Source organism: Bosea sp. 685 (genome assembly GCF_031884435.1).
GTDB lineage: Bacteria > Pseudomonadota > Alphaproteobacteria > Rhizobiales > Beijerinckiaceae > Allobosea.
Genome location: NZ_CP134779.1, coordinates 1,402,574 through 1,454,523 on the forward strand (window position 1 = coordinate 1,402,574; position 51,950 = coordinate 1,454,523).

The 51,950-nt window shown below is 65.7% G+C and carries 64 protein-coding genes (2 of these 64 running past the window's edge); 30 read left to right on the forward strand and 34 right to left on the reverse strand.

Annotated features, from left to right (window positions below; all coding sequences use genetic code 11):
• A protein-coding gene (locus RMR04_RS07820; RefSeq protein WP_311913955.1) for a LysE family translocator crosses the window boundary here: on the reverse strand, positions 1-211 show its 5' end (the start). 416 nt of this gene lie to the left of the window's left edge; the window shows 211 of its 627 coding nt (coding positions 1-211); its start codon is at positions 209-211; the stop codon falls past the left edge of the window.
• A gap of 151 nt (positions 212-362) precedes the next feature.
• A complete protein-coding gene (locus RMR04_RS07825) occupies positions 363-959 on the reverse strand; it encodes a nitroreductase family protein (protein WP_311913957.1) in 597 nt (198 codons plus the stop codon).
• Between the two features lie 101 nt (positions 960-1,060).
• Here RMR04_RS07825 and RMR04_RS07830 point away from each other — a divergent pair, with 101 nt between their 5' ends.
• The gene (locus tag RMR04_RS07830; RefSeq protein ID WP_311915769.1) at positions 1,061-1,975 is read left to right on the forward strand and encodes a LysR substrate-binding domain-containing protein; all 915 of its coding nucleotides are present in this window, start codon (positions 1,061-1,063) and stop codon (positions 1,973-1,975) included.
• Between the two features lie 92 nt (positions 1,976-2,067).
• Here the strand turns inward: RMR04_RS07830 and RMR04_RS07835 are convergent, their stop codons facing one another.
• Together RMR04_RS07835 and RMR04_RS07840 are read right to left on the reverse strand one after the other, a co-directional pair.
• A complete protein-coding gene (locus RMR04_RS07835; protein WP_311913959.1) occupies positions 2,068-2,586 on the reverse strand; it encodes a CAP domain-containing protein in 519 nt (172 codons plus the stop codon).
• Between the two features lie 71 nt (positions 2,587-2,657).
• Positions 2,658-3,089 (reverse strand): hypothetical protein, encoded by a 432-nt coding sequence (locus RMR04_RS07840; protein WP_311913960.1) that lies wholly within the window; start codon positions 3,087-3,089, stop codon positions 2,658-2,660.
• Positions 3,090-3,397: 308 nt separating this feature from the next.
• Here RMR04_RS07840 and ffh point away from each other — a divergent pair, with 308 nt between their 5' ends.
• From ffh to trmD, 6 genes are all read left to right on the forward strand, one after another.
• The gene (gene ffh, locus RMR04_RS07845) at positions 3,398-4,984 is read left to right on the forward strand and encodes a signal recognition particle protein (RefSeq protein ID WP_311913961.1); all 1,587 of its coding nucleotides are present in this window, start codon (positions 3,398-3,400) and stop codon (positions 4,982-4,984) included.
• On the forward strand, positions 4,981-5,244 hold the full coding sequence (locus RMR04_RS07850; RefSeq protein ID WP_066613406.1) for a hypothetical protein: 264 nt from the start codon (positions 4,981-4,983) through the stop codon (positions 5,242-5,244). The genes ffh and RMR04_RS07850 overlap by 4 nt, the downstream gene beginning before the upstream one ends.
• Positions 5,245-5,287: 43 nt before the next feature.
• A complete protein-coding gene (rpsP, locus tag RMR04_RS07855; protein ID WP_311913965.1) occupies positions 5,288-5,647 on the forward strand; it encodes a 30S ribosomal protein S16 in 360 nt (119 codons plus the stop codon).
• A 99-nt stretch (positions 5,648-5,746) separates the two neighbouring features.
• Positions 5,747-6,274: a ribosome maturation factor RimM gene (gene rimM, locus RMR04_RS07860; RefSeq protein ID WP_311913967.1), complete on the forward strand. Its 528-nt coding sequence runs from the start codon at positions 5,747-5,749 to the stop codon at positions 6,272-6,274.
• Positions 6,264-6,935, forward strand: a complete 672-nt coding sequence (locus tag RMR04_RS07865) for an HAD family hydrolase (RefSeq protein ID WP_311913969.1) — start codon at positions 6,264-6,266, stop codon at positions 6,933-6,935. Before rimM ends, RMR04_RS07865 begins: the two co-directional genes overlap by 11 nt.
• A 3-nt stretch (positions 6,936-6,938) precedes the next feature.
• A complete protein-coding gene (trmD, locus tag RMR04_RS07870; protein ID WP_311913971.1) occupies positions 6,939-7,625 on the forward strand; it encodes a tRNA (guanosine(37)-N1)-methyltransferase TrmD in 687 nt (228 codons plus the stop codon).
• 65 nt (positions 7,626-7,690) lie between these two features.
• Here the strand turns inward: trmD and RMR04_RS07875 are convergent, their stop codons facing one another.
• Together RMR04_RS07875 and RMR04_RS07880 are read right to left on the reverse strand one after the other, a co-directional pair.
• Positions 7,691-7,867 (reverse strand): hypothetical protein, encoded by a 177-nt coding sequence (locus tag RMR04_RS07875; RefSeq protein ID WP_311913972.1) that lies wholly within the window; start codon positions 7,865-7,867, stop codon positions 7,691-7,693.
• A 31-nt stretch (positions 7,868-7,898) separates the two neighbouring features.
• Positions 7,899-8,081 carry a hypothetical protein gene (locus RMR04_RS07880; protein ID WP_311913973.1) on the reverse strand — a complete coding sequence of 61 codons (183 nt, stop codon included), beginning with the start codon at positions 8,079-8,081 and terminating at the stop codon, positions 7,899-7,901.
• Positions 8,082-8,210: 129 nt separating this feature from the next.
• Between RMR04_RS07880 and RMR04_RS07885 the strand changes: the two genes are divergently transcribed.
• Positions 8,211-9,050: a DUF6502 family protein gene (locus RMR04_RS07885; RefSeq protein ID WP_311913974.1), complete on the forward strand. Its 840-nt coding sequence runs from the start codon at positions 8,211-8,213 to the stop codon at positions 9,048-9,050.
• The gene (locus RMR04_RS07890; RefSeq protein ID WP_311913976.1) at positions 9,047-10,231 is read left to right on the forward strand and encodes a hypothetical protein; all 1,185 of its coding nucleotides are present in this window, start codon (positions 9,047-9,049) and stop codon (positions 10,229-10,231) included. The genes RMR04_RS07885 and RMR04_RS07890 overlap by 4 nt, the downstream gene beginning before the upstream one ends.
• 45 nt (positions 10,232-10,276) lie before the next feature.
• Here the strand turns inward: RMR04_RS07890 and RMR04_RS07895 are convergent, their stop codons facing one another.
• Positions 10,277-11,401 carry a PQQ-dependent sugar dehydrogenase gene (locus RMR04_RS07895; protein ID WP_311913977.1) on the reverse strand — a complete coding sequence of 375 codons (1,125 nt, stop codon included), beginning with the start codon at positions 11,399-11,401 and terminating at the stop codon, positions 10,277-10,279.
• A gap of 98 nt (positions 11,402-11,499) precedes the next feature.
• Entirely contained in the window at positions 11,500-12,489 is a 990-nt protein-coding gene (locus RMR04_RS07900; protein ID WP_311913978.1) for a Bug family tripartite tricarboxylate transporter substrate binding protein, read from the reverse strand.
• 159 nt (positions 12,490-12,648) lie between these two features.
• On the opposite strand from RMR04_RS07900, the gene RMR04_RS07905 reads away from it, so the two are divergent.
• Positions 12,649-13,461 carry a crotonase/enoyl-CoA hydratase family protein gene (locus tag RMR04_RS07905; protein WP_311913980.1) on the forward strand — a complete coding sequence of 271 codons (813 nt, stop codon included), beginning with the start codon at positions 12,649-12,651 and terminating at the stop codon, positions 13,459-13,461.
• Positions 13,462-13,570: 109 nt separating this feature from the next.
• Here the strand turns inward: RMR04_RS07905 and RMR04_RS07910 are convergent, their stop codons facing one another.
• A complete protein-coding gene (locus RMR04_RS07910) occupies positions 13,571-14,050 on the reverse strand; it encodes a YaiI/YqxD family protein (protein ID WP_310148412.1) in 480 nt (159 codons plus the stop codon).
• 175 nt (positions 14,051-14,225) lie between these two features.
• On the opposite strand from RMR04_RS07910, the gene RMR04_RS07915 reads away from it, so the two are divergent.
• Both RMR04_RS07915 and RMR04_RS07920 read left to right on the forward strand, forming a co-directional pair.
• Complete coding sequence (locus RMR04_RS07915; RefSeq protein ID WP_311913984.1) at positions 14,226-14,585, forward strand: DMT family protein; 360 nt, start codon at positions 14,226-14,228, stop codon at positions 14,583-14,585.
• Complete coding sequence (locus RMR04_RS07920; RefSeq protein WP_311913986.1) at positions 14,582-15,343, forward strand: class I SAM-dependent methyltransferase; 762 nt, start codon at positions 14,582-14,584, stop codon at positions 15,341-15,343. Before RMR04_RS07915 ends, RMR04_RS07920 begins: the two co-directional genes overlap by 4 nt.
• 85 nt (positions 15,344-15,428) lie before the next feature.
• Here RMR04_RS07920 and RMR04_RS07925 read toward each other — a convergent pair whose 3' ends face one another.
• Both RMR04_RS07925 and RMR04_RS07930 read right to left on the reverse strand, forming a co-directional pair.
• The gene (locus RMR04_RS07925; RefSeq protein WP_311913988.1) at positions 15,429-15,875 is read right to left on the reverse strand and encodes a rhodanese-like domain-containing protein; all 447 of its coding nucleotides are present in this window, start codon (positions 15,873-15,875) and stop codon (positions 15,429-15,431) included.
• 7 nt (positions 15,876-15,882) lie between these two features.
• Complete coding sequence (locus RMR04_RS07930; RefSeq protein WP_311913990.1) at positions 15,883-17,085, reverse strand: pyridoxal phosphate-dependent aminotransferase; 1,203 nt, start codon at positions 17,083-17,085, stop codon at positions 15,883-15,885.
• Positions 17,086-17,344: 259 nt separating this feature from the next.
• On the opposite strand from RMR04_RS07930, the gene RMR04_RS07935 reads away from it, so the two are divergent.
• From RMR04_RS07935 to RMR04_RS07945, 3 genes are all read left to right on the forward strand, one after another.
• Complete coding sequence (locus RMR04_RS07935) at positions 17,345-17,605, forward strand: CopG family ribbon-helix-helix protein (protein WP_410492212.1); 261 nt, start codon at positions 17,345-17,347, stop codon at positions 17,603-17,605.
• Positions 17,593-17,886 carry a type II toxin-antitoxin system RelE/ParE family toxin gene (locus RMR04_RS07940; protein WP_311913993.1) on the forward strand — a complete coding sequence of 98 codons (294 nt, stop codon included), beginning with the start codon at positions 17,593-17,595 and terminating at the stop codon, positions 17,884-17,886. The genes RMR04_RS07935 and RMR04_RS07940 overlap by 13 nt, the downstream gene beginning before the upstream one ends.
• 114 nt (positions 17,887-18,000) lie before the next feature.
• Positions 18,001-18,813: a transglutaminase-like domain-containing protein gene (locus RMR04_RS07945; RefSeq protein WP_311913995.1), complete on the forward strand. Its 813-nt coding sequence runs from the start codon at positions 18,001-18,003 to the stop codon at positions 18,811-18,813.
• A 15-nt stretch (positions 18,814-18,828) separates the two neighbouring features.
• Here the strand turns inward: RMR04_RS07945 and RMR04_RS07950 are convergent, their stop codons facing one another.
• The 4 genes from RMR04_RS07950 to RMR04_RS07965 all read right to left on the reverse strand — a co-directional run bounded on the left by RMR04_RS07950 (position 18,829) and on the right by RMR04_RS07965 (position 20,081).
• Positions 18,829-19,023, reverse strand: coding sequence for a hypothetical protein (locus RMR04_RS07950; RefSeq protein ID WP_311913996.1), 195 nt, complete (start codon positions 19,021-19,023; stop codon positions 18,829-18,831).
• On the reverse strand, positions 19,020-19,151 hold the full coding sequence (locus RMR04_RS07955) for a hypothetical protein (RefSeq protein ID WP_311913997.1): 132 nt from the start codon (positions 19,149-19,151) through the stop codon (positions 19,020-19,022). The genes RMR04_RS07950 and RMR04_RS07955 overlap by 4 nt, the downstream gene beginning before the upstream one ends.
• Positions 19,152-19,651: 500 nt before the next feature.
• Positions 19,652-19,885 (reverse strand): hypothetical protein, encoded by a 234-nt coding sequence (locus RMR04_RS07960; RefSeq protein ID WP_311913999.1) that lies wholly within the window; start codon positions 19,883-19,885, stop codon positions 19,652-19,654.
• A gap of 10 nt (positions 19,886-19,895) precedes the next feature.
• Complete coding sequence (locus RMR04_RS07965; protein WP_311914000.1) at positions 19,896-20,081, reverse strand: hypothetical protein; 186 nt, start codon at positions 20,079-20,081, stop codon at positions 19,896-19,898.
• Positions 20,082-20,636: 555 nt separating this feature from the next.
• On the opposite strand from RMR04_RS07965, the gene RMR04_RS07970 reads away from it, so the two are divergent.
• The 3 genes from RMR04_RS07970 to RMR04_RS07980 all read left to right on the forward strand — a co-directional run bounded on the left by RMR04_RS07970 (position 20,637) and on the right by RMR04_RS07980 (position 24,012).
• Positions 20,637-21,815, forward strand: a complete 1,179-nt coding sequence (locus tag RMR04_RS07970; protein WP_311914001.1) for a lytic murein transglycosylase — start codon at positions 20,637-20,639, stop codon at positions 21,813-21,815.
• Positions 21,816-21,914: 99 nt separating this feature from the next.
• Entirely contained in the window at positions 21,915-22,301 is a 387-nt protein-coding gene (locus RMR04_RS07975; RefSeq protein WP_311914002.1) for a RidA family protein, read from the forward strand.
• 121 nt (positions 22,302-22,422) lie between these two features.
• On the forward strand, positions 22,423-24,012 hold the full coding sequence (locus RMR04_RS07980) for an ABC transporter substrate-binding protein (protein WP_311914004.1): 1,590 nt from the start codon (positions 22,423-22,425) through the stop codon (positions 24,010-24,012).
• Positions 24,013-24,098: 86 nt separating this feature from the next.
• Here the strand turns inward: RMR04_RS07980 and RMR04_RS07985 are convergent, their stop codons facing one another.
• Entirely contained in the window at positions 24,099-24,884 is a 786-nt protein-coding gene (locus tag RMR04_RS07985; protein ID WP_311914006.1) for an ADYC domain-containing protein, read from the reverse strand.
• Between the two features lie 91 nt (positions 24,885-24,975).
• A complete protein-coding gene (locus RMR04_RS07990; RefSeq protein WP_311914008.1) occupies positions 24,976-25,485 on the reverse strand; it encodes a pentapeptide repeat-containing protein in 510 nt (169 codons plus the stop codon).
• Here RMR04_RS07990 and RMR04_RS32080 point away from each other — a divergent pair.
• Together RMR04_RS32080 and RMR04_RS08000 are read left to right on the forward strand one after the other, a co-directional pair.
• Positions 25,462-26,010 (forward strand): winged helix-turn-helix domain-containing protein, encoded by a 549-nt coding sequence (locus RMR04_RS32080; RefSeq protein WP_410492213.1) that lies wholly within the window; start codon positions 25,462-25,464, stop codon positions 26,008-26,010. The genes RMR04_RS07990 and RMR04_RS32080 overlap by 24 nt on opposite strands.
• Positions 25,923-26,195: a hypothetical protein gene (locus RMR04_RS08000; RefSeq protein WP_311916076.1), complete on the forward strand. Its 273-nt coding sequence runs from the start codon at positions 25,923-25,925 to the stop codon at positions 26,193-26,195. Before RMR04_RS32080 ends, RMR04_RS08000 begins: the two co-directional genes overlap by 88 nt.
• 171 nt (positions 26,196-26,366) lie before the next feature.
• On the opposite strand, the gene RMR04_RS08005 is transcribed toward RMR04_RS08000, so the two are convergent.
• Complete coding sequence (locus RMR04_RS08005; RefSeq protein WP_311914009.1) at positions 26,367-26,693, reverse strand: hypothetical protein; 327 nt, start codon at positions 26,691-26,693, stop codon at positions 26,367-26,369.
• Between the two features lie 158 nt (positions 26,694-26,851).
• Between RMR04_RS08005 and RMR04_RS08010 the strand changes: the two genes are divergently transcribed.
• The 4 genes from RMR04_RS08010 to RMR04_RS08025 all read left to right on the forward strand — a co-directional run bounded on the left by RMR04_RS08010 (position 26,852) and on the right by RMR04_RS08025 (position 31,431).
• On the forward strand, positions 26,852-28,426 hold the full coding sequence (locus RMR04_RS08010; protein ID WP_311914010.1) for a winged helix-turn-helix domain-containing protein: 1,575 nt from the start codon (positions 26,852-26,854) through the stop codon (positions 28,424-28,426).
• Between the two features lie 78 nt (positions 28,427-28,504).
• Complete coding sequence (leuB, locus tag RMR04_RS08015) at positions 28,505-29,614, forward strand: 3-isopropylmalate dehydrogenase (protein WP_311914012.1); 1,110 nt, start codon at positions 28,505-28,507, stop codon at positions 29,612-29,614.
• Positions 29,615-29,763: 149 nt separating this feature from the next.
• Positions 29,764-30,720 carry a protein-methionine-sulfoxide reductase catalytic subunit MsrP gene (msrP, locus tag RMR04_RS08020; RefSeq protein WP_311914013.1) on the forward strand — a complete coding sequence of 319 codons (957 nt, stop codon included), beginning with the start codon at positions 29,764-29,766 and terminating at the stop codon, positions 30,718-30,720.
• A 144-nt stretch (positions 30,721-30,864) separates the two neighbouring features.
• Positions 30,865-31,431, forward strand: coding sequence for a methylated-DNA--[protein]-cysteine S-methyltransferase (locus tag RMR04_RS08025; protein ID WP_410492214.1), 567 nt, complete (start codon positions 30,865-30,867; stop codon positions 31,429-31,431).
• Between the two features lie 593 nt (positions 31,432-32,024).
• On the opposite strand, the gene RMR04_RS08030 is transcribed toward RMR04_RS08025, so the two are convergent.
• From RMR04_RS08030 to RMR04_RS08040, 3 genes are all read right to left on the reverse strand, one after another.
• Positions 32,025-32,915 carry a LysR family transcriptional regulator gene (locus RMR04_RS08030; RefSeq protein ID WP_311914016.1) on the reverse strand — a complete coding sequence of 297 codons (891 nt, stop codon included), beginning with the start codon at positions 32,913-32,915 and terminating at the stop codon, positions 32,025-32,027.
• A gap of 142 nt (positions 32,916-33,057) precedes the next feature.
• On the reverse strand, positions 33,058-34,023 hold the full coding sequence (gene trxB, locus RMR04_RS08035) for a thioredoxin-disulfide reductase (RefSeq protein WP_311914017.1): 966 nt from the start codon (positions 34,021-34,023) through the stop codon (positions 33,058-33,060).
• 87 nt (positions 34,024-34,110) lie between these two features.
• A complete protein-coding gene (locus RMR04_RS08040; RefSeq protein WP_311914019.1) occupies positions 34,111-35,034 on the reverse strand; it encodes a mitochondrial fission ELM1 family protein in 924 nt (307 codons plus the stop codon).
• Positions 35,035-35,266: 232 nt separating this feature from the next.
• On the opposite strand from RMR04_RS08040, the gene RMR04_RS08045 reads away from it, so the two are divergent.
• Both RMR04_RS08045 and RMR04_RS08050 read left to right on the forward strand, forming a co-directional pair.
• Positions 35,267-35,731, forward strand: a complete 465-nt coding sequence (locus tag RMR04_RS08045; protein ID WP_092168696.1) for an Lrp/AsnC family transcriptional regulator — start codon at positions 35,267-35,269, stop codon at positions 35,729-35,731.
• 11 nt (positions 35,732-35,742) lie between these two features.
• Entirely contained in the window at positions 35,743-36,195 is a 453-nt protein-coding gene (locus RMR04_RS08050; protein WP_311914022.1) for a GNAT family N-acetyltransferase, read from the forward strand.
• 122 nt (positions 36,196-36,317) lie between these two features.
• Here the strand turns inward: RMR04_RS08050 and RMR04_RS08055 are convergent, their stop codons facing one another.
• From RMR04_RS08055 to RMR04_RS08085, 7 genes are all read right to left on the reverse strand, one after another.
• Positions 36,318-36,812, reverse strand: a complete 495-nt coding sequence (locus RMR04_RS08055; protein WP_311914023.1) for a hypothetical protein — start codon at positions 36,810-36,812, stop codon at positions 36,318-36,320.
• A 143-nt stretch (positions 36,813-36,955) separates the two neighbouring features.
• Entirely contained in the window at positions 36,956-37,471 is a 516-nt protein-coding gene (locus RMR04_RS08060; protein WP_310148475.1) for a hypothetical protein, read from the reverse strand.
• A 154-nt stretch (positions 37,472-37,625) separates the two neighbouring features.
• Positions 37,626-39,833 carry a xanthine dehydrogenase family protein molybdopterin-binding subunit gene (locus tag RMR04_RS08065; RefSeq protein ID WP_311914024.1) on the reverse strand — a complete coding sequence of 736 codons (2,208 nt, stop codon included), beginning with the start codon at positions 39,831-39,833 and terminating at the stop codon, positions 37,626-37,628.
• Positions 39,830-40,297 (reverse strand): (2Fe-2S)-binding protein, encoded by a 468-nt coding sequence (locus RMR04_RS08070; RefSeq protein WP_311914025.1) that lies wholly within the window; start codon positions 40,295-40,297, stop codon positions 39,830-39,832. The genes RMR04_RS08065 and RMR04_RS08070 overlap by 4 nt, the downstream gene beginning before the upstream one ends.
• A gap of 209 nt (positions 40,298-40,506) precedes the next feature.
• Positions 40,507-40,983, reverse strand: a complete 477-nt coding sequence (greA, locus tag RMR04_RS08075; RefSeq protein ID WP_311914026.1) for a transcription elongation factor GreA — start codon at positions 40,981-40,983, stop codon at positions 40,507-40,509.
• A gap of 114 nt (positions 40,984-41,097) precedes the next feature.
• The gene (gene carB / locus RMR04_RS08080; protein ID WP_311914027.1) at positions 41,098-44,460 is read right to left on the reverse strand and encodes a carbamoyl-phosphate synthase large subunit; all 3,363 of its coding nucleotides are present in this window, start codon (positions 44,458-44,460) and stop codon (positions 41,098-41,100) included.
• 144 nt (positions 44,461-44,604) lie between these two features.
• The gene (locus RMR04_RS08085; RefSeq protein WP_311914028.1) at positions 44,605-45,822 is read right to left on the reverse strand and encodes an MFS transporter; all 1,218 of its coding nucleotides are present in this window, start codon (positions 45,820-45,822) and stop codon (positions 44,605-44,607) included.
• A 91-nt stretch (positions 45,823-45,913) separates the two neighbouring features.
• Between RMR04_RS08085 and RMR04_RS08090 the strand changes: the two genes are divergently transcribed.
• Positions 45,914-46,318 carry an ArsR/SmtB family transcription factor gene (locus RMR04_RS08090; protein ID WP_311914030.1) on the forward strand — a complete coding sequence of 135 codons (405 nt, stop codon included), beginning with the start codon at positions 45,914-45,916 and terminating at the stop codon, positions 46,316-46,318.
• Positions 46,319-46,444: 126 nt separating this feature from the next.
• On the opposite strand, the gene RMR04_RS08095 is transcribed toward RMR04_RS08090, so the two are convergent.
• Together RMR04_RS08095 and irrA are read right to left on the reverse strand one after the other, a co-directional pair.
• Positions 46,445-46,975 carry a hypothetical protein gene (locus RMR04_RS08095; RefSeq protein ID WP_311914032.1) on the reverse strand — a complete coding sequence of 177 codons (531 nt, stop codon included), beginning with the start codon at positions 46,973-46,975 and terminating at the stop codon, positions 46,445-46,447.
• The gene (irrA, locus tag RMR04_RS08100) at positions 46,972-47,469 is read right to left on the reverse strand and encodes an iron response transcriptional regulator IrrA (RefSeq protein WP_311914034.1); all 498 of its coding nucleotides are present in this window, start codon (positions 47,467-47,469) and stop codon (positions 46,972-46,974) included. Before irrA ends, RMR04_RS08095 begins: the two co-directional genes overlap by 4 nt.
• Positions 47,470-47,667: 198 nt before the next feature.
• On the opposite strand from irrA, the gene RMR04_RS08105 reads away from it, so the two are divergent.
• Entirely contained in the window at positions 47,668-48,072 is a 405-nt protein-coding gene (locus tag RMR04_RS08105) for a GtrA family protein (RefSeq protein ID WP_311914035.1), read from the forward strand.
• 143 nt (positions 48,073-48,215) lie between these two features.
• Here the strand turns inward: RMR04_RS08105 and RMR04_RS08110 are convergent, their stop codons facing one another.
• The 3 genes from RMR04_RS08110 to RMR04_RS08120 all read right to left on the reverse strand — a co-directional run bounded on the left by RMR04_RS08110 (position 48,216) and on the right by RMR04_RS08120 (position 50,202).
• The gene (locus RMR04_RS08110; RefSeq protein WP_311914036.1) at positions 48,216-48,911 is read right to left on the reverse strand and encodes an aspartate/glutamate racemase family protein; all 696 of its coding nucleotides are present in this window, start codon (positions 48,909-48,911) and stop codon (positions 48,216-48,218) included.
• A 101-nt stretch (positions 48,912-49,012) separates the two neighbouring features.
• Positions 49,013-49,705 carry a class I SAM-dependent methyltransferase gene (locus tag RMR04_RS08115; RefSeq protein ID WP_311914038.1) on the reverse strand — a complete coding sequence of 231 codons (693 nt, stop codon included), beginning with the start codon at positions 49,703-49,705 and terminating at the stop codon, positions 49,013-49,015.
• Positions 49,706-49,863: 158 nt separating this feature from the next.
• Positions 49,864-50,202, reverse strand: coding sequence for a PilZ domain-containing protein (locus tag RMR04_RS08120; protein WP_311914039.1), 339 nt, complete (start codon positions 50,200-50,202; stop codon positions 49,864-49,866).
• A 153-nt stretch (positions 50,203-50,355) separates the two neighbouring features.
• Between RMR04_RS08120 and RMR04_RS08125 the strand changes: the two genes are divergently transcribed.
• Both RMR04_RS08125 and RMR04_RS08130 read left to right on the forward strand, forming a co-directional pair.
• On the forward strand, positions 50,356-51,612 hold the full coding sequence (locus RMR04_RS08125) for a class I SAM-dependent methyltransferase (protein ID WP_311914040.1): 1,257 nt from the start codon (positions 50,356-50,358) through the stop codon (positions 51,610-51,612).
• An 8-nt stretch (positions 51,613-51,620) separates the two neighbouring features.
• Positions 51,621-51,881, forward strand: coding sequence for a hypothetical protein (locus RMR04_RS08130; RefSeq protein ID WP_311914041.1), 261 nt, complete (start codon positions 51,621-51,623; stop codon positions 51,879-51,881).
• A gap of 21 nt (positions 51,882-51,902) precedes the next feature.
• On the opposite strand, the gene RMR04_RS08135 is transcribed toward RMR04_RS08130, so the two are convergent.
• On the reverse strand, positions 51,903-51,950 hold the 3' portion of the coding sequence (locus RMR04_RS08135; protein WP_311914042.1) for a GNAT family N-acetyltransferase. It continues 486 nt past the right edge of the window; only the last 48 of its 534 coding nucleotides appear in the window; its start codon lies off the right edge, out of view; it ends in the stop codon at positions 51,903-51,905.

A 51,950-nucleotide genomic window follows, 5' to 3' on the forward strand; every position in this document is an offset into this window, starting at 1 on the left:
CGGTGGCCGAGGTGGCCAGCAGCGCGCCTAGGCCGAGCATCGAGAGCGTCATCGCGGTGAAGTCGCCCAGCGCGACGCCGGCCGCGGTCGGCAGTGCCGTGCGCCAGCCCTGGCCGAGCGCATAGGAGACGACGAGCAGGATCGTCGGCCCGGGAATCACCAGAAGGACGGCAGTGGCGGCGGCGAAGGCGGCCCAGGTTTCGAAGGTCATGACAGGCTCCGGGTCAAGGTTGGTCGAGCCATCCCCAGACGAGGTGATTTGTAAAGGGGCGTTGGCCGGTCGGCTGGCTCGTGTGAGAGTGGGAGGGGATGGCGAAAACCAAAAGACCTCCGCGGTTGTGCGGGGCTGCTCGTCTCGGCCGTTATTCCCGGCCGTCTTGCTCCTGCCAACGACCGGGAAAGACGAACGTCTTCGTCGATTTTCGGGTACGCGGCGCGCACTCCCTGTCTTGCAGAGGTGCAGGTAGGCTCGACGGCTCGCCACGTCGTCCGATGGCGATGGCGGTCACGGCTTCATGGTCGATCGGGATGCCCATCACCGTGCGGGCTCGGTCGGTGTCGAACCCACCCATCTGATGGACATGCAGTCCGAGTGCGGTCGCCTGAAAGGTCATATACGCGACGGCCTGCCCCAGATCGTAGCGTGCGTGAAGGTTGGTATTGCCGTCAGGCTTTATGGGGCGCGCAAGAGCCAGCACGAGCAAAGCTGCGCTGCCGGCCCAGATCGCGTTGGCTTCCTTCAGGCAGCTATGCAGGCGATCGAAATTCTCCGTCCCGCGCGACGCATGGATGAAGGCCCAGGGTTGCAGGTTGTTCGCCGACGGAGCCCAGCGCGCTGCTTCGAACAGCGAAGCCACAGCCGCTTCGTCGATCGTGCTCGAAGCGAAGGCGCGTGGGCTCCATCGGCCGGCCAACGCCGGGTCGATGGGGTATTCGGTGACGGCGGCTCGGTCGTTCATGCGATTCCTCTCTGCGATGACTTGCTTCTGCCACGCTTGTGCTTTCGGCTGGGCTGAGCAATTTTCCGGACGGTGTGCAAAAAACTCACAGGCCTGTTCGAATGCCCCGGAAACTGCCGTCTCTCAACGCCGTGAAGACATTCGAGGCGGCGGTTCGACACGGCACGACGCTTGCTGCAGCGGCTGAACTCGGCGTCACACATGGAGCCGTGAGCCGTCAGATCCAGCAGCTTGAAGAGTGGATCGGCCGGCCGCTATTCAGGCGGGAGGGCGGCAGGCTGATCGTGACAGAGGCCGGAGCGGCTTATGCAGCGATTGCCGGAACGGCTCTCGATCTTCTCCATGATGGAACGCGGGAGTTGCTAGAGGTGAGCGACCATGTCGTGCGCGTCAGCACGACTTCGTCTTTCGCGTCCGAATGGCTGATGCCGCGTTTGCCGGCCTTTCACTTGCGGCATTCGCAGATCGAAATCTGGCTGGAGGAAGCAAAGGAAATCGTCACGCCGCGCTCCGGCGGCTGTGACCTCGCCATCCGCATGGGAGCCGGCCCATGGCCGGGCGTGAAGGTTGAACCATTCATGAGCGACAGGTTGGTTCCCGTTTGCACACCTGGGATAGCCGCGAAGTTGACATGTCCCGACGATCTCGGCCTGGTGCCTTTGCTGCATGATGGCGATGTGCTGGCGCAATGGAGCCGCTGGCTGCGGGAGGCTGGTGCCGAGGTGAGTCCGGCCATGGCGCGACGCTTCGACAAGGGCCCACGCTTTGCCAGTTCCTCGCTCCTCCTGCACGCCGCAGCGGCGGGGCAGGGCGTCGCGCTGGCACGCGAGCGCCTGGCCGAGACATGGCTGGTGCGTGGAGAGCTGGTCCGGCCGTTCGCGGAAGCCGTCGATCTCGGGACGGCCTACTGGCTCGTTACACGGCAGACCGTCGAACCGCGCCGTCCGATCCATACCTTCCTGACATGGTTGGGCGAGCAGGCGGCATTGCCGCCGGCTCGCGTTGAAAGCTGGTGATCTGTGACGAAAAGGCGACTTGCTCTCAAGGGCGTGCGGTGCAGGAAAGAGGCAGGTTCGAGCTGAAATAGCCCGCCGGCCCGGTGCCGAGCTCAGCGCTTTTCCGGCTCGCCGGCGATCACCAGCGCCCACCAGGCCCCGTATTGGGTCTGCGGGGCCTTGGCCAGAGCGATGCCGAAGCGCGTCGCCTCGGGCATGCGCAGATTGACGTCGTGGCCGGAAGACGCCTTCCAGCCTGCGAAGGCCTCCTCGGTCGAATAATAGCCGCCGCCGACATTCTCCGCCGTACGCCCCGCTTTCAGCCCGGCGCCATGGACGCGGGAGACGAAGCTGCCGCCGGCATCATGGGAGAGCGTGTTCGCCGCGGCCATCGCATTGGCCTGGTGCTGGGCCATGGCGGTCAGCGTCGGATCGAGCCTGACGGGGCTGAGGCCATTGCTGGCGCGATAGGCGTTGAAAATGCGAGTGGCGGCGGCCGTGTCGAGCTTCACAGCGGCCAGGCGCTCGGTGGCTGTGGCGCTGAGAGGCGCGGTGCTGCGCGGATCGCCGGCACAGCCGGCGGCGACCAGGGTCATGGCGAGCGTCGCCATGCGGAAAAGATGCAGGTCCATCGTCGCCTTTCGATCGGTCGGGTGCGCCATGCTTGTACCGGTACTGTAATTTCAGTGGTTATGCGACGATCTCAGCCGCGGCCGCCGGCGATGACGCGGCAGAGCGCGTCGCGGACATAGCCTTCCGGCGCAATCTGGCCCTGCTGGACGACAAAGGCGGCGTCGACGCGCGTGGCCGGCCCGCTCTTGCGGGCGGTGACGCGCAGGGTCTGCGGCCGGCCCGAACCGGTGGTCTCCTGGATCGCGACGACGGAGCTCGTGGCATTGTCGACGCGGATGCCGGCGAAGCCCTCCGCGGCGACGGCAGCCGCCAGGTTCTTCAGCACGGCCGCCGGTGCGCGATTCGTGACGAGGTCCCAGCTGCGATAGGTCAAGCCGGTCACCATCGGAACGCCATCGGTCTTGAAATTATTATGGCAGGCCTGCTGGGCCTGGGCTCGCGACAGGCTGAGGAGCAAGGCAGTGAAGGCAAGGGCTGAAAGGGTCGTCGTCCGCGCGGCCATGGCAGGTCCCTGATGAAAATTTGGGCGTGCCTTTAAACCTCAGGGTTGTGGTTGGGGCAAGTGTTCGCGCCTCCACGTGCCTCATCTGATGTGCCAATCTTGACTTTCGCCACATTCTCCCGCTTTAACCCGCGCATTCGTTTCGCCGACATCGACGAGACCGCATCAGCCGACCGGGCCGCTCCCTGAGCATTTCGAGCCCGGAGGTCAACGCCCGACAGCGCGTCCGCGCCCTCGGGCGCGAAACCGTTTGGCGGTATTGTCGGTTTTGACGACAGACGAAACCAGGCAGACAGGACAATCGCCGCATGTTCGGCACTTTGAGCGACAGGCTATCGGGCATCCTCTCGGGTCTCACCCGCAGGGGTTCGCTGACCGAGGAGGACGTCAACGCCGCGCTGCGCGAGGTGCGCAAGGCGTTGCTCGAGGCCGACGTCGCGCTCGAGGTCGTGCGCTCCTTCACCGAGAAGGTGCGTGAGCGGGCCGTCGGCGCGGAAGTGCTGAAATCGGTCACACCCGGCCAGCAGGTCATCAAGATCGTCAATGACGCGCTGATCGACATGCTCGGCGGCGAGGGCGAGGGCATCACGCTCGATGCCGTGCCGCCGGTGCCGATCCTGATGGTGGGTCTGCAAGGCTCCGGTAAAACCACCTCCACGGCGAAGATCGCCAAGCGCCTGACCGACCGCAACAAGAAGCGCGTCCTGATGGCCTCGCTCGATACGCGGCGACCGGCCGCGATGGAGCAGCTCGCCATCCTGGGCAAGCAGGTCGGCGTCGAGACCTTGCCGATCGTGGCCGGCCAGAGCGCCGTGCAGATCGCGCGTCGCGCGATCGAGGCCGGCAAGCTCGGCGGCTACGACGTCGTCATGCTCGATACCGCCGGCCGCGTTACGCTCGACGATACGCTGATGGCGGAAGTCGCCGAGGTGAAGGCCGCGACGAACCCGCATGAAGTGCTGCTCGTTGCCGACGCGCTGACCGGCCAGGACGCCGTCAACACGGCGCGCGCTTTTGACGCGCGCGTCGGCCTCACCGGCATCGTCCTGACCCGTATGGATGGCGACGGCCGCGGCGGCGCGGCGCTCTCGATGCGCGCCGTCACCGGCAAGCCGATCAAGCTCGTCGGTACCGGCGAAAAGGTCGATGCGCTCGAGGATTTCCATCCCTCGCGTGTCGCCAATCGTATCCTCGGCATGGGCGACATCGTCGGCCTGGTCGAGCGCGCGGCCGAGACGGTCGATGCCGACAAGGCCCAGGCGCTGGCGCAGCGTCTCGCCAAGGGTAATTTCGACCTCTCCGACATGCGCATGCAATTGCAGCAGATGGAGAAGATGGGCGGCCTTGGCGGCGTGATGGGCATGCTGCCCGGCATGAAGCAGATGCAGGGCCAGCTCGCCAACTCCGGCGTGAACGACAAGATGATGAAGCGCCAGATCGCCATCATCGATTCCATGACGGCGGCCGAGCGCAAGAATCCCGATCTGCTCAAGAACAGTCGCAAGAAGCGCATCGCGGCAGGCTCTGGCACCACGCCGGAGGCGATCAACAAGCTGCTCAAGATGCATCGCGGCATGGCCGACATGATGAAGGCGATGAGCAAGCAGAAGGGCGGCATGCTCGGCAAGCTCGGCCAGATGTTCGGGATTGGTGGTGGCGGCATGGGCGGACTGCCGGGCGGGCTCGACCCGTCGAAGATGGACCCTGCCCAGCTTGCCGAACTGCAGAAGCAGATGAGCGCCGGCGGCGGCATGCCGGGCCTTCCGCCGGGCGGTTTTCCGGGGCTGCCCAAGGGCGTCACCCCGCCTGCCGGCATGATGCCGAAGCTGCCGGGGCTCGGCAGCGGTCTGCCTGGGCTTGGGGGCAACAATCCCTTCGGAGGGAAGAAGAAATGACCAAACCGACCGAAATGCGCGTCGGCATGTTCGACGTGTTCAAGCAGGTGAAGGCGCGTCTCGACGACGCCAACCTGTCCTATGAAACCTCATCCTACCGGGACGACGCCTTCTCCTTCTTCGTGCATGCGCCCGGAGAATACTGGGAGATCGACGTTCTCGAGGACGGCTCCATCGATCTCGAAGTCTTCACGTCGACCGGCATGAAGGACGATCCCTGGGCCATGATCGATCAGCTGGTCGACGACAACAAAGCCTGAGTTCAACCCAACCCAAAACGATACCCAACCAAGGAAGACGCGAATGTCCCTCAAGATCCGCCTGACCCGTGGCGGCGCCAAGAAGCGCCCGTACTACCGCATCGTCGTCGCCGACGCCCGCTCGCCGCGCGATGGCCGCTTCATCGAGAAGATCGGCTCCTATGACCCGATGAAGGCCAAGGATTCGGCCGAGCGCGTCGTGCTCGATCTTGAGAAGGCCAAGGAGTGGCTCGCCAAGGGCGCCCAGCCGACCGACCGTGTGCTGCGTTTCCTCGACGCCGCCGGCCTCGCCAAGCGTCCGGCGCGCAACAACCCGAACAAGGCTCTTCCCGGCGAGAAGGCCAAGGAGCGCGCCGAGAAGAACGCCGCCAAGAGCGCTGCCCCGGCTGAAGCCGAGGCGTGAGCTTGATGCGGGTCCAGGCGTCATTCTCGGGCCAAGCTCAGCTTCGACCCGAGAACCTCTGGCAGGAGATGGCCGGGTCAAGCCCGGCCATGACGCCTGATGGCCGCTGACACCGGTCTCGTTCTGCTCGGGGTCATCGGCGCAGCCCATGGCATCAAGGGCGAGGTCCGGATCAAGGCCTTTACCGGCGATCCGCTGGCGATCGCCGAATACGGCCCGCTCAGCGATGAGGCGGGCCGGCGTTTCGAGATCGCCGATATCCGCCCGGCCAAGGAGGTGGTCGTCGCCCGGCTCAAGGGCGTGACCAGCCGCGAGGCGGCCGAGAGCCTGGCCGGGGTGAAGCTCTTCGTCGCCCGCGACAAGCTCCCACTGGTCGAGGACGAGGACGAATTCCTGCAGGCCGATCTGATTGGTTGCGCAGTGGTAGGCCCCGACGGTGCGATGCTCGGCACCGTCACGTTCGTCGCCAATTACGGCGCCGGCGATCTGCTCGACATCGCGACGCCCGATGGCCGCTCGGTGTTGATGCCCTTCACCAAGGCTTTCGCGCCGCGTATCGACGTCACGGCCCGGCGTATCGAGGCCGAGCCGCCCGAGGGCTTGTTCGAGGTCGACGATGACAAGTAACGGTCTCGTTCGCGCCCTGATCTTCGACATGGACGGCACCATCGTCGACAATATGCGCTTCCATGAGGATGCCTGGGAGCATCTGCATGTGACGCATGGATTGCCCTTCGACCGCGACAGCTTCTTTTCGCACACCGCCGGCATGGCGGTCGGCGAGATCATCGGCCCACTCTTTCCCAATGCCACTCCGGCCGAGATCGAGGCGATGGGCAAGGAGAAGGAACTCTTCTACCGGCGGAATTACGGCCCGCATGTCGTAGCCATGCCCGGCCTTCTCGACCTGATGGCGCGGGCCGATGCGGCTGGCGTGCCGATGGCTGTCGCCACGGCGGCTCCGCCCGGGAATATCGACATCGTGCTCGACACGCTGGGCCTGCGCTCGCGCTTCGCCACCATCATCGCGCCGTCCCAGGGTTTTCGCGGCAAGCCGAATCCGGATCTGTTTCTGGGGGCTGCCGAACGCATGAAGGTCGCGCCCGAAGCTTGCGTCGTCTTCGAGGATGCGCCCAACGGCGTCGAGGCCGCGCGCCGCGCCGACATGCGCGCGGTCGCGATCCTGAGCATGCTCGGCGCCAAGGATTTCGCCGGCTTCGACAACGTCATCGCCAGCGCCAAGGATTTTACGGCGCTGGACGGGCTGCCCGCGCTGCGCTTTGCTTGAGCGATGGCTTTTCGCGCCTCTATCCTGACGCTTTATCCCGAGATGTTTCCCGGCCCGCTTGGCGTCTCGCTGGCGGGCGAGGGATTGCGCAAGGGCCTGTGGTCGCTGGAGACACACCAAATCCGCGACCATGGCATCGGCCGCCATCGCAATGTCGACGACAACCCGGCCGGTGGCGGGGCCGGCATGGTGCTGCGCTGCGACGTGCTGGCTGCGGCGATCGATGCGGCGGTTCCCGCTGACGACACACGTCCGCGCCTGCTGATGTCGCCGCGCGGCCGCAGGCTCGATCAGGGGCTGGTGCGGGAATGGGTGGCGGGCGAAGGCGTCGTCATCGTCTGCGGTCGTTTTGAGGGCGTCGACGAACGCGTCATCGAGGGGCGGGACCTGACCGAGATCTCCGTCGGCGACTATATCCTGTCGGGCGGTGAAATGGCGGCGCTGCTGCTGCTCGACGCTTGCGTGCGCCTGATCCCCGGCGTGATGGGCAAGGAATTGTCGGGCCAGGACGAAAGCTTCGAGAACGGCCTGCTCGAATACCCGCACTATACGCGCCCGCGCGAATGGGAGGGCAGGGGCCTGCCCGAGGCGCTGCTTTCGGGCGATCATGCCCGTATCGCCAGATGGCGGCGCGAACAGGCGGAGACGATCACGCGCGAACGGCGGCCGGATCTGATCGGCAAGGTCTGATCAGCAAGGCTGGATCGGCAAGCAAGTTCGGCCGGCGTCCTCGCGACGCGATTCTGTCCGGGCCGCTACTCCAGCCCGAGCATGAAGACGGCATAGGGCACGGCGAAGGCGAAGCCGATGATCAGCCCGAGCATGAAGATGATCAGCCCGGTGTTGAGGTCGAACGTCGCTGCCTCCTGCGGGCCTGCTGTCACCTGGCGCGCAGGCTGAGCCTTGCGATTGGCCGGTTCGAACGCGTTCATCGAGAAGACCCGGTTTGGGGAAGCGACCCGTTCAGCGCGCATGGGTCTGCAACAAGAAATGGGTCTGCCACAGGAAGACGAGATAGGGCGTCGCGAAGGCGCAGCCGAGCCACAGGCAACGGCCAAGCCGGGCAAGACCGGCGTGGTGGCTCCGTTGCGGGGCTGGGCGGTCGATCGTGAGGGGAGGCTCTGCGGCGAAGCTGGCGACGACCATGTTTGTCTCGGAATGTTGCGTGTGGGTATATTTCCCACATATAAATCCACGCGAGCTGCTCGCGTCAAGAGTGCAGCGCAAAAATTTTGTGGGATTGTGTCCCACGCCTCGATTGGGTAAGGGAGAGCGATGACATTCGTGCCGCCGCGTTCCGCCCCGGAATCCGCCGCGCTGCAGGGGCCGCTCGCGCGCCTGCTGCGGCCATTGGTGCGATTATGCATTCGCAGCGGCACGACCTTTCCGGCGCTGGCCCAGCTCCTGCGCGAGCTTTACGTCAATGTGGCCGAGCATGATTTCGGCCTGCCGGGCAAGGAACAGACGGATAGCCGCGTCAGCCTGCTGACGGGCATTCACCGCAAGGAGGTCAGCCGGCTGCGCGGCGCCGGGGCACCGGTGGCGACCGTGCCGGCCTCGGTCTCGCGGACCTCGTCGATCGTCTCGCGTTGGCTGGCCGATCCGGCCTTCAGCGCGCCTGACGGCAAGCCATTGCCGCTGGCGCGCCTGGCGGGCGATGCCGAGCCCTCCTTCGAGGCTCTGGTCGCTTCGGTGACGCGCGATGTCCGGCCGCGCGCGGTGCTCGACGAATGGCTCGACAGCGGCCTCGTCAGCCTCGACGGCGAGGGGCGGGTCGTGCTCGCCGAGGCGGCCTTCATCCCGCGTGGGGACGATGAGCGGAAGCTTTATTATTTCGGCCGGAACCTGCACGATCATGTCGCCGCGGCGGTCTCCAACGTGCTTGCCGCCGAACCACCCTTCCTGGAGCGCGCCGTGCACTATGACGGTCTCTCGCCGGAGCTTGCCCGCAAGCTCGAGCAGCGCGCTCGGGTGCTTGCCCTGGAGGCTCTGCAGACGGCCAATCGGGAGGCCCATGCTGCCTGCCTGACGGATCCGGGCGGCTCGGCGCGCTGGAATTTCGGCGTCTATGTCTATGGCGAGGCGACCGGCCCGGATGCCGGCGGGCCGAAATGAGGCGCGCTTCCCTGCTCTCGCGCCGCCGTTTGCTGGCCCTGCTCGCCGGCGGCCTTGTCTTGCCGGAAACGATGCAGCGGCTGCAGGCGCAGACGGTCGGAGATCGGGGCATTGGCGGCACGGGAGCTGCGCCCTCCACCGAGGCCAGCGGGGATCGCGGCATCGGTGGCACCGGGTTCGTCGGCACCATTCGCCGTTTCGGCAGCATCGTCGTCAACGATGTCCGCATCGCCTATCCGCCGCGCGTTCCGGTGACGATCGACGGCAGGTCTGCATCGCCGCGCGATCTGCGCCTCGGCCAGGTCGTGCGCGTGGCGACTAGGCCGGGAAGGACCGGGCCGGTCACCTCCCGGATCGCGGTGGTACATGAGGTCGTCGGCCGGATCCGCGAGATCGCCGACGGAACGATGAATGTGCTCAACCAGCGCATCGATGTGTCCGGGCTGGAGCCGGCTCCCTGGTGGCGCCTGGGCGCAGATGTCGCGGTCAGTGGCCTGCGTCGACCGGACGCTGTCATCGTGGCGAGCCTGGTCGAGCCGGCCAAGGCGGCGCGCGACCGCGTCACCGGGACGGTTGAAGCCGATGATGAGGGGCTCTGGATCGGTGGGCTGAAACTCGCCGGGGCCGACCCCGCCTGGGCCGGGCAACGCCTCGTCGTGACCGGCCGGCCGACCGCTGGGGGCTTCGTCGTCGCGCATATGGCGCCCGAGGCGCTGCCGCTCGAACCGGGCGTGACACGCTTGTCGCTCGAGGCCTTCCTGCGTCGCGACGGCGCGAATCTGCGCTTCGGCATGGGTCTGGCCTTTGCGGACGCCGCCGAGGTGGCATCGATCCCCGATCTGACGACGGCACGTGCAGTGGTCGAACTCATGGTCGATACGCAGGGCGGACTGAGCCTCGCCGCGATCCGGGTCGAGGGCGGTGGCAATGGCTCTGAAGGCGGTGGCGGCTCTGGAGGCGGCGGGGCTGGCCCAGGTGGCGGCCCGGGAGCAGGAGGTCCCGGAGGCGGACCGGGCGGAGGCCCGGGAGGTGCTGGGCCTGGAGGCGCTGGCCCTGGTGGTGAGGGCGGCGGTGGCGGTGGTCCGGGCGGCGGCGGTGGGCCAGGCGGAGGAGGAAGCTCTGGCGGAGGAGGAGGTTCTGGCGGCGGGGGATCTGGTGGTGGAGGCGGGGGACCGCGCTGAGCTTTCGGATAGGAATGCGGCAAGCAATCGCCGAATGGATGTCCATCACAGAGCCGGGCGCACCCTCAGCACTTTCCCTTTGTCATCGTCGCTGAGCAGATAGAGATAGCCGTCGGGGCCCTGGCGGACATCGCGGATGCGCTCGCCCAGCGTGGTCAGCAGCCGCTCCTCGCCGCTGACCGTCTCGCCGCTGGTTGAAAGCCGGATCAGCATCTGGCCGGCGAGCGCCCCGACGAAGAGCGAATTCTTCCAGGCCGGCCAGACGCCGCCGGTGTAGAAGGCTGCTCCCGAGGGCGCGATCGACGGATCCCAGTAGAACAGCGGCTGCTCCATGCCGGGCTTGGCCGTGCCCTCGCCGATCTTGGCGCCGGAATAGTCGACGCCATAGGTGATGACCGGCCAACCATAGTTCAGCCCGGCCTTGGGCGTGTTGACCTCGTCGCCGCCGCGCGCACCGTGCTCGGCGGTCCAGAGCTGGCCTGTCTGTGGATGGAGAGCTGCACCCTGCACATTCCGGTGGCCTATCGACCAGATCTCCGGCTGCCAGCCCGGCTTCTTCGGGTTATCGGCGGGCGTGCCGCCTTCGGGACGGATACGGATGATCTTGCCGAGATGGTTCTCCGGGTTCTGGGCCTGGTCGCGCTCGCTGTAGCGATCCCCGACCGTGACGAAGAGTGCGCCCGTGCGGTCGAAGACGAGCCGTGATCCGAAATGCAAGGTGCTGTTGATCGCTGGCATCTGCCGGAAGATGACTGCGACGTTCTCCAGCCCCGTGCCGTTGGCATTGAGCCGGCCGCGCGCCACGCTCGTGCCGTTGCCGCCGACGCGGGGCTCGGAGAAGGAGAAATAGATCAGCCGGTTCTCGGCGAATTTCGGATCGAGCACTACGTCGAGCAGGCCGCCCTGGCCTCGGCCTGCGACATTGGGCAGGCCGGTCAACGGCCGCGAGAGCGCGCCGTCACTGGCGACGATCCGCAACCGGCCCGGGCGCTCCGTCACCAGCATGCGGCCATCGGGCAGGAAGGCGAGGCCCCAGGGATGCTCCAGCCCGCTCGCCACGGTCTCGACCAGAAGCTCGCCCGCGCTCGAGGGAAAGCGCTGCTGGGCCTGAGCCGGGAGAGGCAAGGTCAGCGCGGCCGCGAGCGCCAAAGCGAGGACGGGTCGATGCATCATGGGCTCCTGATCCGACGTCAGACAGTCAGATAGGGATAACCGCGCCGATCACCACTCGGTTGCTTCCATCTCACGCTGACGTGAGTTGGCGCGTGTCATTCCGGCTTCACGCCGGCATCGGCGATGATCTGCTTCCAGGTCGCGATCTCCTGGAGATGATAGGGCCTGAAGGCGTCGGGGCCGCGGACTTTCAGCGTAAAGCCGAGCTTCAGGATCGCCTCGGTGATTGCGGGCTTGGCGATCGCGGCCATCACCGCCTTGGAAAGCTGGTCGAGAATCGGGGCAGGCGTCGCTGCTGGGGCGAAGAACGCCGCCCAGCTATCGGCGTCGGCATTGCTCACGCCCTGTTCGCGCAAGGTCGGGATGTCCTTGGCGCGCGGGTTGCGCTCGGGGCTCGCCAGGGCAAGCGCGCGCATCGTGCCGGCGTTGATCTGTTCAAGCACGCTCGGCAGCGTCGAATTGGCGATGTCGATGCGCCCGCCGACGATCTCCTGCACCAGGGGAGCCGCGCCTCGGAAGGGCACGTGCGTCATCTTGATGCCGGTGCGCTGCATGAACAGCTCCATCGCAAGATGCGATCCGGAGCCGACGCCGGTCGAGCCGTAGTTCAGCTTGCCCGGATCGGCCTTGGCCAGCGCGATCAGCTCCGCGATGGTCTTTGCAGGCAGGTCGTTGCGAACGACGAAGGCGTGCTCAAAGGCGCCGACGCCGCAAAGCGGAGCAAAATCCTTGACCGCGTCATAGCCCGGCTCCTTCAGCAGGAACATGTTGTTGCCATGCGTCTGGTTGTTGCCGAAGATGATGGTGTAGCCGTCGCCGGCGCCATGGGCGACGGCACGCGTCCCGACCGCGCCCGAGGCGCCGGCGCGGTTGTCGACCAGCACGTTCTGGCCGATCGAAGTCGACATCTCCTGCGCCACGAAGCGGGCGATGGCGTCAGTGGGGCCACCCGCCGGATAAGGCACGACGAGGCTGATCGGCCTGGCCGGGAAGCTCTGTGCCCGGACGATCGACGGCGCCAGGAACGACGGCACAGAGACGGTCCCGGCCAGCAGGCCGAGCGCGGAGCGGCGGGTCAGTGACATGAATTTCCTCCCCAGCGCCCGTTTTGGAGACGGGCCTTGTTGCTGCGAGATTTACGGACAAAGGCGTCATGCGTCCAGCGGCAGCTATATGCGCACCCAAGGCCTGTAGCCTGCGCGAAAAGCAGACCATCAACGACAAAACACGAGGGAGGAGATCGAATGACCATCCGCATCGAACGCGCAGGCAAGGTCGCGACCGTGATCCACAGCCGGCCCGAGGCGCGCAATGCCATGGATCCAGAGAGCGCCGAAGCCTTGACCAAGGCATTTCTTGAACTCGACGCGGAGTCTTCCGTCTCCGCGATCGTGTTCTGGGGTGAGGGCGGGGCTTTTTGCGCCGGCTGGGATTTGAAATATGCGCAGGCCTTTACCGACCCGGCGCGGTTCAACGCCGAGATCGTCGAGGGGCTCGCCTTTCCCGCTGACGGAGCCAAGCCGCCACGCGGCCCGATGGGGCCGTCGCGGCTGGAGATGAGCAAGCCGTTGATCGCAGCGATCGAGGGGCCGGCAGTGGCGGGCGGGATGGAGCTTGCACTCTGGTGCGATGTCCGTGTGATGGCGGAGGACGCCTATTTCGGGGTCTATTGTCGGCGCTGGGGCATCCCGCTGATCGATGGCGGCACGGTACGGCTGCCGCGGCTTGTCGGGCAAGGCCGCGCGCTGGAGATCATCATGACTGGCCGCAAGGTGGAGGCGCAGGAGGCGCTGCGGATTGGGCTGTGCGAGCAGACCGTACCGCGTGGGCAGGCGCGTGCCGCCGCCGAAGCGATGGCGCAGCAGATCGTGCGCTTTCCGCAAGGCGCGATGCTCGCCGACCGCCGCAGTGCGATCGCCGGCCATGGTCTGCCCGTGCGCGAGGCTCTGGCGCGGGAATGGGTTGGTGGTGTCGCGACGATTGCGACGGAGGGCGCGACCGGCGCGGGACGGTTCGCCAGCGGCAAGGGGCGCGGCGGCGATTTCGGGGATATTTGAGACTGAACGTCATTCTCGGGCGGAGCGAAGCGTCGACCCGGGAGCCGCCTGGGCGCCTTCTTCGGCCAAAGGTGGTCGGCTCAAGGCCGGCCACGGCAATTCTGACTTGCTACCCTGCAAGCCCCGCTCGCTTCAAGCGCTGGATCGCCAGATCGAGCGCCTGCAGGAAGGCAGAGCGGTCCTTTGGCGAGAAGGGTTTTGGCCCGCCGCTTGCCGCGCCCATCGCGCGCAAATCCTCCATCATGTCGCGCGTGGCCAGCGCCATGCCGATCGAGGCCTCGGTGAAGGGTTTGCCGGTCGAGCCGATGACGTCGGCGCCGGCCTTGATGCAGCGATCGGCGAGCGGGATGTCGGAGGTGACGACGATCGACCCGCGCGATACGCGCTCGGCGATCCAGTTGTCGGCGGCGTCGAACCCGTCCGAGACGATGACGCGCTCGATCCAGGGCTCTCGCGGCACAGCCATGAAGCTGTTGGCGACGACGAAGACCTTCAGGCGATGGCGCTCGGCGACGCGGTAGATCTCCGGCTTCACCGGGCAGGCATCGGCATCGACATAGATGGCGATCGTTTTGGGATGATCCGTCATCGGCTCGCTATAGCAGGCCTGTCCTGTTGGTGAAGGGCGATTGCGCTCGGCTCACGCTGGTGCCATCGCATCCCCGCGCGATCGTCCCCGCACTTGGGCCGAAGTCTGTCACTGTCGGGAACAGCGCAGCCGCCCTAGAGTCGTCCAGCGTCCCGCCAACGGAACCGTCTCCTCCATGCCCGCAATCTCCACCGCGCATATCCTGCCGATCGTCATGCTGATCGGGTCCAATGTCTTCATGACCTTCGCCTGGTACGGGCATCTCAGCTACAAGAGCACGGCGATCTGGCTGGCGATCCTGGCGAGTTGGATGATCGCGCTGCCGGAATACATGCTGGCCGTACCGGCCAACCGCATCGGCTCGGCCGTCTATTCCGCCGCCCAGCTCAAGACGATGCAGGAGGTGATCACACTCAGCGTCTTCGCGCTGTTCTCGATCTTCTGGCTGAAGGAGGATCTGAGCTGGAACCATGCCATCGGCTTCGCGCTGATTGCCGCCGGAGCCTTCTTCATCTTTCAGGGCAAGGCCGCATGACGAGCATTCCCTCTCCCGGGCATTCCGCTGTCGCTGCCTATCTCGCGCAGGGCTATGACAGCGTCGTCGGCATGTCCTCGCGCTTTGCCGCCGCGATCTGCGCGCGGCTGCTGCGGCTCCAGACGGAAATGGGCGTGGGCGGGTCGCTCGCCGAGATCGGCGCTTTTGAGGGCCGCTTCTTCATTGCGCTGGTGCACGCGCTGGAGCCCGGTGAGCTGGCGGTCGCGCTCGACATCTTCTCCTGGCCCGATGACGGGGTGAAGGACCGCTTCGAGGCCAATTGCCTGAAGCATGGCATCGGGCCCGAGCGGCGCGTTACCGTGAAGGGCGACAGCGGCACGATGACACCGGCCGAGCTGATGGGCCATGCCGGCGGATCGCATTTCCGCTTCATCCATATCGACGGCGAGCATTCGCGCGCGGCGCTGGCCAAGGATCTCGCGCTCGCCACGGCCTGCCTCACTGAGGGCGGGCTGATCGTGCTCGACGATATGCTGCATCCGGGCTACCCGACCTTGATGGTGACGGTGCAGGCCTATCTCGAGGCCAATCCGGAGATCGTGCCGCTCTGCGTGATCGACCGTGAGACCATCGTCGGCGCGACCAAATTCGTGCTCTGCGAGAGGGCCTGGTTCGAGCGCTACCAGGAGCGGCTGCTTGCGATCTTCGAGGCTTTCATCTGGCCGCTGGGCGCCGATTTCGAGCCGCATTGGTGCCTGGTGCTGTCGCAGGACACAAGGCTGGCGGAGATCACCTGATCTGCGGGGCGGTCAGAGCCGGATGATCTCAGAGTGAGAGCGGGACCTATGCGAAAAACCGGTGCCCACTTTTTCGCATCCTGCTCTACGGTACGACCGGCAGCTTCTCCGACAGCCAGCCTTCCGGCCCCAGCATGCCGCTGCGGACCATGACGAGGTCGCGCCAGCCGCGGCCGGCGAGTTTCGCCTGAATGCTGGCTGCCAGCCCGCCGCTGCGGTCGATCAAGGCGATGCGTTTGCCGGGATGGTCGAGGCGTATGCCTGCGAGCCGGACCTCGAAGCCGGCCGACTCGGCGTCGAGGCGGAGCGCACCCTGCGGGACGCCGGTGTCGGTCCATTCGTCGGGTGTGCGGATGTCGATGATGAGCAGCGCGCCGGCCGTGACGCCGTCGTAGGCCTCGCGGGCCGACAGCGTGCCCGAGCTTTGCGCGCGGGCGGTTTTCGCCAGCGCCATGGAAGCAAGCGCCGCCAGTAGATAGCGGCGGGACAAAGGGCGAGCGGCAGCCTGCGGCCGGCGCTCGCCTCTTTTCATGATCGTCTCAGCGCAGTTCGGCGCAGAAGCGCTGGATGCGGCGGCAGGCCTCTTCCAGCTTCTCGTCCGAGGTCGCGTAGGAGATGCGGAAGTTGGGGCCGAGCCCGAAGGACGAGCCGTGCACGGCGGCAACCGCCTGATCTTCCAACAGGCCCATCACCAGGTCCTCGTCGGTCTCGATCGTCTTGCCGTTGGGCAGCTTCTTGCCGATCAGCGCCGAGCAATCGGGATAGACGTAGAAGGCGCCTTCGGGCTTGGGGCAGACCAGCCCGCGCGTCTGGTTGAGCATGGAGACGACAAGGTCGCGCCGGCGCTCGAAGGCCTTGCGGAAGACCGGGATATGCTCCTGCGTGCCGTCCAGCGCCTCGACCGCGGCCCATTGCGAGATCGCCGAGGTGCCCGAGGTCTGCTGGCCCTGGACGAGGTCCATGGCGTTCATCAGATGCTGTGGGCCCGCCGCGTAGCCGATACGCCAGCCGGTCATGGCGTAGGACTTCGAGACGCCGTTCATGGTCAGCGTGCGCTCGTAGAGACCGGGCTCGACCTGGGCGGGCGTGACGAATTTGAAGTCGCCATAGACGAGGTGCTCGTACATGTCGTCCGTCAGCACCCAGACATGGGGGTGGCGCATCAGCACATCGGTCAGCTTCTTCATCTCGGCATGGCTATAGGCCGCGCCGGAGGGGTTCGAAGGCGAGTTGAGGATGACCCACTTGGTCTTGGGCGTGATCGCGCGCTCGAGTTCTTCCGGCTGGAGCTTGAACTCGTTCTCGATCTTGGTCTCGGCGAAGGTCGGCGTTCCCCCGCAGAGCGCCACCATCTCGGGATAGCTGACCCAATAGGGCGAGACGCAGACGACCTCGTCGCCCGGGTTCAGCGTGGCGAGCAGGGCGTTGTAGATGACGTGCTTGCCGCCGGTGGAGACGATGGTCTGGCTCGGCTTGTAGTCGAGGCCGTTCTCGCGCTTGAGCTTGCGCGTGATCGCCTCACGCAATTGCGGGATGCCGGAGACCGGCGTGTACTTGGTTTCGCCGCGCCGGATGGCGGAGATGGCGGCTTCCTTGATATTGTCCGGCGTATCGAAATCGGGCTCGCCGACGGAAAGCGAAATCACGTCCTTGCCCTGCGCTTTCAGGTCGCGGGCCTTCTGCGTGATGGTGATGGTCGCAGACGGCTTCACGCGCTTCAGGGCGTCGGCAAGAAAGGCCATGGGACTGATCTCCGGAGGGGCGGACAAGGTAGCGCCGATGCTGGCGCGCGCGTGGTTTAGGACTCAAGCGCCGGCACCGCAAGCAAGAGTGCTTGATCATTCGCAGAAGCGAAGCGAATTGACCGCGATTTCACGCCTGAGCGTGGCGTGGGGCGGCGTGCCGCCATGATTTTCGGATGCTCCGGCGCGGCAAATGCTTTAAGGTGTGCAAAGGTGACACCTAAGGAGGCGCGCCATGGCGGCAAGTGGAACGACGAGCGTGAAACTCGATGACGCCACCAAGGAGCGGGTACAACGCTTGGCATCGATCAAGCAGCGCAGCACGCATTGGCTAATGCGTGAGGCGATTGAGCAATACGTCGCGCGTGAAGAGCGACAGGAACAGCAACGGCAGGAGGCCTACGCCGCCTGGGAGGAATATCGGACCACGGGTCTTCATGTGACAGCGGAGGAAGCCGACGCCTGGTTGGCGAAGCTCGAAGCCGGCGAGGACATGAACCCGCCTGCATGCCACGTCTGATCTGGTCGCCGGCGGCCCTGCGGGATGTCGCACGGCTGCATGCGTTTCTGGCGTCCAGGAATCGCGAGGCTGCAAAGCGTGCTGCTGCGGCAATCCGGCAGGGCGTCGGGCTGTTGGCTGAACATTCGGCGGCTGGCCGGCCTGTCCCCGAGATGCCGGCAGAATTCCGGGAATGGCCTGTCGCCTTTGGCTCCGGCGGCTATGTTGCGCTCTACCGCTACGACAACAGGGACGTAATCATCCTGGCGGTGAGACACGGCCGCGAAGCAGAATATCTGTAGGCGATCAAATTCCGAGTCGGAATGATCGTGGTCTTGGCCGGAAACGTGCATGGTGATTGCACCGGCTGAGGGGCCACCCATCACCAGCGCGCAATGTCGCGCGGAAGGCATCGCGTGAAACTCAGGATCGGCTACGAGCTCGACTACGACTTTCCACAACCGACCCCGGTCATCCTGATGCTGCACGTGCATTTCAGCCGGGTCTCCGATCTCGCCGCGCCCGACCATATGCGGATCAGCCCCTCCGTTCCCGTCAGCGCCTATCGCGACGTGTTCGGCAACTGGTGCAGTCGTCTGCTCGCGCCGCAGGGCCATATGCGGATCACGGCCGATGCCGTGATCTCCGATACGGGCTTGCCTGAATCCTTCAATCGCAATGCAGGGCAGGTTCCAGTCGAGCAATTGCCGGAGGAGTGCATCACCTTCCTGATCGCGAGCCGGTTTTGCGACTCCGACCGCCTGCTCGATCTCGCCTGGCAGCTCTTCGGGCACACCCAGCCCGGCGCGCCGCGCGTTCAGGCGATCTGCGATTTCGTCAACCAGCGCATCGCCTTCAACTACAACGACGCCAGCGTAACGCGCACCGCATCGGACGCTTATCGCGAGGGGCGCGGCGTCTGCCGTGACTATGCCCACCTCGCCATCGCCTTCTGCCGGGCGATGAACATTCCGGCGCGCTATTGCACCTGCTATCTTGGCGACGTCGGTACGCCGCCGCCTTATCCGCCGGGCGATTTCGCTGCGTCCTTCGAGGCTTATCTCGAGGGCGGCTGGCAGATGTTCGATCCGCGCAACAATGTCGCGCGCATCGGCCGGGTGCTGATCGCGCGCGGCCGCGACGCCGCAGACGTCGCCATCGCCACCACCTTCGGTCCCAATGTCCTGACGAGCTTCAAGGTCTGGACCGACGAGGTGGTGGAGGCGTAAGGCCTGCCGCCGCCGCTACTTGTCGAAAAGCGGCGCCGCTTCCGGCTTCTTCGCCCGCAGCGGCGTCTTGCGGGTCATGCCCTTGGGCTTGGCAGCCGGCTCTTCATCGTCAGTTGCGGGCTCGGGTACGATGACCGCAGCTGCCGGCGCGACAGGCTTGTCCGGCGGCTTTTCGGCCTTCTCGGGCTCGATCGTCTTGAAGCGGATCATTTCTTCTTCGGTCCGCCTGCCGCTTTGGCGACGACGGCCGCGAAGGTCGATGGCGCTGCGGCCGTGACCTTCGGCTTGTCCTGCTTGGGCTTCTTGGCTTCGCGATTGCCGCGCTGTTCTTTGGACATCGTCAGGCTCCTGGGCTTGAGGTTGTTAGGGACTATGAGTGCGCGGGCCGATGCGAGGCCAAGTCGAGAGGACTCGGCCGGCGCGCCGGGCGGCGAAGGGGGATCGCTGTATCCTGGGATCGCCACGTCATGGCTGGCCGGCTTTCGCCTGCCGCGGCCGAGCCTGGCGGAACGCCAAGCCTCGTCATGTCGAAGCAGGCCATGAGTCTAGGACAGTGGCGCTGGCAGCGCACGCTGTTTCTTCATGCCGTCAATTCTTCACGCAGCTTCATCCCAGGCAAGCTTGCGCCGCAGCACGGATTTCACCGCGCCCGCGGTCCAGCGGGCGCGGCCATGGCAGGGGAAGCCGCGCCGGTTGAGCCGGCGCGCGATATCGGCGGGGTCGGTGATACCGACGGCGACGAGCTGGTCGATGAGCTCACCGGCTGCGCGGAGCAGGATGGCGGCGAGGTCGCGGTCCAGGCGGCGCGCCTGCCGGGCCGCCTGTTCTTCGGCGTCGGTCAGCGGACACCCATGCCGAAGCTGGGCTCGACCGCGTTGGGCGAGAGCATCACGGCGTTGGGGTGGCCGCCCTCGAACAATGCGAAGCGGACTGCGTCCTTCTTGTCGCGAAAAATCCCTTCCGAACGGCCTTCGAGGTCGCGTGCGACCCAGAAGCCGGCTGTCGAGCGGCCGACCAGAAAGAGATGGCTGGTGGTGTCGAGTTCGGGTTGGAACGGCTTGGCTTGGCCCATCGTGATGCTCTCAGTTCGCCAATGCGAGCCAGGCGCGCAGGCCGACAATGCCGGCGGCGGCGAGCGCGAACAAAGCCAGCAGGCAAAGCTCCGCGGCAAACAGTTCGACCATGGGCCGCTTGGTGCGCAGCGTGCCGTAGACGGCTTTCGCGCGGCGCTGCTGATTGGTGTGGGGGTAGTGCGAATGCGTGGTCATCTCGATCTCCATCGATGCCGGAGATGTAGGTCCGATGCCGGTAAGCTTGCGATGTGGAAGACGCCGGTGCGCATAAAGCGGGCATAAAGACGGAACGACCGGCTGCCGCCAGGGTTAACCCCCGTTAACCGGCCGGCTCTAGAGGTTGTTAGGGGCAATGGGGGTGATTTGACGCTGGCGATTTTGCGCGAATGCCAGGAGTTCGAGGACGCAAACCTTCCGGTTTGCTACGAAGAACGACGCCGCAGTCGCGCAAAATCGCCGCGCCCTGCGGGTGAGGTGAAAACGACGGAGCTGCAGCGTCGCATCGCTTGCCGATATCCGGTTTGCTACGAAGAACGACGCCGCAGTCGCGCAAAATCGCCGCGCCCTGCGGGTGAGGTGAAAACGACGGAGCTGCAGCGTCGCATCGCTTGCCGATACCGATGGTATCGCCTGCGCAATGCTCCTCCCATCTCCGTCGTTTTGACCTCATCAAATCGCCCCCATTGCCCCTAACAACCTCTAAATTCGCGCCAAGCTTGTGATTCGGTGGACCCAGTTTTCGGTGAGATGATGCGCGCATTGACCTTGGCCCTGCCTCTGATCCTCGTCGCGTCGGCAGCGCAGGCGGATTTCCAGTCCTGCGTGGCGGGGCTGCGTTCGGAGGCGGCCTCCAAGGGCGTCTCGGGTGCCACCTTCGACCGCGCCATGGCGGGCGTTCAGCCCGACATGAAGGTGATCGAGGCGATGAACAACCAGCCGGAGTTCAAGACGCCGATCTGGGACTATCTCGGCACGCTGGTTGATGACGAGAAGGTCGCGGAAGGCCGCGCCATGCTGCGCCAGCATGCCGCGACGCTCGCCGCCGCCGAAAGCCGCTTCGGCGTCGACCGCCACACCGTCGTCGCTGTCTGGGGCGTCGAGAGCGATTTCGGCAAGGCGCGGGGCAAGATGCCGCTGGTCCAGGCACTCTCGACCGGGGCCTGTCTGGCACCGCGCCGCAACGCCTTCTTCAAGGGCGAGCTGATCGCGACGCTGCAGATCATCCAGCGCGGTGACCTGCGGCCGGAGCAATTGATGGGCTCCTGGGCCGGTGCCTTCGGCCATACCCAGTTCATCCCCTCGACCTATCTGCGCCTGGCTGTCGATGGCGATGGCGATGGCCGGCGCGATCTGGTCGATTCGATTCCCGATGCGCTGCATTCGACCGCGAACTTCATGGCCAAGGCGGGCTGGGTCACCGGCGCGCCCTGGGGCTATGAGGTGCGTGTACCATCAGGCTATTCCGGCTCGACCGGGCGCAATCCCAAGCAGCCGGTTTCGTCCTGGGCGGCGCGTGGCATCGTCAAATTCGACGGCTCGGCGCTGACCGGCTCCGGCAATGCCGGGCTTTTGATGCCGGCTGGGCGCGAGGGGCCGGCCTTCCTCGTCTTCAAGAACTATGACGCGGCCTACAGCTACAATGGCGCGGACTCCTACGCCTTGGCGATCTCCCTCCTGTCCGATCGCTTGCGCGGCCGGCCCGGCGTGCAGGGTCAGTGGCCGACCGACGATCTGCCGCTCTCGCGCGAACAGCGTCGCGAGCTCCAGCGCCTGCTGATCGCGCGCGGTTATGATGTCGGTGAGCCCGATGGCGCGGTCGGCGCGCTGACGCGGGCCGCGATCAAGCAGATCGAGGCCAAGATCGGCATGGCGCAGACCGGCAGGCCGGGCGAAAAGGTGCTGCGCGCGCTCAAGAGCGGGCGGGTTTGAGGGGCTGACGCTGGCGTTTTCCGTCGCGCGCAGAAATCGGGTGGCATAACGCGTCGCTCGGTTTCAGACAGCGCGGGTGATCTCATCGGAGCCTATCGCATGCCCCGCCGCCTCATCTCCACCGGTTCGCCCTTCGAGACCGCCTTCGGCTATTCCCGCGCCGTGATCGACGGCGATCTCGTCTTCGTCTCCGGCACGACCGGCTATGACTACGCCAGCATGACGCTGCCGGAGGATGCAGCCGAGCAGGCGCGTAATATTTTCCGCACGATCCAGGCTGTGCTGGCGGAGGCCGGCTCGTCGCTTTCGCAGGTGGTGCGGGCGCAGTATTTCGTGACCGACCGGAGCTATTGCGAGCCGGTGCTGGGCGTCTGCGGCGATGTCTTCGGGCAGATCCGCCCGGCAGCGGGCATCTATGTCGTCGCCGGCCTGCTCAAGCCCGAGATGAAGGTCGAGATTGAGGTCACCGCGCGGCTCTTGCCGTGACCTCGCCTGCCGCTGCGGCAGAGACCGCGCGGCGATGGTCGATGAGTGATTGACGTCTGGTATATCTCTTGCTTGAGTTGGGCGTGTCATAGAGCTGACCCGGACAGCAGGAGGAGATGCCATGCCGATCGATCGCCGCAATGCTTTGAAGGGAGCGGCTGCGCTCGCTGCTTCCGGTTTCATGCCGAACCGCGCTTTTTCGCAAAGCCGGGCCAATATCCTGCGCTTTATCCCGTCGACGCCCCTGCCGTCGCTCGATCCGATCACAGCGACGAGCTATGTCATCCGCAATCACGGCTACCTGATATATGATACCCTGTTCGCGACCGACGCTCAGTTCGGCATCAAGCCGCAGATGGTCGAAGCCTGGGAGACCGCGCCGGACGGGTTGAAATGGACCTTCCGGCTGCGCGATGGGCTGTTCTTCCATGACGACGAGCCGGTGCGTGCGCAGGATTGCATCGCCTCGATCGCACGTTGGTCGAAGCGTGACGCTTTCGGCCAGACTTTCGCGACTTTCGTTGAAGGTTACGACGCGCTCGATCAGCGGACCTTCGTAATCCGGCTGAAGAAGCCGTTCCCGATGCTGCCGGCGGCGCTCGGCAAGCTGTCGTCGAACGTGCCGTTCATCATGCCCGAGCGGGTGGCGACGACCGACCACATGAAGAACATCACCGAGGCGGTCGGTTCCGGTCCCTGGCGCTTCATGGACAAGCAATGGATCCCCGGTCAGAACGCGATCTATGAGCGCTTCGCCAAATACAAGCCGCGCGAGGAAGCGCCGTCCTGGGCGGCGGGCGGCAAGATCGCCAGGATCGACCGCATCGAATGGCTGGCGCTGACGGAAGCCTCCGCGGCTGTCGGTGCGCTGATGCAGGGCGAGGTCGACTGGTACGAGCAGCCGCCGGTCGATCTGCTGCCCGTGCTCAAGGGCAACAAGGACATCGCGATCGAGAACGTGCCGCTCGGCCTGTTCCTGCTGATGCGCTTCAACCAGTTGCAGCCGCCCTTCAACAATCCCGGCATCCGCCGCGCCGTGATGATGGCGGCCAACCAGACCGACTACATGGAAGCCGTGGTCGGCGACAAGGCGTACTATCAGGAGGCCAAGACCTTCCTCACGCCGGGCTCTCCGATGTCGACCGGGGCGGGCGGCGCGGAAGCGATGCAGGCCAATCTCGAGAAGGCCAAGGCCATGCTCAAGGAGGCCGGCTACAAGGGTGAGAAGGTCGTGCTGCTTGCGCCGGCCGATCAGCCGATCGCCTATCAGCAATGCCTCGTCACGGAGGATCTGTTCAAGAAGCTCGGCATGAACGCCGAATTGGTGGCGACCGACTGGGCGAGCTTCATCGGCCGGCGTGCCAATCGCGGCGCGCCCGAGCAGGGCGGCTGGTCGGCGTTCCACACGCTCTGGTCCTGCGCCGACACGCTCAACCCGGCGCTGCATCCGCTGATGCGCGCCAATGGCGGCGCTGCCTGGTTCGGCTGGCCCGACGATCCGACGATGGAAGGCCTGCGCGACCAGTGGATCGCCGAGCCCGATGTCGGAAAGCAGAAGGAGATCGCGGCTTCGCTGGAGCGGCGCGCCTTCGAGTTCGTGCCCTATGTTCCCGCCGGGCTGGTGCAGCAGCCGATGGCCTTCCGCAAGAGCCTGACCGGCATGGTGCTCTCGCCGGCGCAGTTCTTCTGGAACATCGAGAAGAAGGTCTGAGGGGCGTTTCGGATCTCATCAAGGAGTGAGAGCAGGATCAATGCGAAAAACCGGTTCCCACTTTTTCGCATCCTGCTCTGGTCCACTCACGGCGCGGAGCGATTGAACAGCTTCGCGCCGGCGGCCCGTGCAGTTGCCTCCGTACAGCCCTCGCCGAGCTTGCCGGCGAGGCGCGGGCAGGTCGCGGCCAGGCGCTCCAGCGAGGTGTTTTCCTTGACCCGGACATGGCGGACGCAGACTGCCCCGCCAGGCCCCCAGCCGGCCTCGAACTCCTGGCTCGGGCTGTTCTCCGGCTTCTGGATGGCGTGGACGTCATAGACGTCGATCGACATGCCATTGCGCGTCGTGGCCTCGCCCAGGCCGCAATAGTCGGCGCGCACCATATGGGTGCAGGCGTTGTAGATCTCGGCCATGCTCGCGCCGTCGGGCTGGCTTTGCCAGGGGCCGTAGCCGAAGCGCACGCATTTGCCCTGCGCGCCCGAGGTGCAGACGATCTCGAAGGCGCCCGGTCCGGCCGGACTGATCGCGCCGGTCGCATCGGCGCGGCCGGCGATCGGAAAGCCCTCGCGCGTGCCGTCCGGCGCGGGCTGGCAGAGCGGTTCGGCGGTCGCCGCATTGCGGAAATCATGCAGCAGGCGGCGGCCGGTCCTGTCGTCTGGATCGGGCCTGATGCCGGCGATGCGGATGCGGATGCGCTGGTCGCCCTGCTGGTAGACCAGCACCATCCCGGTCAGCGCCTCGCGCTCGCGCATTGTCCCGTCGCTCAGCGTGACGCGAAACGCACCCTCATGCGCCTCGACGCCGGTGACCTGGCGGGTTTGCGCGATGGCGGGGGCTGCGAGCAGAGCGAGGAGGAGGATGAGGACACGCAAGGCTGGCTCCTGTCGGGTTGCGGCTAGCGTAAACGCAGAACTCCTCCCCGCAAGGGGAGGAGTTCTTTGCGGCTGTTGCGGAGCGTCCGGTTCAATCGGCCAGCTCGACGCCGACGAGGGTGAGGGCTGCCGGAGCGGCGCCCTGCAGGTCCCGGCCGTTGACGGTGAAGCCGTTTTCCTCAATGCCGTTGAGGCAGGCGCCGTTGACGGTGAAGCCGTTGACAGTGAAGCCATTGAGGATGGCGCCGTTGAGGTTCATGCCGTTGAGGGTGAAGCCGTTCAGGTTCATGCCGTTCAGGCTGAAGCCATTGAGGTTCATGCCGTTGAGCGAGAAGCCATTGGGCTCGATGGTGGCGCTGGCAGGAGCGGCGGCGAGGATGGCGGCGGCGAGGGCGGCAGCGGCGAAGATCTTGGTCATGGTCGTTCCCCTTGAGATGCGGGTCGGCGTCAGTGCCGGCCCCGATGGAGAGACAATGCCGGACAACCCAACGGCATGCTTGAAGAGCCGCTTGCCTTTTGCTTGAGAAACGCTTGATTGTTTCTTGAGGCGATGCAGACGGGCAGGTTCGAAGCGCGAATGCGGTTTGTCTTCGGCGATCACGTGCTCGATGCCGGCCGGCACGAGTTGAGCCGCAGCGGCTCCGTGATCGCGATCGAGCCGCAGGTCTTCGACCTCCTGCTTTACCTGGTGCGCAACCGCGAACGCATGGTCAGCAAGGACGACGTGCTCGACAGCGTCTGGCAGGGCCGCATCGTCTCCGAATCCTCGCTGACCAGCCGCATCAACGCCGCCCGCAAGGCGGTCAGCGATAGCGGTGAGGCCCAGCGCGTCATCCGCACCGTTCCGCAAGAGCCTGACCGGCATGGCGCTCTCGCCGGCGCAGTTCTTCTGGAACATCGAGAAGAAGGTCTGAGGAGCGTTTCGGAGCGCCTGATCGCGCCGGTCGCATTGGCGCGTCCGGCGATCGGAAAGCCCTCGCGTGTGCCGGCCGGCGCGGGCTGGCAGAGCGGTCCGGCGGTCGCCGCATTGCGGAAATCATGCAGCAGGCGGCGGCCGCTCCTGTCGTCGGGGTCTTGCCTGATGCCGGCGATGCGGATGCGGATGCGCTGGTCGCCCTGCTGGTAGACCAGCACCATTCCGGTCAGCGCCTCGCGCTCGCGCATTGTTCCGTCGCTCAGCGTGACGCGAAACGCACCCTCATGCGCCTCAACGCCGGTGACCTGGTGGGTCTGGGCGATGGCGGGGCCGGCGAGCAGAGCGAGGAGGAGGATGAGGAAACGCAAGGCTGGCATCCTGTCGGATGCGGCTAGCGCTTGATGATTTTTCGTGGAGCCACTCCGTCATCCCGGGTCTGCGCCGCTTTCGCGGCTTGTCCGGGATGACGGAGTGTTTTCCGGGAAAGCGCGGCGAACTCTAGCGTAAACGCAGAACTCCTCCCCGCAAGGGGAGGAGTTCTTTGCGGCTGTGGCGGAGGGTCCGGTTCAATCGGCCAGCTCGACGCCGACCAGGGTGAGGGCGGCCGGGGCGGTGCCCTGCAGGTCCCGGCCGTTGACGGTGAAGCCGTTCTCCTCGACGCCGTTGAGGTTCATGCCGTTGAACACCATACCGTTGAGGTTCATGCCGTTGATGGTGATGCCGTTCATCTTCATGCCGTTGAGGCTGATGCCGTTGAGGCTGAGACCATTGAGGTACGTACCGTTGAGGCTGAGGCCATTGAGCGAGAGGCCGTTGGGCTCGATGGTGGCGCTGGCGGGAGCGGCGGCGAGGATGGCGGCGGCGAGGGCGGCGGCTGCGAAGATCTTGGTCATGGTCGTTCCCCTGAGATGCGGGTGGGCGTCTGTGCCGGCCCCGATGGAGAGACAATGCCGGACAACCCAACGGCATGCTTGAAGAGCAGCTTGCCTTTTGCTTGAGAAACGCTTGATTGTTTCTTGAGGTGATGCAGACGGGCAGGTTCGAAGCGGGAATGCGGTTTGTCTTCGGCGATCACGTGCTCGATGCTGGCCGGCGCGAGTTGAGCCGCAGCGGCTCCGCGATCGCGATCGAGCCGCAGGTCTTCGACCTCCTGCTTTACCTGCTGCGCAACCGCGAACGCATGGTCAGCAAGGACGACGTGCTCGACAGCGTCTGGCAGGGCCGCATCGTCTCCGAATCCTCGCTGACCAGTCGCATCAACGCCGCCCGCAAGGCCGTGGGCGATAGCGGCGAGGCCCAGAGCGTCATCCGCACCGTTCCGCGCAAGGGGTTTCGCTTCGTTGCCGAGGTGCGCGAGGAGGCAGCAGGGCCGCTGCCCACGCCCGAACTGCCGCCGATTCCGGCATCGCCTTTCGCTGCGACGGCTGACAAGCCGCTCCTGCTTCCCGAGATGCCCTCGATCGCGGTGCTGCCCTTCAACAATCTGAGCGGCAACCCCGAGCAGGACTATTTCGGCGACGGCCTGGTCGAGGATATCACCACGGCGTTGTCGCGATTGCGCTGGCTGTTCGTGATCGCACGCAATTCGGCCTTCACCTACAAGGGCAGGGCGGTCGATATCCGGCAGGTCGGGCGCGAACTCGGCGTGCGCTATGTGCTCGAAGGCAGCGTGCGGACCGCCGGCGGGCGGATTCGCGTCACCGGCCAGCTGATCGAGGCCGAGAGCGGCAAACATATCTGGGCCGAGCGCTACGACCGCGCGATGGACGATATCTTTGCGCTTCAGGACGAGATCACCCAGCGGGTGGTCGCGACGATCGAGCCGAGCATCTATGCCGAGGAGGGCTACCGGGCGCAGCTCCATAGCGAGCGCCCGGCCGCCTGGGGCCTGGTGATGCGGGCCTTGTCCCTGATCAACCGCCTGCATCGCACCGAAGCCCATGCGGCGATGAAGCTTCTGATGCAGGCGGTCCAGATCGATCCGGCCAATGCCCGTGCGCATGCCCTGATCGCCTGGGCCTATCTGATCGGTGGGCAATGCGGCTGGTATGTCGATGCCGAGCTCGCCGAACCGTCGGCGCGGCACGCCCAGGCGGCGATGCGGCTCGATCCCGACGAGGCCTGGTCGCGCATGGCCTATGCGTTCTGGCTCAGCACCGTCTTCCGCCATTCCGAGGCGCTGGCGCTGGCGCGGCAGATGGTCGAGGCCGCGCCGAGCTTCGCGCTTGGGCGCGGCATGTTCGCCTGGATGCTGACGCGGGCCGGTTTCTTCGACGAGGCGGTCCTGCAGGCGGAGCACGCGCAGCGGCTCAGCCCGGTCGGCACCTATGCCGGGTTCTACAGCTGGATCCATGGGTTCACCTTGATGGGCGCAAGGCGCTTTGAGGAATCCTCGGAAGCCTATTGGCGCTCGCTTGCCGAGTTTCCCGATTGGTCGGGAGCGCTCAATGGCCTGATCGCGGTGAACGGCCATCTCGGCCAGGTCGAACGGATCCAGCCGTTGATCGCCAGGCTGCGCATCGTTGCGCCGCATTATTCGATCGCGATGCTGCGCAAGCGCCTGACCGGGCATGCACATACCGAGATCATGATCGAGGGTCTGATCAAGTGCGGATTGCCAGAGTAGCGCTTCGCGCGCTTGCGCGCTGCGCTCCATCCCCGTAATCAGCCGGCACGATAATCGATAGCTGCTGCGAGGCGACCCATGGCGACCCATAAGCTCCTGCTCCTGCCCGGCGACGGCATCGGCCCCGAGGTGATGGCCCAGGTCGAGACCGTGGTCTCCTGGTTCGAGAAGCGGGGCCTCGCTGGCTTTGCGATCGAGAAGGGGCTCGTCGGCGGCTGCGCTTACGACGCGCATAAGCAGGCGATTTCCGAAGGCGACATGAAGCTCGCCCAGGACGCGGATGCCGTGCTGTTCGGCGCGGTGGGCGGGCCGAAATGGGCCGATGTGCCCTATCAGCACCGCCCCGAGGCCGGCCTGCTGCGCTTGCGCAAGGATCTGGGGCTCTTCGCCAATCTGCGCCCCGCCATCTGCTATCCGGCGCTGGCCTCGGCCTCCTCGCTCAAGCCCGAGGTCGTCGAAGGCCTCGACATCCTGATCGTGCGCGAGCTCACCGGCGGCGTCTATTTCGGCGAGCCCAAGGAGATCGTCACGCTGGAGGACGGCTCCAAGCGCGGTGTCGATACGCAGGTCTACACCACGCCTGAGATCGACCGGATCTGCCGCGTCGCCTTCGAGCTGGCGCGCACGCGCCGCAACAAGGTCTCCTCGGCCGAGAAGAACAATGTCATGAAGACCGGCGTGCTCTGGAAGCAGACGGTCACGGCGCTGCACGCCAAGGACTATGCCGATGTCGAGCTCGAGCATGTGCTCGCCGACAATTGCGCCATGCAGCTCGTGCGCTGGCCCAAGCAGTATGACGTCATCGTCACCGACAATCTCTTCGGCGATATCCTGTCGGACGTGGCGGCGATGCTGACCGGCTCGCTCGGCATGCTGCCCTCGGCCTCGCTTGGCGCGGAAGATCCCGTCACGGGCAAGCGCAAGGCGCTTTACGAGCCCGTCCACGGCTCGGCTCCGGACATCGCCGGCAAGGGCCTGGCCAATCCGATCGCGATGATCGGCTCCTTTGCCATGGCGCTGCGTTATTCCTTCGGGGCGATCGAGGCCGCCGACAGGCTCGAAGGCGCGATCGCCGACGTGCTCGGCTCCGGCACGCGTACCAAGGACATCGCCGCGCCCGGCACGAACGCCGTCTCGACCAGCGAGATGGGGGCTGCGATCGTCAAGGCGCTGGAGGCGAGGGGCTGAGGCTGTTGCGTGGGCAGTAGGCAGTAGAACGGCCCGACTGCCTACTGCCCATTGCCGACTGCCCCTTCCACCTCTCCCCCTCGTGAGTTGCGCGTGACCTCGGAGCGTGCGCTAGACTGATCGCATCTGAAACGGAGCATGTCCGTCCGATGTTGATCAAACGCCGCGCTGGCTGGGAAATGCCCGAAAGCCAGGCCACGCCCGAGGCCGTCTTCATGAACCGCCGCGGCCTGCTCGCTGCGGGCGCGGGGCTGATCGCGAGCGCGGCCCTGCCGAAGCTCGCCGCCGCGCAAGGCGCCGACCCGACGCTCGATCTCTACCCCGCGAAGAAGAACGCCGCCTACACGCTCGACCGGCCGGTGACGGAGGAGGATCTGGCGGCGAACTACAATAATTTCTACGAGTTCGGCACCTCCAAGGATGTCGCCAGCGCCTCCAAGCGGCTGGTGACGCGGCCCTGGATGATCGCGATCGACGGCATGGTCGAGAAGCCGATGGAGATCGGCATCGACGATCTGATCCGCAAGATGACTCTGGAAGAGCGGCTCTATCGTTTCCGCTGTGTCGAGACCTGGTCGATGGCGGTGCCCTGGACCGGCTTCACGGTGAAGTCGCTGGTCGAATTCGCCAAGCCGCTGTCATCAGCGAAATATGTGAAGTTCGAGACCTTCATGAACCCGAAGGTCGCGCCCGGCCAGTCGCAGCGCTGGTATCCCTGGCCCTATACCGAGGGGCTGACCATCGCTGAGGCGACCAGCGATCTGCCATTGATGGTGACGGGTATCTACGGCAAGCCGACCCCGCCCCAGCATGGTGCGCCGCTGCGCCTGATCACACCGTGGAAATACGGCTTCAAATCGGTGAAGTCGATCAGCAAGATCTCGTTCGTCGCTGAGCGTCCCAAGACCTTCTGGGAGGGGCTGCAGGCTTCCGAGTATGGCTTCTGGGCCAATGTGAACCCGGAGGTTCCGCACCCCCGCTGGAGCCAGGCGAGCGAGCAGGTGCTGGGCACGCGCGAGCGCCGCCCGACGCTGCTGTTCAACGGCTATGCCGAGCAGGTCGCAGCGCTCTACAAGGGGCTGGAGGGCGAACGGCTCTACGTCTAGGAGCGCCTCAGCCCTCATCCTGAGGAGCGGGCTTAGCCCGCGTCTCGAAGGATGTTCCAGCTTGCTCTGTCTGCGCCTTCTGGAGCATCCTTCGAGACGCGATCCTCTCGGATCGCTCCTCAGGATGAGGGCTTTGGTCGGACGATGATGCAGCACTTCGTTCTCTTCGACACGGCGATCGGCTCCTGCGCGCTGGCCTGGCAGGGCGAGCGCATCATTGGCGCGCAACTGCCTGAGAGGGACGAGGAGACGGCGCGCCGGCGCCTGGCGCGGCGCTTTCCGGAGGCGAGCGAAGCGGCGCCTGTCGCCTTCATTGCGAGCGCCATGGACGAGATCCGGGCGCTCCTCCAGGGTGAGCCGCGCGATCTTGCGCATCTGCCGATCGATCTCGACAGCGCACCGGCCTTCAACCGCAAGGTCTATGACGTTGCACTGACGATTCCGCCGGGCGAGACGCTGACTTATGGCGAGGTCGCTGCCCGTATCGCCGAGCCGGGCGCGGCGCGTGCCGTCGGCGTGGCACTGGGCTCCAATCCGTGGCCGATCATCGTGCCCTGCCATCGCGTGCTGGCGGCCGGCGGCAAGACCGGCGGCTTCTCCGCCGATGGCGGCGTCGAGACCAAATTGCGCATGCTGACGATCGAGAAAGCGCGCACCAGCGCCGAGCCCAGCCTGTTCGGAGCGCTGCCGCTGGAAGCGCGGCGGCGGTAGCGGGCGACTTTGGGAGTGGCTCAGCCGTCATGCTCGCCCTTGTGGCGAGCATTCCACGTCTTGAGCACAAGCCTCGCTCAGCGAAGGCGTGGATGGTCGGGCTTGTTCCGACCATGACGGAAATTGTCTCGACACGCGCCCGACACGCCGAAAACGCATGAAAAAAAGGCCGACCCCCGAGGGAGCCGGCCTTTGAAGTTTGAAACATCCAGCGCAAGCGCCAAACATCTCAGAGGGGAACGGCTGCAACGAACTCAACGCCGGGAGGAGGTAGCGGAGCCCGTTGCGAACAACCGTGTTTGCTATATCGGGCAGCAGCTGCCTTTTTGCAATGCAGCATAGCTTGTATCGGCTATGCGTCTTGCGCATGATGAGAGCTAAATAGTTGTAAATTGTCACGAAATTGTCGGAGTCATATGCGCCGGACGCAGAAAAGCCGCCTTGCGCGATGCGCAAGACGGCTTTTGGCTGAAAACCGGACTCGGATCACGTCACCTTCGGACGGCGTCGTCAGAATGCGAAAAACCCGATCGCTTCGAGGCGTTGAGAGCATTGCTCCTGCGAAAACCGGAAACCGCTTTTTCGCATCAGCTCTAGTAGGTCCAGCGCTGCGCCTTCTGGATCAGGAAGTCGCGGAACACCTGCACGCGGGCGACCGACTTCATCTCTTCCGGATAGACCAGATAGCTCTCGAGCTGCGGCATTTCGGTCTCCCGCAGCAACTGCACCAGGGGCGAACCGGTCTCGATCAGGTAGTCCGGCAGCACGGCGATGCCGGCGCCCGAATCGACGGCGCGCTTCATCGCGGTGATGTTGTTCACGGTCAGATGGATCGGGCGCGGGTTGCGCTGGTCGCGGCCCAGCGTTCCCAGCCAGTGCACAGCCGTGAGGTAGGATGGCGAGGTGCCGCCGAAGGAGAGGATGCGGTGGTTGTCCAGCTCTTCATAGCTCTTGGGCTCGCCGAAGCGCTTCACATAGGCGGGCGATCCGTAGACGTGGAAGTGCACGGTGAAGAGCTTGCGCTGGATCAGGTCGGGCTGCTGAGGTTGGCGCAGCCGGATCGCGATGTCGGCCTCGCGCATCGAGAGATCGAGTTCCTCGTCGGTAAGGATGAGCTCGACCTTGATGTCGGGATAGAGATCCAGGAACTCGGCGAGGCGGGGCGTCAACCAGTGCCCGCCGAGACCGCGTGTCGCGGTGACCTTGAGCTCGCCGGATGGGTGCTCGCGCGTCTCCGAAAGCTGGGCGCGGGTTCGCTCCAGGCGCTGCGTCATCTCGCGCGCAGCGCGCCAGAGCAGTTCGCCCTGCTCGGTCAAGATCAGCCCGCGCGTATGCCGATGGAACAAGGGCGCACGCAATTCGCGCTCCAGCGCGCCAATCTGGCGGCTAACCGCAGATTGGCTCAGGCCCAGAACGTCTCCCGCCTTGGTAAAACTGCCGGATTCAGCGACGGTATAAAAAATCCTGATGCGGTCCCAATCCACCGCGGTCCCCCCGTTATGCGTTTCGTGCATGTTGGGGGGCAAAACCGTTGCAGGTCAATGTCTGCGTGACATTGATGTTCTTTTTTCGCACTGAATCTGGTGACGAAATCCATCACAATTGGTGATATATCGCGCTGCGATCTCACTCAGCCGCCTGGCGCTGCTCCAATTCGCTCGCCTGCAACCAGCGTTCGGCATCGAGCGCGGCCATGCAGCCGAGGCCTGCTGCCGTCACGGCCTGGCGGTAATGTTCGTCGGTGACGTCGCCGGCGGCGAAAACACCCGGGATATTGGTCTGGGCGGTGCCCGGGACGACGTCGAGATAGCCCGAATCACGCATCGCGAGCTGGCCGACGAAGAGTTCGGTCGCCGGCTTATGGCCGATCGCGATGAAGACGCCGTCGGTCTTGAGTTCGCTCTCCGCGCCGGTCTTGAGGTTGCGCAGGCGCAGATGCGTGACGTTGGGCGGCTGCGTGCCGCCGCAGATCTCGGCGATCTCGCTATCCCAGACCAGCGCGACCTTGGGGTGCTTGAACAGCCGGTCCTGCATCACCTTTTCGGCGCGCAGCGAATCGCGGCGGTGGACCAGCGTGACCTTGCTGGCAAGGTTGGCGAGGTAGAGCGCCTCCTCGACTGCCGTATTGCCGCCGCCGACGACCACGACCTCCTTGTTGCGGAAGAAGAAGCCGTCGCAGGTGGCGCAAGCCGAGACGCCGAAGCCCTGGAAGCTCTGCTCGGAGGGCAGGCCGAGCCATTTTGCCTGCGCGCCGGTCGCGACGATCAGCGCATCGCAGGAATAGGTCTCGCCGCCATCGCCCCAGAGCCGGAAGGGCCGCCGGGAGAGGTCGACCTTCGAGATGTGGTCGGAGACCATCTTGGTGCCCATATGCTCGGCCTGGGCGCGCATCTGCTCCATCAACCAGGGGCCCTGGATCACATCGGCGAAGCCGGGATAGTTCTCGACATCGGTGGTGATCATCAATTGGCCGCCGGCCTGCATGCCGGAGATCAGCACCGGCTCGAGCATGGCGCGGGCGGCATAGATCGCGGCGGTGTAGCCGGCGGGGCCGGAGCCGACGATCATGACGCGGGCATGGGTATGGGCCATCGTCTCATATTCCTGTTCGCGCGGCCGATGCCACGACTTCATTCAGTCAGATACGGTCTCGATCGGCTGGTGCAAGGCCGCACCGGCTCAAGGTTCGGCAAGCCCGAGTTCGGCCCGATGCCTGAGCCAGCCCTGGCGGACCGCCTCTGCAATCTCGGCCGTTGAGTCTAGCGGCTCATAGCGCGCTCCAGCAAGATGCCCCTCGAAGTGATGCACAGCGCCTTGCCGCTTCAGTGCCTCCAGGAACTTCGCCAGCTTGCCGTGGCCGCCATGCGGTTCGAAGACCAGGATCGGCACGCCGGTCGCGGTCGCCTCGCCTATCATATTGGTCGAATCGGCCGTCGTGACGATTGTGTCGGCATTGGCGAGCAGCGCGACGTAAGGATTCTCGCCCGTGCCGTCCCACCACCAGCCCTGGTGGCGGGTGAAGACCTCCGCGACCGCCGCGTCGAGCGCCGCCGATGTGCGCCGTGAGCGTGAGCCCATCAGCGCCACGCCTGATTGCGCGAGCAGGTCGAGCAGGCCGGCGAAGCGCGCGATATCCTCGGGCCGGAAGCGATGGTGCCGGCTGTCGCCGCCGACGATGACCGCCGCACGTGGCGAGGGCAGGGCCGCGATCGCAGCGGGGGGATGCGCGCGGGCCTGCGCCAGTTGCTCCGGCGCGAGCCGGTGCGGCGAGGTCGTGGTGACGAGCACGTTCCGTCCGCGCAGGCGGTCGTGCTCGGCGACCCAGATGAAGTCTGCTGCGCCGGTCCCTGTGCGCGGGTCCTTCAGGATGGCGGTGAAGCTGCGGCCGTTCGAGGCCTTCTTGACCGCGCGCAGATAGGCGACCGCCCGCCGGCCCGAGGCGATGACGATGTCGGGGAAGGGGGGCGGATCGGGCTGCCTTCCCGCTCCGGCCCTTCGCGGGGGTCGATCGGCCCGCGCGGCATCAGCCAGACGAAAGGCGCGCGCGGCGCGACGCGCCTGATCTCGGGCACGACGCCAAGTCGCTCGGCCACGCCGAGGCACTGCACCTCGTCGCCGGCCTTGCCATCGGTCAGGACCCAGATTGTCGGGAGCGGGTGGGCAGGCAAGGCGGGCGCACTCCTAGAGCCGGATGCGAAAAAGTGGGAACCGGTCTTCCGTATTGATCCCGCTCTCACTTTTGGATGTGAGCCGGATGATTGGGCTGGCACGGTCGATGCCTTGTATCGCGTCTGTGCTGCGTCTACACCAGCGCGACCTTCTTTCGGGGCCTTTCGTGCGTTCAAAACTCGACGACATCGACCTGCGGATCCTACGCGAGCTCCAGGCCGATGGGCGCATGACCAATGTCGAGCTGGCGAGCCGCGTCGGCATCTCGCCGCCGCCTTGCCTGCGCCGCGTCCGCGCGCTGGAGGAGGCCGGGCTGATCACCGGCTATCGTGCCCTGCTCGACGAGCGCAAGCTCGGGCTGGATGTGGTCTGTTTCGCCTTCGTGCATCTGGCCAGCCAGGCGGAGCCCGATCTCGAAGCCTTCCAGGCTCGCATCCGGGCCTGGGATGCGGTGCGCGAATGCTGGAAGCTCTCGGGCGACATCGATTTCATGCTGAAATGCGTCGCGCCCGACCTCAAGGCCTTCCAGGATTTCGTCGGCGATCTGACGGCGCTGCCCAATGTCCGCAATGTCCGCACCGCGCTCGCCTTCGACCGGGTCAAGGACGAGCCGATCGTGCCTTTCGGCTGAGGCAAGAGGCTGTGACGCGGCTCATCCTCCGCAAGGCCGTTCGGGACGATCTTCAGGCGCTCCTGGCGCTTTATGCCGAACTCAGCGCCGATGACGTGTTGCCGCGGCCCGAGGACGCCACGAAGACCTGGGCTGCGATTCTTGCCAATGAGATGGTCACCGTCCATGTCGCCGAAGTCGATGGGCGCGCCGTCTCGACCTGCGTCCTGGTGATCGTGCCCAATCTGACGCGCAAGCAGAGCCCCTTCGCCATGATCGAGAACGTGGTGACGCTGGCGGCGATGCGCGGGCACGGTCTGGGCAAGCGCGTCATCCAGGCGGCTTTCGCCCAGGCCTGGGCCGCCGGCTGCTACAAGGTCATGCTGATGACCGGGCGCTCGGACCCCGCCGTCCTGGCCTTCTACGAATCCTGTGGCTTCGTGCGCGGCAAGACCGCCTTCCAGATCAGGCGGCCTCTCGATTAGAGCGTTTTCGAGCGAAGTGGACACCGGTTCCCCCGCGACAAACGCGAAGCGTTTGCGCGGAGAAAACGCGTTAAAACAAAGAGCAGGAGCTGTTGAACGATCCAATCGGATCGGAAACTGCTCTAGCCCCCGACATAGCGCCTGATCCAGCCCGCATTGGTGCGCACCATGCTGTCGATGCGCGCTGTATCGATGCCGGGCGTGTACCAGTTCCCGGCCATGCCGGCCGAGGAGGAGGACAGCACCGGATAGGTCGCGATGACGCGCCCGTCGGGCCCGATCACCGTCGCTTCCGATTCCATGCCGTCATCGGCTCCCGCTCCGCCCAAGCCGGTCGCTCCACCGGAATAGCTCGGCATGCTGATGCCCAGCACCCTGACCACGAGCGAAGCGCCGCGGCCTTGCAAACTGGGCCCGAGCGCGCCTGCGAGCTCGCGCTCCATCGCGAGCTTGATGCGCGCTGCATTGGGGCCGAGCCCTTGCGTGGTGAGACGCGAGACATCGACCTGGACGGCGCCGGCGGCAAGGGCGGAACGCCCGCTCGCCATCAGGATAACTGGCGCGGCAAAGGCGACGGAGAGAAGGGCGGTGGAGAGAAGGGCGCGACGGTTCAGCATGATCTGCTCCTGTCATCCCGACATTCCCGTCGCGACGCGACAGCGATGCCGACTGCGGAGACTTTAGATCAGGCGCAGGCGCCTCGCCATGGCGGTAGCGCGGTCGTGATCGGGCTTGCGTCGTGATCGGGCTTGGAACGGTTTCAGCCGGAGACGTAGCGTTTGATCCAGGCGGCGTTGGTCTGGATCAGCCCGGTCAGGCGGCGCTGGTCGATGTCGGGCAGATACCAGGGACCGGCCGCGCTCGCGGGCACGGTGGTGAGCACCGGATAAGTCGCGATGATCCGGTTTCCGCGCCCGACCAGCGTGGCCTCGCTGTCGAAGGAATCGGAGCTTTGGCTCGCGCCGCTGCCGACATGTCCGCCGCCACCGCCGCCGCCGGCATAGCTGTTCAGGAAGACGCCGCGTACGGCGACGTTCAGGGTCGGGCCGGCGCCGCGCCGCAGGGTCGGTCCGAGCGCGGCCGTCAGCTCCTGCTCCAGCCCGATCTTGATGGCGAGCGCATTCGAGCCCCAGCCCTGCGCCGCCAGCCTGGAGACATCGACATGAATCGCGCCGATCGACGGAACCTGCGCCTGTGCTTCGGCGCGGCGCAGGGACGCCAGAACCAAGGCAGGCGCCGCCAACGAGGCGGCAAGGACGGTGCGGCGGGTGGTCATGAGCCTGTCTCCAGCGACTGGGCGGGAGGATAGCGCGCCGATCCGACGATTCCCATCCCCGGATAGTGTCTGCGTCACTTTTCGCGGAAACATTGGCGCGCCCCTGGTATGAACGCGGAGCGCGCCTACAGGTTCAAATCGACGAGCTACGCCTCTAGGCGAAACCGCGCGCGATGGCGGCTTTGACGCGGTCCGGGGTGAAGGGAACGGTGCGCAGCCGTGCCCCGACCGCATCGAAAATGGCGTTGGCCAACGCCGCCGGCACCGGCGCACAGGCGGCCTCGCCGGCGCCCAAAGGCGGCTTGTTTGGCCGGTCGATGACATCGATCAGGAGTTCGGGCACATCGGGCATGGTCAGGATCGGATAACTCATCCAGTCGACGCTGGTCACGTGCCCCCGGTCGAACGTGACCTCCTCGAACAGGGTCCGGCTCAATGTCTGCAGGATGTTGCCCTCGATTTGCTGCCTGAGCGCATCGGGATTGATGACCAGCCCGCAATCATGGGCGCAGGCCACGCGCTGAACCCGGATGGCGCCCGTGGCGCGATCGACCTGCACCTCCATGCCAATCGCGACATAGGTCTCGTTGAACTTGTAGTGGACATAGGCGATGCCGCGTCCAACTCCGCTGCCCTGGGGCGAGGGCCGGGCCTGCCAGCCCATCAGGGCGGCCGTGCGCGTCAGCACCTCGATCCCCCTTGGATCGGAGAGCCCGTCGAGGCGGAACGCAACCGGATCTCGCCGCGCGGCCGTTGCCAGATCGTCGATGAAGCTTTCGACGGCGAAGCTGTTGGCGACCTTGCCGGGCGCCCGGATGTTGCTGGGGCGCAGCGGCGAATCCTTCAGCCAATGCACCAGCACCTGGACATTCGGCACGGCATAGGGCGGCTCGGCGTTCTGGGTGATCAGCCCTGTCGAGAGGCCTTGCATCTGCGGGATATTGGCGGCCTCCGGCCCGAGCAGGGGCGGGTTCGGCAGGTTGGCTGTCGCCCGCGGCAGCCACATTTCGGTGCGCCAGGCGGCGATCCTACCATCGGAGTCCAACCCGCCTTCGAGCGACAGGAGCTGCGGCGGGCCTTTCGGGTCCCAGCCATGTTCGTCCTCACGCATCCATTGCAAGCGCACAGGCTGGCCGATCGCCTTGGAGATCATAGCGGCGTCGACGGAGGCGTCGTCATGCCCGTTCATGCCGTAGCAGCCGGCACCGTCGAGATAGACGACCCGCACATTGGCTGGCTGCAGATCGAGGATCCGGGCGCAGATCTGCTGGAGGCGGTGCGTCCCCTGCGAGGCGCTCCAGATCGTCGCCTTGCCGTCGCGCACGTCAGCGACGGAGCAGGAGGGGCCCATCGAGCCATGCGTCTGCAACGGCCAGTAATACGTGCCGGAAAGCTTTTGGCCCGAGGCGGCGAGACTCGCGCCGGCATCGCCCTTCTTGGAGAGCACCTCATCGGCCATGAAGGGGCCGGCGCGCATCCAGTCCTGAACGCGCTCATGGCCGACGAGCGGGGTGTTCTCCGTCCAGCGCGCCTTGAGCGCCCGCATCGCGCGCACCGCATCCCATTCATCCCCGGCGACCACGGCGAGGAAATCATTGATGCGAACGATCCGCGCACCGGGAATGTCGCGGATCGAGGCTTCGTCCACCTCGAGCAGCTTTGCCCCGACCGAGGGTGTGCGAATCACGCGCGCATGGAGCATGCCGGGCAGCTTGAAATCATGGACGTAGACATGTCGCCCGGTCACCTTGGCCGGGACGTCGGGGCGCGCGATTGGCTGGCCGACGAGCTTGTAGCTGTCGGGCGTCCGCAAGGGCGCCTTGGCGTCGAGCTTCAGGTTGAAGCGTCGATCGCCGACGAGCGCGCCGAAGCCGATGCCGGGCCCGCCCGCCTTGGGCCTGATCTCCCCGTCTATGGCATCGAGCTCAGCCGCTGGCCGGCCGAGACGCTCCGCGCCCAGGCGGAGGAGCGCTTCGCGCGCCGTCGCCGCCGCCTGGCGGATCTGCACGCCGCCGCGCACGATGCCGGTGGAGCCGGCGGTCGAGCCCTGATTGGGGGTCAGTGCGCTGTCCCCTTCGACCATGGCGATGCGGTTGAGACCGATGCCGAGCTCCTCGGCTGCCATCTGGGGGATGGCGATGCGCAGGCCGGTGCCGAGATCGACCTTGCCGCAGAACAGCGTTACCGAGCCGTCTGCATGGACGGCGATGAAGCCGTCCACTTCGTTCAGGTCGAGGGTCTTGCCGAGCGCAGCCTCCGCCGCAGGTGCGAGCTGAGCAAGAGCGCGGCCCGCGGGACCAAGCCCGATCACCATGGCGCCGCCCGCCTTGAGCAGGGTCCGGCGCGTGAGAAGCGCGGTCATGGCGTCCTCCCGGCGGCGCGCATGACCGCGCGCAGGATGCGATGATGCGTGCCGCAGCGGCAGAGATTGCCGGCCAGCGCCAGCTTGGCGTCATCGAGCGTGGCATCGGGCTGGCGCGCGAGCAGCGCCGCGCTGGTCATCACCATGCCGTTGGTGCAGTAGCCGCATTGAGCCGCCTGCTCGGCGATGAAGGCCGCCTGCACGGGATGGGGCGTGTCGGGCGTGCCGAGCCCTTCGAGCGTGGTGACGTTCCGGCTGGCGACGGCCGAGATCGGCGTGATGCAGGAGCGCGCTGCATCGCCGTCGATGATCACGGTGCAGGCGCCGCACTGACCGAGCCCGCAGCCGAATTTGGTGCCGGTCAGCCCCAGTGCGTTGCGCAGGACATAGAGCAGCGGCTGGTCAGGGTCGCTGCTCTCCACCGTGCGCGCGGTGCCGTTCACGGAAAAACGATAGGACGCCATGGAGACCCCTCGCGGCAGCGCCGGCACTATCGCCTGCTCCGGCGCGCCGGACAAGGCGCGGCGCTGCTGCTATTGGGGGCATTCCCGGTTTTCCGAGAGGCGGTTTCGTCGATTCCGCGCCATGGTTCGCGAGGACTTGGCTCACGAGGTCATGGCTCGCGAGGCTCGGCCGGCCCGGAAAACCGAGCCGGACAATCGCGCGGCATCCGTCAGCGGAACTGGACGCTGACGACCTCGTAGGACTTGCCGCCGCCGGGCGTGTTGACCTGCACGGAATCGCCGACCTTCTTGCCGATCAGCGCACGCGCGATCGGCGAGCCGATCGAGACCTTGCCGGACTTCACATCCGATTCCGGCTCGCCGACGATCTGGTAGATCTTCTTTTCCTCGGTGTCGTCGTCGATCAATTGCACGGTTGCGCCGAACTTGATCGTGTCGCCGCCGGCGAGCTTGGCGACGTCGATGATGTCGGCACGGCCGATTAGAGATTCGAGCTCCTGGACGCGGCCTTCATTAAGAGCCTGCGCTTCCTTGGCGGCGTGATATTCGGCGTTCTCCGACAGATCGCCATGGGCGCGCGCTTCCGAAATCGCCTGGATGATGCGCTGACGCTGCACCTGCTGGCGATCCTTCAACTCCGTCTCGAGGGCAGCGAAGCCGCCCGCGGTCATGGGAACCTTTTCCATAGTCTCATCCCGAATTGCGAAAGCCAGAAGCCGCCGGCCGCCTGTTTCGCGGCCTGCGTCCGTGGCATTCGATCGTTTTTTAAGGTGCCGAAATCTATGTCCCGCGCGCCGTCGTCAGGCTGCGCGCACGAAATAGGATTGCAGCGATCTAACCTCGAGATCGCCACTGCAATAGGCCTTGATGCCTTCCGCCGCCGCGATCGCTCCGGCCAAGGTGGTATAATAGGGCACCTTGTGCAAGAGGGCCGTTCGGCGAAGAGAGCGCGAATCCGCCAGCGCCTGCGGGCCGTCGGTGGTGTTGAAGACGAGCTGGATTTCGCCGTTCTTGATGGCGTCGACCACGTGCGGGCGGCCTTCCAGCACCTTGTTGATCTTGGCGGCAGCGATGCCTTCCTCCTGCAGCAGGCGCAGCGTGCCGCCCGTCGCCAGGATGCGGAAGCCGAGATCGGCGAGGATGCGCACGCTGGCAACGATGCGCGGCTTGTCCTCGTCGCGCACGGAGACGAAGACCGTGCCCTTGACCGGCACCTTGGAGCCAGCGCCGAGCTGGCTCTTGGCGAAGGCGATGTCGAAGGAGCGGTCGAGCCCGATGACCTCGCCGGTCGAGCGCATTTCCGGCCCGAGCAGCACGTCGACGCCCGGGAAGCGCGCGAAGGGGAAGACCGCCTCCTTGACGCCGACATGGTCGAGCTTCTCCGCCTTCAGCGCGAAGCTCGCCAGGCTCTCCCCGGCCATGATGCGGGCTGCGATCTTGGCGACGGGGATGCCGATAACCTTGGCGACGAAGGGCACGGTGCGCGAGGCGCGCGGGTTCACTTCGAGCACGTAGATGACGCCGTTCTGGATGGCGTATTGCACGTTCATCAGCCCGCCGACATCGAGCGCCAATGCCATCGCCTTGGTCTGGCGCTCCAGCTCGGCGATGGTTTCGGGTGAAAGCGAACGCGGCGGCAGAGAGCAGGCCGAATCGCCGGAATGGATGCCGGCCTCCTCGATATGCTCCATGATGCCGGCGATGAAGGCGTCCTTGCCGTCGCTGAGGCAGTCGACATCGACCTCTATGGCATCAGACAAATAGCGGTCGAACAGCAGCGGGTTCTTGCCGAGCACGGTGTTGATCTGCCCGGTCTTGTCGTTGGGGTATTTTGCCTTGACCTCGGAGGGGATCAGGCTGGGCAGCGTGCCGAGCAGGTAGTTCTCGAACTGGGTCTCGTCATGGATGATCGCCATGGCGCGGCCGCCGAGCACATAGGACGGGCGCACGACGAAGGGCAGGCCGAGCTCGGCGACGATCATGCGGGCCTGTTCGACCGAATAGGCGATGCCGTTCTTGGGCTGCTTCAGATGCAGCTTGTCGAGCAGGCGCTTGAAGCGGTCGCGGTCCTCGGCAAGGTCGATCATGTCGGGCGAGGTGCCCAGGATCGGGATGCCGGCCTCTTCCAGGGCGTTCGCCAGCTTCAGCGGGGTCTGCCCGCCGAACTGGACGATGACGCCATGCAGCGTGCCGTTCTGCTTTTCCGTGTCGAGGATCTCGAGCACGTCCTCGGCGGTCAACGGCTCGAAATAGAGCCGGTCCGAGGTGTCGTAGTCGGTCGAGACGGTCTCAGGGTTGCAGTTGACCATGATGGTCTCGTAGCCGGCGTCGCGCAGCGCGTAGCAGGCATGGCAGCAGCAATAGTCGAACTCGATGCCCTGGCCGATGCGGTTGGGACCACCGCCGAGGATGACGACCTTCTTGCGGTCGGAGGGACGCGCCTCGTCATCGGCCTTGCCGGCGAAGGGCATGGCGTAGGTCGAGTACATATAGGCCGTCGGCGAGGCGAATTCGGCGGCGCAGGTATCGATGCGCTTGTAGACGGGCCTGACGTCGAGCGAGCGGCGCAGCGCCTTGACCTCGGCCTCGGTCTTTCCGGCGACCGCGGCGAGGCGCTTGTCGGAGAAGCCCATCGCCTTGACCTGGCGGAAAGCGCCGGGCGCCTGCGGCAGGCCGTGGGCGCGCACCTTCTCCTCGATGTCGACGATCTCGCGCATCTGGGCGAGGAACCAGGGGTCGATCTTGCAGCTCTCATGGATCTGCTCGTCGGTGAAACCGAAGCGCATGGCCTGGGCGACATGCAGGATGCGGTCGGGCGTCGGCGTCGAGAGCGCGGCCTTGATCGCGTTCTTGTCGTCGCCATGGCCCATGCCGTCGACTTCGATCTCGTCGAGCCCGTCGAGGCCGGTCTCCAGCGAGCGCAAAGCTTTCTGGAGCGATTCCTGGAAGGTCCGGCCGATCGCCATCGCCTCGCCGACCGACTTCATCGCGGTGGTCAGCGTCGGCTCGGCGCCGGGGAACTTCTCGAAGGCGAAGCGCGGGATCTTGGTGACGACATAATCGATCGTCGGCTCGAAGGAGGCCGGCGTCGCGCCGCCGGTGATGTCGTTTTCGATCTCGTCGAGCGTGTAGCCCACCGCCAGGCGCGCCGCGACCTTGGCGATCGGGAAGCCGGTCGCCTTGGAGGCGAGCGCCGAGGAGCGCGAGACGCGCGGGTTCATCTCGATGACAATCATGCGGCCGGTCTCGGGATCGACCGCGAACTGCACGTTCGAGCCGCCGGTCTCGACGCCGATCTCGCGCAGCACCGCCAGCGAGGCGTCGCGCATGATCTGGTATTCCTTGTCGGTCAGCGTCAGCGCCGGGGCCACCGTGATCGAATCGCCGGTGTGGACGCCCATCGGGTCGATGTTCTCGATCGAGCAGACGATGATGCAGTTGTCCTTCTTATCGCGGACCACCTCCATCTCGTACTCTTTCCAGCCGAGCACGCTCTCCTCGATCAGGACCTCGCTGGTCGGCGAGGCGTCGATACCGCGCTCGACGATGTCGATGAATTCGCTCTTGTTGTAGGCGATGCCGCCGCCGGTGCCGCCCATGGTGAAGGACGGCCGGATGATGGCGGGGAGCCCGATGTCGTCGAGGGCGTCGAGCGCCTGGCCGAGCGTCTTGATCTGGTGCGAGCGCGGCGTGTCGAGGCCGATCTTGGTCATCGCGTCGCGGAAGAGCTCGCGGTCCTCGGCCTTGTCGATGGCTTCGGCGGTGGCGCCGATCATCTCGACGTCGAATTTCTCCAGGATGCTGATCTTGTTGCCGTTCGCGTCGGTCAGCGACTTCTTGTTGAGCGAGAGCGCGCAGTTCAGTGCGGTCTGGCCGCCCATGGTCGGCAGCAGGGCGAAGCCGCCGGGCAGGATGTGGCGCTCCTTCTCGATGATCTTGGCGACGACCTCGGGCGTGATCGGCTCGACATAGGTCGCATCCGCCAGGTCCGGGTCGGTCATGATCGTGGCCGGGTTCGAATTGACCAGGACGATGCGGTAGCCCTCGGCCTTCAGCGTCTTGCAGGCCTGGGTGCCGGAATAGTCGAACTCGCAGGCCTGGCCGATGATGATGGGGCCGGCGCCGATGATCAGGATCGTCTTGATGTCTGTGCGCTTGGGCATGGTCTCTGGCCAAATGTTCGCGGGCGCGCGCGGCCCCGGTCCGATCGAGCGAGCGGAGACCAAGCGAGCGCCTGAATGAATGCTAGGCGCTCGCTATAGAGGTGAGGAGCCGCTGGGGGAAGCGGAAAGCGCTTCCCAAGGCTGCTAGCGCACAGATGGTGCGCCGATCGCGATCTCGGTGATGTCGCTGTCGTTGCGCCTGACGGTGCCCTTGCGGCGCCGCGCCAGCCAGAGCATGGCGAGCGCCCCGACCTCGCAGATGGCCCCGACGAAGCCCAGCGGCCAGGTTCCGACATGATGCAATGTCAGCTGGCCGAGCGTGGAGCCGACCGCGATGCCGACATAGAGCGCCGACGCATTGAGCGAGAGCGCGACCACCGCAGCATCAGGCGCCATCGCGGCGAGCCGCGACATTTGCGCGGGATGTCCGGCCCAGCCGGCCCCGCTCCAGACCAGCAGGACGAGCGGAAGGACGAAGACTGCGACTGCGGGTGGCAGCATCACTGCGGCCAGCGAGGCGGCCGCAAGCGCGCCGGCCAAGGTCGTCAGCACGACGAAGAGCGTGCGCTCCGGCCCGTAGCGATCGCTGGCGCTGCCGCCAAGCTGGTTGCCGAGCGCCGAGCCGATGCCGGAGACGACCAGCACCGCGCCGAGCCAGGGGCCGGCGATGCCGGCATGGTTGTCGAGGAAGGGCGCGATATAGGTGTAGAGCGTGAAGGCGCCGGTCGTCCAAAGCACGGTCATCGCCAAGGCGAGCAGCACATCGGGGCGGCGCCCGACCTGGAGGCGCTCCGCCAGCGTGTTGGCGCCGCGCGGCAGGCCCGTGGGCAGCCTCAGCACGATGCCGGCCAGGGCGAGCGCGCTGAACAGGGCGACGAGCAGGAAGGCGAGGTGCCAGCCGCCGAAGGCGACGACGGCGGTGCCGAAAGGCACGCCGAGAATCAGCGCGACCGTCGCACCGCCATTGACGAGGCCGAGTGCGCGGCCGCGGCGCTCGGCCGGGACCAGCGCGACCGCGACGGCATTCGCTGCTGGCATGTAGACACCGGCAGCGAGCGCCATGACGATGCGGGCGAGCATGACCCAGTGGAAATCGCTGACCAGCGCCGCGCCGAGATTGGCGAGGCCGAAGACGATCAAGGCGCCGGCGAGCACGATCTTGCGCTCGACCGTGCCGAGCAGGGTCGAAAGCACCGGCGAGCCGATGGCGTAGGCGATGGCGAAGATGGAGATCAGGAGCCCCGCTGTGTCGGTCGAAATGCCGAAGGCGGTGGCGAGATTGGGCAGAATCCCGGTGATGATCAGGCTGCCGGTGCCGATGGCGAAAGCGCCGCCGGCCAGCCAGAGAAGACGTGCGTCCATCGGACAGTCCTTCCAAACCCGGTTTCCCGGAATTTCAATGATCGTTGAATTTACGTTCGCAGATGCGAGATCGCAAGGGTAATTTCAACGAATGTTGAAACTTGTCAGGAGCGTCGCGATCTCCTATCTCGATCAGGCTATGAAAACGGTTTTCCATCCCGATATCGACGATATCGCCGCGGCCGACGTGTTCGCGGCGCTGGCCGACCCGATCCGGCTCGGCATCCTGGTGGCGCTCGCCGACGTGCCCGAGGTCGACAAGGCGCGTTGCAACAGCTTCTCGGAACTCGCCTCGGCGTCGCTGTTGTCCTATCACTTCGCCAAGTTGCGCGAGGCCGGTATCACGCGCTCCCGCGTCGAGGGCACCTCGCGCTATCTTTCGATCAGGCGCGAGGATCTCGACCGCCGCTTCCCGGGCCTGCTCGACAGCGTGTTGGAGACAGCGCGGCGCGATCCCAGCCTGCCGCGCCTATCGGGCTCGCTGGTCGCATCGTAGAGCGCGGCTGAGCTGTCCCGCCAGCGCCTGCCTCGAGAAACAGACGGCAGGGTCGGATCAGGATAGCCGTCTGCTGGCATTGGCCTGCCGCTGGAGCACGGCTCTCACCCAAGAGTGAGAGCAGGATCAATGCGAAAAGCCGGTTCCCGCTTTTTCGCATCCTGCTCTAGCGAAATGTTCGACCAGTTGCGTCACACTCAGGACCGCAGACCGCCCGCGTTCGATGAGCCCTTGCTTCTCGGGAGCGAACGCCGCCTCGTCGCGGTTGTGCTCGGCGAGGCTCAGGAAGGCGATTTTCAGGTCGCGCATGCAATCGATGCGCAGGTTTAAGGGCATCCGTGGCGATTCCGCCGTCGCGACCAGGCGATCGAAGGCGCGTCTCAGCCAGGCGCGGGCGGCCTCGTCGCCCTCGGAGCGGCGCGTGGCCTCGGCCAGATTCTGGCAGGAGACCACGAAGATGGTGGGGGCGGGAACGTCCGAGGGCGCGATCTCCGCGGCATGGAATAGCCGCTCGGCCTCTGCGAAGGCGGCGCGGTAAAGCAGCAGCGCCTCGCGGAGCCTGTCGCCCGCCGCGAAGGCGTCGTTGGCAGCGCCGGTGAGGCGCTGCCATTCGGCGTCTGCGAGGCCGGGACCATTGACGGCGACATGGTGGTTCATGGTCGGTCTCCGCGTCGGGGGATGTCCGGGGTGAGCCGTTCGGCCTCGGAGAGCTGGGGGGCAAGCCGCCTGAGCCGAATCAGGACGTCGATGCGGCTGATGACGTAGCCTTCCGGCGGCTCGGGCAGGCGGCCGAAGCGGATCGCCTCAGCGGGAATGTCGATCAATCGATCCTCGTCCTCGACATAGAAATGTTGATGGTCGCTGACGCTGGTGTCGTAATGTGAGCGGCTGCCGTTCAGCGTGACGCGGCGGATCAGCCCGGCCTCGTCGAACTGGCGCAGCGTGTTGTAGACCGTCGCCAGCGACAGAGATGCGCCGAGCCGCCTGACCTCATAATGGAGGTCTTCAGCCGCCAGATGGCGGTCATGCCCGGCAAACAGCACCGTTGCGAGCGCGATACGCTGCCGTGTCGGACGCAGGCCCGAAGCCTTGAGCCGTGAGCGGATGGTCGGTTCATTCAATGCATCGGCGAAAGGCGGAATGGCATCCATGAGCGCGGCGGGTCCGAAGTCGGGAGCGTGAATTCGGACATTATTGCAAATGATTTGCAGTAGCAATATTGAATCGAACGACCTGAAATGACCGGGCGGTTGTTCGATCGCTGCAGCGGCCTGGCTAGCCTATTGCCGGCTTGGCGCAGGGCAGGAGCGCTGTAAGCAATCCTTCGGCAATCCGGGCTATGAAGCGGCATGCCGCTCAATCGCTTGCCCCGCCAAACCCGCCAGCTCGTCGCTTATGTCTTTGCCGGCGGCATCACGGCCGTGGCGCATTACGCGCTGCTGATCGGCCTGGTCGAACTTGGCGGGGTTGACCCAGTGCCGGCAACGCTGGCCGGTTTCACTCTGGGGGCAGTGGTGTCCTACACGCTGAATCGCTGGCTGACCTTTGATGCCACCCACAGCCACGTCCAGGCGACCTGGCGTTTCGCGCTGATCGCGGCCGGAGGCTTCGTCCTCACCGGCGCGTTGATGCATCTTTTCGTCGCGAAGCTAGGCTTGCCCTATCTGCCGATGCAGCTCGTCACTACGGGGATCGTCATGGTGTTCTCGTTCCTCGGACACAAGTTCTTCAGCTTCGCCGACCGGGTGGAGTAGGGGGCGGAAGGTGCTTCAACGCATCTCGGCCTACGAACCGCCAAATCCGTCACGGCTGGCAAGCCCGTCACGGCTGGCAAGTCCATCACAGCTGGCAAGTCCATCACAGCTGGGTGTGTTCGAAAGCGCGAATGCCCTCGGCGCTATGATGGGATATCGCTCAAGGACTGACGTCCCGAAGCCAAATCCGCAAGCAGAGCAACATGGATATTCAGCGCGTCGATGACCGTATATCCAGGGTTCTGCCCATCGAAAGCCAGATTGAGATCGGTTCCGGCGAGAACGATCGCGTCAGCTCCGGCCGCGGTCATGCGCCTGCCTGCGTCGAGAAATAGCTCGCGCTGCGAGGCTGAGCATGTGCCGGCGACCGCGACGTCCTGGTAGGTTTGACCGAGACGCTCGATCTCGTCGTCCAATGCGATGGCGTCCGTGCGAGCAAGCTGGCCGTAAAGGCGTGTGCGCATGACGACCCGCGTTCCGAGAAGGCCGATCCGCTTGATGCCCTGTTTGACGAAATAGGCGTCGAGCGGAGCGACGGCGGAGACGATCGGCAAGGGCGACAGGGCCGCCAGCTCATCCAGACAGAAATGCGCACCCAGCGATGACAGAGCGACGCAATCGCAGCCTGCGTCCTTCAAGCGTGTGACGAGCGGAAGGAACGCCTGTGCCTGCTCGGCCCTGCGGTCGGCGAGATTGTTGCGGATCAGTTCCTGAATCTCGCCGTGGACGATCGTAAGCTCAAGCTTTGCTACGCCGCGCGCCGCAGCAGCGGCCGTCAGGCGCTGGTAGTAGACCACCGTTGCCGCAACGCCGATGCCCCCGATCAAGCCGATATGCATGGGATAAGTCCTTACAAGCGCGCCGACGGCGACGATGCCGGTTTAACGCCCCGCGCGGTAGGGCGAAACCCGGCCCAGGTCGCTGTCATGAAGGGCCATCATCAGGCCGGCTTCGTCCCCGCAAAGGTCATCCGTTGCGGGTTGTGGCCGAAATTCGGCTGCCGCTGCACGTCATCGTAGCCGGCGGCCCGGATCAACCCGGCGATGTCAGCTTCCGTATAGGTCGAGAGCCCGTATTGCGCCCTGAGCTTGCGGTAGTCGGAGAAGGCGGTGCGCACGAGCCCGGCCAGCGCGGCGGCCAGGAAGCCGCCGCGCCAGGCGAAGGCCAGGAGTTGCGAGGCGTCGGTGAGCGGGCTGACATCGGGCGGGATCACATCGGCGATGACGAGCTTGCCGCCCGGCTTGAGCTTGGCGAGCCAGCTGCGCAGCAGCGCCGCGAGCTCCTCGCGGCTGAGATACTGGATCAGTGAATTCGCCACGACGAGGTCGAGCGTCGCCTCCGGCAGCGCCTCGACCTCCTCCGGCGAGACCACGGCGACATGGCCGATGCGTCCAAACATCGCGCGTAGCCGTTCGCGTACGTTCGGCGCCGCCTCGCAGAGATAGAGCTTGCCGCAGGCGGCGGCGACAAGATCGGCGCTCAAGGCCTCGCCGCAGCCATGGTCGAGCACGACGGCGTCAGGCGCCGGGATCTGGCCGGCTAGGTCCCTGGCGATCTGCCGGTAATGCAGCGCCTTGTGGCGCGGCGAAACGTAGATGGAATGCTCGCCGTTCCAGAAATCGCGCCAGGACATGGTCTCGCCGTTCGCCGCTTGCCGGCAGCTTCCTGCGGCCGGTCCCGCCACGACTAGAGCAGGATGCGAAAAAGTGGAAACCGGTTTTTCGCATTGATCCTGCTCTCACTTTTAGATGAGAGACGGATTCAGATGTCAGATGGGATCACTTCGTAATTTCATCTGGCATCACCCGGTTCTCGGCCGATGGCGAACCGTTGCGCAACGCTGTCCAGGGGCTCGGGGTCTGCTGCCTCTCCCTCGGCTGCGGTCGCGTCGAGAAAGCGGATGCCGATCTCGCGCTTCTTGATCCAGATCAGGGCCGCCGGCGCGAAGATTTTGTCGTCGTCGTGATAGAAAAGCTCGAGCGGCAGCGGCCGGTCGCTCTCCGGCTTCAGCCGGGCGCCACTCGGCGACAGATCCATGATGCGACACTCGACGAGGAAACGCTGCGACGCGTCGAACAGCTTCGCCGAGCGCAGGCGCGAGCGCCAGCGCTTCGAGCTTCGTTTTTCCATGCGCGTCGCCTTCTTGCCGTTGCGCTTCGGCCTGAGAACCTGATCCAGTGGGGTTGCGCGGGGCTGGAGACAGCGCCGCCTTGAGGCTGCGAGGGCACGCGGCTTGCCAAGCGCGGCGCCGGCTCTAAGCTTCGCGCGAATCCGAGGGTGATGATGTTTTTACTACCCAAGCTGTTGAAGCGCTTCGTCCGGCACGGCCGGCTGACCGTGATCACTCCCGACAACCAGCGCCATGTCTTCGGCTCCGGCCCGGCCGAGATCCTGTTCGCTGGCCAGATGAAGACGGCGCCGGCCGTCACCGTGCGCTTCCATGACGACAAGATCGAACGCGAGATCTTCCTCAATCCGGAAATGGCGCTGGCCGAAGGCTATATGGACGGCCGGATCGATTTCGAGGACGGCTCGTCGATCCACGATCTGCTGAGCCTGTTCTGGATGCAGCGCAAGGAATTGCGCAAGCACCCGATCCAGAAGGTCGTCCGCAATATCCGCTTCCGCATCCGGCGTTTCCGCATGCACAACCCGCTCGGGCTCGCCGGCAAGAAGGTCAAGCACCACTACGACATCCCGACCGAGTTCTATAAGCTCTGGCTCGACGAGACGATGACCTATTCCTGCGGGTATTGGAGTTCTCCAGACATAGGACTGGAAGCCTCGCAGAAGGCCAAGCTGCGCCATCTTGCGGCCAAGCTGAAGATCGAGCCGGGCATGACCGTGCTCGATATTGGCTCGGGCTGGGGCGAGCTCGCGATCTACCTCGCCAAGTCCTGCGGCGCGAAGGTGACGGGGCTCAACGTCTCGCCCGACCAAATGGCGGCTGCCCAGAAGCGTGCCGAGGCGGCGGGCGTTGGTGATGCCGTGACTTTCATCAACAAGGACTATCGCGAACTCAAGGGCAGCTTCGACCGTGTCGTCTCGGTCGGCATGATGGAGCATGTCGGCGTCGCGCATTACCTTGAATATTTCGAGGCCATTCGTGACCTGCTGACGCCGGACGGCATTGCGCTGGTGCACTGCATTGGCCGCGTCGGGCCGCCGGGCTTCACCGGGCCGTTCTTCGACAAATACATCTTCCCGGGCGGTTATGCGCCGGCGATGTCGGAGGTCTTCGCTGCGGTCGAGCAGACCGGCCTGTGGTCGTCGGATTGCGAGTTCTGGCGGCGGCACTACCACTGGACGCTCCACGCCTGGCGCGAGCGCTTCATGGCCCATCGGCCGGAAGTCGTGACGATGATGGGCGAGCGCTTCGCGCGGATGTGGGAGTTCTATCTCTCGGCTTGCGAGATCTCCTTCGACATCGGCGGAGATATGGTCTTCCAGCTCCTGCTCGGCCCGCATAAGAGCGCCGTGCCGGTGGTGCGCGACTACATCACGGATGCGGAGAAGGCGCTGGAAGCGCGGGGATTCTGAAGAAGGCTATGTCTGGGCGCATCGACCCATCCTGGCTCGTCTTCGACAGTGTCGAGAACGCCGAGCATGATCGTTGCGTCGATTGCTTCTCGCGGCCGGACGGCAGCTTCGGCTTCGAGGAATTCCGGCGCGACGTCGAGGATGGCGGCGCCTGGACGCCGGTGCAGCACTATTCCGGCCTGAGCTACAAGACGAAGGACGAGGCCCTGCTCGCGGGGCGCAAGGCCGTGATCTGGCTTACTGAGGCGCTGGAGCGTCGGTCGCGCTGATCGAAGTGATAGCCGCGTTCCTCAGCCGGGTTCGGCCTCCGAAAAATCGAGCGCCAGCAGCGCCTCGTC

What these genes read in the sequence shown, in the direction of transcription:
- RMR04_RS07825 (WP_311913957.1), bottom strand. Translation starts at nt 959, where the DNA reads ATGAACGACCGAGCCGCCGTCACCGAATACCCCATCGACCCGGCGTTG.
- RMR04_RS07830 (WP_311915769.1), top strand. Translation starts at nt 1,061, where the DNA reads ATGCCCCGGAAACTGCCGTCTCTCAACGCCGTGAAGACATTCGAGGCG.
- RMR04_RS07835 (WP_311913959.1), bottom strand. Translation starts at nt 2,586, where the DNA reads ATGGACCTGCATCTTTTCCGCATGGCGACGCTCGCCATGACCCTGGTC.
- RMR04_RS07840 (WP_311913960.1), bottom strand. Translation starts at nt 3,089, where the DNA reads ATGGCCGCGCGGACGACGACCCTTTCAGCCCTTGCCTTCACTGCCTTG.
- ffh (WP_311913961.1), top strand. Translation starts at nt 3,398, where the DNA reads ATGTTCGGCACTTTGAGCGACAGGCTATCGGGCATCCTCTCGGGTCTC.
- RMR04_RS07850 (WP_066613406.1), top strand. Translation starts at nt 4,981, where the DNA reads ATGACCAAACCGACCGAAATGCGCGTCGGCATGTTCGACGTGTTCAAG.
- rpsP (WP_311913965.1), top strand. Translation starts at nt 5,288, where the DNA reads ATGTCCCTCAAGATCCGCCTGACCCGTGGCGGCGCCAAGAAGCGCCCG.
- rimM (WP_311913967.1), top strand. Translation starts at nt 5,747, where the DNA reads ATGGCCGCTGACACCGGTCTCGTTCTGCTCGGGGTCATCGGCGCAGCC.
- RMR04_RS07865 (WP_311913969.1), top strand. Translation starts at nt 6,264, where the DNA reads ATGACAAGTAACGGTCTCGTTCGCGCCCTGATCTTCGACATGGACGGC.
- trmD (WP_311913971.1), top strand. Translation starts at nt 6,939, where the DNA reads ATGGCTTTTCGCGCCTCTATCCTGACGCTTTATCCCGAGATGTTTCCC.
- RMR04_RS07875 (WP_311913972.1), bottom strand. Translation starts at nt 7,867, where the DNA reads ATGAACGCGTTCGAACCGGCCAATCGCAAGGCTCAGCCTGCGCGCCAG.
- RMR04_RS07880 (WP_311913973.1), bottom strand. Translation starts at nt 8,081, where the DNA reads ATGGTCGTCGCCAGCTTCGCCGCAGAGCCTCCCCTCACGATCGACCGC.
- RMR04_RS07885 (WP_311913974.1), top strand. Translation starts at nt 8,211, where the DNA reads ATGACATTCGTGCCGCCGCGTTCCGCCCCGGAATCCGCCGCGCTGCAG.
- RMR04_RS07890 (WP_311913976.1), top strand. Translation starts at nt 9,047, where the DNA reads ATGAGGCGCGCTTCCCTGCTCTCGCGCCGCCGTTTGCTGGCCCTGCTC.
- RMR04_RS07895 (WP_311913977.1), bottom strand. Translation starts at nt 11,401, where the DNA reads ATGCATCGACCCGTCCTCGCTTTGGCGCTCGCGGCCGCGCTGACCTTG.
- RMR04_RS07900 (WP_311913978.1), bottom strand. Translation starts at nt 12,489, where the DNA reads ATGTCACTGACCCGCCGCTCCGCGCTCGGCCTGCTGGCCGGGACCGTC.
- RMR04_RS07905 (WP_311913980.1), top strand. Translation starts at nt 12,649, where the DNA reads ATGACCATCCGCATCGAACGCGCAGGCAAGGTCGCGACCGTGATCCAC.
- RMR04_RS07910 (WP_310148412.1), bottom strand. Translation starts at nt 14,050, where the DNA reads ATGACGGATCATCCCAAAACGATCGCCATCTATGTCGATGCCGATGCC.
- RMR04_RS07915 (WP_311913984.1), top strand. Translation starts at nt 14,226, where the DNA reads ATGCCCGCAATCTCCACCGCGCATATCCTGCCGATCGTCATGCTGATC.
- RMR04_RS07920 (WP_311913986.1), top strand. Translation starts at nt 14,582, where the DNA reads ATGACGAGCATTCCCTCTCCCGGGCATTCCGCTGTCGCTGCCTATCTC.
- RMR04_RS07925 (WP_311913988.1), bottom strand. Translation starts at nt 15,875, where the DNA reads ATGAAAAGAGGCGAGCGCCGGCCGCAGGCTGCCGCTCGCCCTTTGTCC.
- RMR04_RS07930 (WP_311913990.1), bottom strand. Translation starts at nt 17,085, where the DNA reads ATGGCCTTTCTTGCCGACGCCCTGAAGCGCGTGAAGCCGTCTGCGACC.
- RMR04_RS07940 (WP_311913993.1), top strand. Translation starts at nt 17,593, where the DNA reads ATGCCACGTCTGATCTGGTCGCCGGCGGCCCTGCGGGATGTCGCACGG.
- RMR04_RS07950 (WP_311913996.1), bottom strand. Translation starts at nt 19,023, where the DNA reads ATGATCCGCTTCAAGACGATCGAGCCCGAGAAGGCCGAAAAGCCGCCG.
- RMR04_RS07955 (WP_311913997.1), bottom strand. Translation starts at nt 19,151, where the DNA reads ATGTCCAAAGAACAGCGCGGCAATCGCGAAGCCAAGAAGCCCAAGCAG.
- RMR04_RS07960 (WP_311913999.1), bottom strand. Translation starts at nt 19,885, where the DNA reads ATGGGCCAAGCCAAGCCGTTCCAACCCGAACTCGACACCACCAGCCAT.
- RMR04_RS07965 (WP_311914000.1), bottom strand. Translation starts at nt 20,081, where the DNA reads ATGACCACGCATTCGCACTACCCCCACACCAATCAGCAGCGCCGCGCG.
- RMR04_RS07970 (WP_311914001.1), top strand. Translation starts at nt 20,637, where the DNA reads ATGCGCGCATTGACCTTGGCCCTGCCTCTGATCCTCGTCGCGTCGGCA.
- RMR04_RS07975 (WP_311914002.1), top strand. Translation starts at nt 21,915, where the DNA reads ATGCCCCGCCGCCTCATCTCCACCGGTTCGCCCTTCGAGACCGCCTTC.
- RMR04_RS07980 (WP_311914004.1), top strand. Translation starts at nt 22,423, where the DNA reads ATGCCGATCGATCGCCGCAATGCTTTGAAGGGAGCGGCTGCGCTCGCT.
- RMR04_RS32080 (WP_410492213.1), top strand. Translation starts at nt 25,462, where the DNA reads ATGCGGTTTGTCTTCGGCGATCACGTGCTCGATGCCGGCCGGCACGAG.
- RMR04_RS08000 (WP_311916076.1), top strand. Translation starts at nt 25,923, where the DNA reads ATGCAGCAGGCGGCGGCCGCTCCTGTCGTCGGGGTCTTGCCTGATGCC.
- RMR04_RS08005 (WP_311914009.1), bottom strand. Translation starts at nt 26,693, where the DNA reads ATGACCAAGATCTTCGCAGCCGCCGCCCTCGCCGCCGCCATCCTCGCC.
- RMR04_RS08010 (WP_311914010.1), top strand. Translation starts at nt 26,852, where the DNA reads ATGCGGTTTGTCTTCGGCGATCACGTGCTCGATGCTGGCCGGCGCGAG.
- leuB (WP_311914012.1), top strand. Translation starts at nt 28,505, where the DNA reads ATGGCGACCCATAAGCTCCTGCTCCTGCCCGGCGACGGCATCGGCCCC.
- msrP (WP_311914013.1), top strand. Translation starts at nt 29,764, where the DNA reads ATGTTGATCAAACGCCGCGCTGGCTGGGAAATGCCCGAAAGCCAGGCC.
- RMR04_RS08025 (WP_410492214.1), top strand. Translation starts at nt 30,865, where the DNA reads ATGATGCAGCACTTCGTTCTCTTCGACACGGCGATCGGCTCCTGCGCG.
- trxB (WP_311914017.1), bottom strand. Translation starts at nt 34,023, where the DNA reads ATGGCCCATACCCATGCCCGCGTCATGATCGTCGGCTCCGGCCCCGCC.
- RMR04_RS08055 (WP_311914023.1), bottom strand. Translation starts at nt 36,812, where the DNA reads ATGCTGAACCGTCGCGCCCTTCTCTCCACCGCCCTTCTCTCCGTCGCC.
- RMR04_RS08060 (WP_310148475.1), bottom strand. Translation starts at nt 37,471, where the DNA reads ATGACCACCCGCCGCACCGTCCTTGCCGCCTCGTTGGCGGCGCCTGCC.
- RMR04_RS08065 (WP_311914024.1), bottom strand. Translation starts at nt 39,833, where the DNA reads ATGACCGCGCTTCTCACGCGCCGGACCCTGCTCAAGGCGGGCGGCGCC.
- RMR04_RS08070 (WP_311914025.1), bottom strand. Translation starts at nt 40,297, where the DNA reads ATGGCGTCCTATCGTTTTTCCGTGAACGGCACCGCGCGCACGGTGGAG.
- greA (WP_311914026.1), bottom strand. Translation starts at nt 40,983, where the DNA reads ATGGAAAAGGTTCCCATGACCGCGGGCGGCTTCGCTGCCCTCGAGACG.
- carB (WP_311914027.1), bottom strand. Translation starts at nt 44,460, where the DNA reads ATGCCCAAGCGCACAGACATCAAGACGATCCTGATCATCGGCGCCGGC.
- RMR04_RS08085 (WP_311914028.1), bottom strand. Translation starts at nt 45,822, where the DNA reads ATGGACGCACGTCTTCTCTGGCTGGCCGGCGGCGCTTTCGCCATCGGC.
- RMR04_RS08090 (WP_311914030.1), top strand. Translation starts at nt 45,914, where the DNA reads ATGTTGAAACTTGTCAGGAGCGTCGCGATCTCCTATCTCGATCAGGCT.
- RMR04_RS08095 (WP_311914032.1), bottom strand. Translation starts at nt 46,975, where the DNA reads ATGAACCACCATGTCGCCGTCAATGGTCCCGGCCTCGCAGACGCCGAA.
- irrA (WP_311914034.1), bottom strand. Translation starts at nt 47,469, where the DNA reads ATGGATGCCATTCCGCCTTTCGCCGATGCATTGAATGAACCGACCATC.
- RMR04_RS08105 (WP_311914035.1), top strand. Translation starts at nt 47,668, where the DNA reads ATGCCGCTCAATCGCTTGCCCCGCCAAACCCGCCAGCTCGTCGCTTAT.
- RMR04_RS08110 (WP_311914036.1), bottom strand. Translation starts at nt 48,911, where the DNA reads ATGCATATCGGCTTGATCGGGGGCATCGGCGTTGCGGCAACGGTGGTC.
- RMR04_RS08115 (WP_311914038.1), bottom strand. Translation starts at nt 49,705, where the DNA reads ATGTCCTGGCGCGATTTCTGGAACGGCGAGCATTCCATCTACGTTTCG.
- RMR04_RS08120 (WP_311914039.1), bottom strand. Translation starts at nt 50,202, where the DNA reads ATGGAAAAACGAAGCTCGAAGCGCTGGCGCTCGCGCCTGCGCTCGGCG.
- RMR04_RS08125 (WP_311914040.1), top strand. Translation starts at nt 50,356, where the DNA reads ATGTTTTTACTACCCAAGCTGTTGAAGCGCTTCGTCCGGCACGGCCGG.
- RMR04_RS08130 (WP_311914041.1), top strand. Translation starts at nt 51,621, where the DNA reads ATGTCTGGGCGCATCGACCCATCCTGGCTCGTCTTCGACAGTGTCGAG.